The following is a 55,360-nucleotide window of genomic DNA, read 5'->3' as shown; positions in this document are numbered from 1 at the left end:
CGAGGGTGCAGCCGGCGAGGGTGACGGTGAGGGCGAGGGCGGCGGTGCGGGTGCGGGTGCGGGCGCGGGTATGACGAGAGGACACGGGTCTCCTGAGCGGCTTCGAAGGAACCCGCCCACGCTGGCCGCCCCCGGTGAACGCCCCGCCGCCCGCAGGTGTCCGCCCGGCGAACGCGCGGTGGCGGAGCCGCGACCGGGCGGGGGTCTCGAGACGCCGCACGGACGCCTCGAGATCCGCCAGGCGGCGTGGTCAGCGCGCGAGACCCTCGGCGGCCGAGCCCCAGGAGCCGAGGGCCGCGCGGACGCGCTCGTCGCGCGCGAGCGTCAGCGCCTCCGCGTACCCCTCCTCCAGCACGTCGTCGAGCCGCACCCGCGCGCCCGTCTCGGAGGAGCGGACCGCCGCCTCCACCATCGCGAGGCTCCGCACGTTCGAGTGCACCTCGCCCGAGGGCACCGCCCCCGAGCCCAGCACCCGCACGAACTCCGCGAGCGAGCCCGCGATCTCCTCGGGCACGGGCTCGAGCGCGGCGGTCCGCACCGCCTCCGACTCGCGCGACTGCCACTCCGGAGCGCCGTCGCCGTCCCAGTGCGCGGTGCCGCCGGCCCCGTTCACGCGCCAGTCGCCGTTCCACGAGGTCTCGAGGCCGTCGGCGCACCAGCTGCCGGTGTAGCTGAAGCGCACTCCGCCGGCGAACTCGAACACGGCGCTCGCCGCGGCTCCGTCGGCGTACCAGCTCCAGCCCGGGTTGTACTCCTCGCAGTAGACCGCGACCGGGTCGCTGTCGAGCAGGTACCGCGCCGCGTCGAAGGCGTGGATCGCCATGTCGACCAGGAGCACGTGGTCCATCTCGTCGCGGAAGCCGCCGAAGCGGGGCGCCTTCGCGAAGTGCACGGAGGCGGTGCCCAGCTGCCCGAGCCCGACGATCTGCTCGCGGAAGGCGGTGATCGCCGAGTAGTAGCGGCGCGACTGGCTGGTCATCAGGAGCCGGCCCGAGGCCTCGGCCGTCGCCGCGAGCACCAGCGCCTCGGCGATGGTCGGCGCGATCGGCTTCTCGGAGAGCACGGGCAGCCCGGCGAACAGCGCCTCCGAGCTGACGGGCAGGTGCGCCCGCGGCACGGTCACGTTGACCACGGCGTCGGCGCCGGAGCGCGCGGCGACCTCGGCGACGGAGGTGCCGACCGCGACCGGGCCGACCCCCTCCTCCTCCGCGGCAGCCGTGGCGAGGTCGACGTCGAGGTCGACCAGGCCAACGAGCTCGGCGTCCGAGGAGTCGCGGATGGTGCGGATCCAGGCGCGGCCCATCGCGCCGGCGCCGACCTGGACGAGGCGGACCGTCATCGGACGAGCGCTCCCTCGTAGTCCTGGCCGTTGTGGAAGTCCTCGGTCTCGTAGCGTTGCAGCACCGGGAGGCGGCGCTCGGGGCGCGAGGAGCGCACCCACTCGACGCCGTTCGCGATCACGCGGCGCACCTCGGCCTGGTGGTAGACGGGGTAGTCCTGGTCGCCGGGGGAGAAGAAGAAGATGCGCCCGTGGCCGCGCTTCCAGGTCATGCCGGAGCGGAAGACCTCGCCGCCCGTGAAGGTCGAGAGGAACACGAGCTCGTCGGGCGCCGGCACGTCGAAGAACTCGCCGTACATCTCCTGCTGCGGGATCAGGAAGGGGTGCGGGATCCCCTGGGCGATGGGGTGCGTGGGGTCGACGGTCCAGACCAGCTCGCGGTCCTGCTCCGAGCGCCAGCGCAGCGTGCAGGTGGTGCCCATGAGCTTGCCGAAGATCTTCGACCAGTGGCCGGAGTGCAGGACGACGAGGCCCATGCCCGAGAGGACGTGGCGCTGGACGCGCTCGACGATCTCGTCGGAGACGTCGCCGTGGGCCATGTGGCCCCACCAGACGAGCACGTCGGTGGCGTCGAGGACGTCCTCGGTGAGGCCGTGCTCGGGCTCGTCGAGTGTGGTGGTGGAGACGGTGGCGCGCTCGCCGAGGTTCTCGCGGATGCCGTCGGCGATCGTGCTGTGCATGCCGTCGGGGTAGATCGCGCGGACCTTCTCCTCGATCTGCTCATGGCGGTTCTCGCCCCAGACGAGGACGCGGACGGGGGAGGAGGGTGTGGTCACGGTGTTCCTTCTTCGACGGTGGAGACGGTGCGGCAGTGGGCGGCCCGACACGGGGTTAACCGCTTTACCGGCCGCGTCTCCTAGGATGCGGGAGACGTCCGCCCCGCGTCAACCACGGCCGGGCGGCGCGAGCGGAGGAGGCGCGGTGGCCACGATGAGGGACGTCGCGCGCCTCGCGGGGGTCTCGATCGCGACGGTCTCGTTCGTGGTCAACGACACCAAGCCCGTCTCGCCCGAGACCCGCGAGCGGGTGCGGGCGGCGATGCGCGAGCTCGGCTTCCGGCCGCACGCCCTGGCCCGCGCTCTCGCGCGGCGCCGCTCCGGGATCGTCGCGGTCGTCTATCCGCTCGTGTCGAGCCGGCCGCTCAACACCGCCACCTCGTTCCTGCTCGGAGCCGCCGAGGCCGCGGCGGAGCAGGACCACTCGATCGTCCTGTGGCCGACGGTCGGCGGCTCCGACCGCCTCGCCGACCTGCGCGCCGACGGCCTGATCGACGGCGTCGTGCTGATGCAGGTCACCAGCGAGGACGAGCGCGTGCCGGTCCTGCGGGACTCCGGCACGCCCTTCGCCCTCATCGGGCGCACCCGCGACCCGTCCGCCCTCGACTGGGTCGACATCGACTTCGAGGGGATGGTCGAGGAGGCGCTCGGCCGGCTCGCCGGCCTGGGGCACGCGCGGGTGGCGCTCGTGCTCGGCCCGGACCGCGACGCCGCGGCCGACTTCGGCCCCTACGCGCGCACCCAGGAGGCGTTCGCGCTCGCCTGCGCGGCCCGCGGCGTCGAGGGCGTGCTGCTGCGCTGCGAGGAGTCCCCCGCCGGCGGCCGCACCCTCGCCCGCTCGTTCGACCCCGCCTCCGCGACCGCCGTGGTGATCGTCAACGGGGGCGCCGCCGTCGGGTTCGCGCACGAGGTGCGGCACCGCGGGCTGCGCGTGCCCGAGGACCTCTCGATCGTCCTGCTCGCCTCCGACCCCGACGTCGCCGACCTGGCCGACCCGGCGCTCGACCTGCTCGTCGCGCCCGGCCGCGAGCTCGGCCGCCGCGGAGTGGAGGCGCTGCTCGCCCGCCTCGCCGACCCGGCGGCGCCGCTCCTCCAGGAGCGCATCGGCGGCCCGTGGCGCCCCGGCGGCTCGGTCGCCCCTCCGCGCTGACGGCCGGCGCCCCGGGAAGCCCCGGGAGCGCGCGCTACGGCACGATCGAGTCGATGTAGCCGCCGTCGACGCGCACGGCGGCGCCCGTGGTGGCCGAGGCGAGCGGGGAGGCGAGGTACGCCACCATGTGGGCGATCTCCTCCGGCTCGATGAGGCGCTTCAGCAGCGACTGCGGCCGGTGCAGGCGCATGAACTCGCGCTGCGCCTCCTCCCACGGCAGCTCGCGGTCGACCAGCTCGTAGACGAAGTCCTCGACGCCGCCCGTGTGGGTCGGCCCGGCGAGCACGCTGTTCACCGTCACCCCGGTGCCGGCGGCGGCCTTGGCGAAGCCGCGCGAGACGCCCAGCAGCGCGGTCTTCGACACTCCGTAGTGGATCATCTCGGCGGGCGTGACGACGGCGGAGTCGCTGCCGATGTAGAGGACGCGGCCCCACTCGCGCTCCATCATCCCGGGGAGGTAGGCGCGGGTCAGGCGCACGCCGGTGAGCACGTTGACCTCGAAGTAGCGGCGCCACTCGGCGTCGTCGATGGAGAGCGCATCGGCGGAGCCGAAGATCCCGAGGTTGTTGACGAGCACATCCACGTCGGCGGCCGCCCGCAGGAGGGAGGCCGTGCCCTTCTCCGTCGACACGTCGGCCGCGACTCCGCGCACCCGCGCCTCCGGCACCGCCGCGCCGACGGCCTCGATCGCCCGGCGGATCGACCGCTCGGAGCGGGCGTTCACGATCACCTCGGCGCCCGCCTCCGCGAGCGTCGTCGCGATGGCCAGCCCGATGCCCTGCCCCGACCCCGTGACGAGGGCCGTGCGCCCGGTGAGATCCAACCCGATCATGCTGCTCCGCTCCGCGCCGCCGCCCGCCGGCCGCGCTCGGGGTCGAGCATGCCACCGAGCCCTGACATCCGGCCCGCTTCCGGCTGAGGACGCCCGCGGGTCGCCGCGGCGTCGCTCGGAACGGCGGAGACCGTTGCCAACCGGACACTCGTGCGTTACGGTCTAATCAATCGGCAATACGTATTACCCGCGGGTAGTAGGCCGATGATCCAGACTGTCGACGAGGACGAGGCGAACGCGTGACCCCGATGCAAGCAGATGTCGCCGTGATCGGCGGCGGCCTCGGAGGAGTGGCGGCGGCGATCGCCCTCGCCCGCAACGGCCTCTCGGTCGTGCTGACCGAGCAGTACCCGTGGCTGGGCGGCCAGCTCACCTCGCAGGGCGTCCCGCCGGACGAGCACACCTGGGTCGAGCAGTTCGGCGTCACCGCCGACTACCGGCGCCTCCGGGACGGCATCCGCGGCTACTACCGCCGCAACTACCCCCTCACCGCCGAGGCGATGCGCGACGACCGCCTGAACCCCGGCCGCGGACTCGTGAGCCGGCTCTGCGCCGAGCCCCGCGTCGCCGTCGCCGTGCTCGACGAGATGCTCGCCCCCTACCGCTCGAGCGGAGCGATCCGCGTCGTCACCGGCGTCGTCCCCTTCGCCGTCGACGGCGGCCCGGGCCGGATCGAGCGCGTCCTGCTGCGCGACGCGGTCTCGGGCGAGGAGCTCGCCGTCTCCGGACGGTACGTGGTCGACGCGACCGAGACGGGGGAGCTGCTCCCCCTCGCGGAGGTCGACTACGTCACGGGGTCCGAGTCGCGCGACGAGCACGGCGAGCCCAGCGCTCCCGCCGTCGCCGACCCGATGAACGTGCAGGCCGTCACCTGGTGCTTCGGCTTCGACAGCGCGGACGGCGACCACACCATCGAGCGCCCGACCGACTACGACTACTGGCACGAGTACGAGGTGCCGTTCTGGGGCGGGAAGCTCCTCTCCTTCACCGCGCCGAACCCGAGGACGCTGCGCCCCGAGACCCGCACGATGCACGTGAACGCCGTGGGCGACACCCGCACCGCGGACCAGCGCGCGCAGGGCGGGGACACCGACCTCTGGATGTTCCGCCGGATCCTCGCGACCGAGACCCTCCGGCCGGGCGCGCTCGACAGCGACATCGTGCTCGCGAACTGGCCGATGCTCGACTACCTCGACAGCTCGATCCTCGACGTGCCGGAGCCGGAGAAGCACCTCGCCGGCGCCCGCGCGCTCTCGCTGTCGTACTTCTACTGGCTCCAGACCGAGGCGCCCCGGCCCGACGGCGGCCGCGGCTGGCCCGGGCTCCGGCTCCGCGGCGACGTGATGGGCACCGCCGACGGCCTCGCGCAGGCCCCCTACGTCCGCGAGTCCCGCCGGATCCGCGCGCTCACCACGGTGCGCGAGCAGGACGTCTCCGTCGCCGCCCGCGGGACGGGGAGCCCCGCGCGCTTCGACGACTCCGTCGGCGTGGGCATGTACCGGATCGACCTGCACCCGACCACCGGAGGCGACAACTACCTCGACGTGGAGTGCTCGCCGTTCGAGATCCCGCTCGGCGCCCTCGTGCCGCGCACCCCGACGAACCTGCTGCCCGGGGGCAAGAACATCGGGACGACGCACATCACCAACGGCGCGTACCGCCTCCACCCCGTGGAGTGGAACATCGGCGAGGCCGTCGGCGAGCTGGCGGCCCTCGCCCTCGCCGAGGACCTGTCGCCCCACGAGATCGCCGCCGACCCCGCCCTCGTCGCCCGCCTGCAGGCGAGGCTCGAGTCGCGCGGCGTAGAGACCCACTGGCCCGACGTCGTCGGGTACTGACCGGGAACACCGAGAAGACCATTGGAGAAAGAGAGACGATGAGACCAGCGAAGAAGCTGATGGCCTCGCTCGCCGCAGTCGGAGTGATCGCCGCCCTCTCGGGCTGCGGCGCCGCCGGCGGCGGGGACGACTCAGCACCCGTCGCTCTGAGGATGTCCGTCTGGACCTCCGACGAGAAGCAGCTCGCCCTGTTCGACTCGATGGCCGACGAGTACATCGCCGACCACCCCGAGATCGAGTCCGTGACCTTCGAGTCCCTCCCGTTCGCGGACTACAACTCGACCCTGACCACGCAGGCCGCGGGCGGCAACGCCCCCGACCTCGCCTGGGTGGGCGACATCGCGAAGGATCTGATCGACGCCGGAGCACTCGCTCCGCTGACCGAGACCTTCGAGGGGACCGAGGGCTACGAGTACGACGACATCCTGCCCAGCGTGGCGCAGTCGTTCAGCCAGGACGGCGAGCTCTACGCGTACCCGTTCTCCAACTCGCCGTTCGCGCTGTACGTGAACCAGGACCTCATCGCGCAGGCCGGGCAGACCGTCGACCCCGCGACGCTCAGCTGGGAGGACGTCGACCGCATCGGCGCGGCCGTCAACGAGTCGACCGGCAAGGCCGGCTACATCATCCGCGACTTCGACTTCTCGGGCTGGCTGAGCCTCGCGAACCTCTGGGCGGGCTGGGGAGCCCAGCCGTGGAGCGACGACGGGACCCAGTGCACGATGGACTCGCCCGAGATGGTGGAGGCGTTCCAGTTCTTCCACGACTCGGTCTACGTCAGCGGCGCGACCCCCGGACCCGGCGTGACGGCGGACTTCTTCGCCGGCGACGCCGCGTTCACGACCGCGCAGGTCTCGCGGGCGAGCCTGCTCGACGGCTCGTTCCCGTTCGAGATCTACCCGCTGCCCGTCGGCCCCGCCGGCGAGTACGGCAACATCGGCCAGGCCGGCATGGCTGCGCTCGCAGGCGGCGACCACGTGGAGGAGGCGACCGGCTTCCTCTCGTTCATGACCAACCCGGAGAACTCCGCCAAGCTCGCGCAGTTCTTCCCGCCGCCCCGCGAGTCGCTGCTGTCCGGTGAGGAGCTGGCGAAGGTCAACACGCGCCTCAGCGCCGAGCAGCTCGACCGCGTCGTGGTCGACGAGCTCGCCGACGTGTCCGCCACCCCTCCGGTGACGAGCCCCGCCGAGATCACCTCGGTCGGCAAGACGGCGCTGGACCGCATGTGGTCGGCCGACGCCGACGTCGCCGAGGTGCTCGGAGGCGTCTGCGACGCCATCGCGCCCGTCCTCCAGGGGAAGTGATCCCGTGACCGCGACCTCGACGGACAGCCGCCGATCCGCTCCCGCCGGCGCCTACTGGAACCTCCGGCGCCGCGACGCGCTCGCCGGCTGGCTCTTCATCGCGCCCCAGCTGCTCGGTGTGATCGTGTTCGTGCTGCTGCCCGTCGGGCTCGCGGTCTGGTTCAGCCTCAACGAGTGGAACGTCTTCACCGGCTCCATGACCTTCGTGGGCGGCGAGAACTACGAGCGGGCGATCAACGACCCGAGCATCGGCGCGGTGCTCGGCACGACCGCGGTCTTCTCCGGGGGAGTGGTCGTCCTGAATCTCGCCCTCGGGCTGGGCCTGGCCGTGCTGCTGAACCGGAGGATCCCGGGCGGCGCCCTGTTCCGCACGCTCTTCTTCTCGCCCGTCGTCATCTCGGTGGTCGCCTGGACCCTCGTCTGGGGCTTCCTCCTCCAGGACAACGGCGCGATCAACGGCCTGCTCTCGCTGGTCGGCCTCGACGGGCCGAACTGGCTCCAGGAGGGACCCACCGCGATGGCGAGCGTCATCGTCACGCAGGTCATCCGCAGCGTCGGCGTCAACATGGTGCTCTTCCTCGCCGCGCTGCAGGGAGTGCCGGGCGACCTCTACGAGGCGGCCCGCCTGGACGGCGCGAGCCCCCGCGCGATCTTCTTCCGGATCACGCTCCCGCTCATCTCGCCCACCCTGCTCCTCACCGGCATCCTCACGATCGTCGGCTCGCTGCAGGCGTTCGCGCAGGTCGCCGTCCTGACCGAGGGCGGGCCGGAGCTGTCGACGACAGTGCTCGTCTACTACGTGTTCCAACAGGCCTTCGAGTTCAGCGACATCGGCTACGGCGCGACGCTCTCGCTGATGCTGCTCCTCTTCGTCCTGATCCTCACGGTCGTGCAGTGGCAGCTGCGCAGGAAATGGGTCTTCTATGAGAACTGACGCCGTCGTCGAGCAGGGGACCCCGCTCACGCCACGCCTCGAAGCCGTCCCGGAGCCGCCCGTCAAGCGCCGCCGCGGCCGCAGCCCGCTCATGACCGCCCTGCTCGTCGTGACGCTGATCCTGCTCGTGCTGCCGTTCGCGGTGCCGACGTTCTGGATGATCGCCTCGTCGTTCAAGCCGGTGAACGAGATCTTCTCGAACCCGCCGACCCTGCTGCCGGACTCGCCGAGCCTGGCGGGCTACGCCGAGGCGTTCCGGTTCCAGCCGTTCGCGCTCCAGTACTGGAACAGCCTCTACATCGCGGTCACGGTCACCGTGGTCACGCTGCTGGTGTCGAGCCTGGCAGGCTACGCCTTCGCCCGGATCCCGTTCCCGGGACGCAACGCGGTGTTCCTCGTCGTCCTGACCGGCCTGCTGGTGCCGACGGAGGTGACGATCATCCCGCTGTTCCAGATCTTCCGGCAGCTCGGCTTCATCGACACCCACGTGCCGCTGCTGCTGGTGCCGATGGTCGGAGCGCCGGCGGTGCTGGGCACGTTCATCATGCGGCAGTACTTCATCGCGATGCCCGGCGAGCTCGAGGAGGCCGCGCGCCTGGACGGCCTCGGCCGCTTCGGGATCTGGCGGCGCATCTTCCTGCCGCTGTCCAAGCCGGCGCTGTCGGCCGTCGCGATCCTGACCTTCCTCGGGTCCTGGAACATGTACCTCGAGCCGACGGTCTACCTGACCTCACCCGAGCTCTTCACCCTGCCCCAGGCGCTCACCCGCTTCACCGACGCCTACGGCGGGGAGATGTGGGACGTGCAGCTCGCCGCGGCGACGATGACGGTCGTGCCCGTGCTGGCCGTGTTCCTCCTCGCTCAGCGGCAGTTCGTGGAAGGGCTCGCGCACTCCGGTCTGAAAGGCTGACCCGGTGTTCACGGATCGCCCCCTCGCCGCCCTCCGCGAGTTCCGTGCGGAGGTCGCGGAGCCCGACGACTTCGACGCCTTCTGGCGGGCCACCCTCGCGCTCGGGCGGGAGGGCGGCCCCGGCGTCAGCGCCGCGCCGGTCGACGCGGGCCTCCCGCTGGTGCGGGTGCGGGACGTGCGGTTCCCCGGCTTCGCGGGCGAGCCGATCGCCGCCTGGCTGATGACCCCCGCGGTCGACCCGGGCGCCCCGCTCCCCGTGGTGATCGAGTACCCCGGGTACGGCAGCGGACGGGGCCGTCCGATCGAGCATCTCTGGATCGCCGCCGCCGGGTACGCGCACCTGGTCGTCGACGCGCGAGGCCAGGGAGCCGGCCGCCTCGCCCGCTCCGGAGCCACCCCCGACCCCCACGGCAGCGGACCCGCGTACCCCGGGGTCACGACCCGCGGCATCGAGTCGCCCGAGACGTACTACTACCGGCGCCTCATCGCGGACGCGGCGCTCGCCGTCGACGCCGTGGAGTCGCTCCCCGGGCTGGACCCGGACCGCGTGTCGGTCTTCGGCGGCAGCCAGGGCGGAGCGCTCGCGACCGCCGCGGCGGCGCTGCGCCCCCGGGTGCGCGCCGCGATCGCCCTGGTGCCCTTCCTCTCCGACGTCCTCCGCGCCACGACCGTCACGAACGAGGCGCCCTACGTGGAGATCGCCCGCTACCTGGCGACCCGCCCCGAGGACCTCGACGCCGTCGAGCGGACCCTCTCCTACGTCGACGGCGTCCACTTCTCGCGGCGCCTGGGCTGCCGGGTGCACCGCTCGGTCGGCCTGATGGACCCGATCTGCCCGCCCTCGACGGTCTTCGCCTCCCACAACGTCTCCGGCGGCGAGACGTCGATCGACGTGTGGCCGTACAGCGGGCACGAGGGCGGCGGGGTCGGCGACCGCGAGCGGGCGCTGGAGGTGCTGCGGGAGGTCCTCGGGTGACCGGACGGGCGTGACCCCGCGTCTCAGGACGTCGGCGCCTCCTCCATCCCCAGCCGCATCGCCAGGTCCATGGCACGCAGGCGGGCCGGCGAGACGTCGTAGGGCAGGCTCCGGATGATCTCGCCGGCGCTCCGGGCGCGGGAGCCCTGTGCGGGATCGGGGGCCGGCGCGGGGTCCTCGGGCGGGTGCGCCTCGTCCCACGCGTCGAAGATCGCCTCGTCCTCCTCGAGCTGACCGGACTCCTCGACGACGCGCATCAGCCGGGCCTCGAAGGCGTGCCGCTCCCGCGCCACCTGCTCCACCCGGGGGTCGTCCTCGGCGACCGTGTCGTCGAGGGCCTCCTCGGCGGCGTCGACGCGGTCGGCCTCCGCCCGCAGCGCCGGATCGGCGGCCAGGACGACGAAGCGGCCGGCCTGGGAGACGGCGCCCAGCGGGCCGAACATCCGCTCGGTGACCAGCAGGGTGTCGAGGTCGGCCTGGCGCAGCGAGCCCTCGGGCGCGCCCTCGAGGCGGCGCGAGACGATGTCGTCGAGCAGCCCCAGCCGGCCGCCGAGGGTCCGCATGCGCCGGACCGAGGCCCGCTTCCGCTGCAGCTCCTCCTCCTGCGCGGCGAGCGCGTCGTCCAGCCGCGCGAGGACGCCCGCGACCTCGTCCTCGCGGTCGGCGCTGTCCTCGGCGCCGGCCGGGGCTGCGACGGCGAAGGCGTCCCGGATGTCCTCGAGTGCGACCCCGGCGTCGGCCAGGCGGCGGATCCAGAGCAGCCGGATGATGTCGTCGTAGCCGTAGCGCCTGCGGCTGTCGCCGCCCCGCTCGCGCTCGGGGAGCAGGCCGAGCCGGTGGTAGTGGCGGATCGCCCGCGGAGTGACGCCGGCGAACGCGGCGGCGTCGCCGATCTGCACCTGGCGGGGCGGGGCGGGGAACGACTGCATGGGGGACCTCTCCGATCGGGACGGTGTGCATCGAGCAGACCACATGACGCAGGGGCAGGAGCAAGCCGGCCCGGCCTGCTCCCGCCCCGCGTCCCCTCGCGCTCAGCGCGCCAGGCGCACCGTCGCGATCTCGAACGGACGCAGCTCGAGGCGCACGTCGGCCGACTCCGCCTCGACGGAGCTCTCGATGCGGACCTGCTCGGTCGGGCGCTCCATCAGGTCGGTGCGGGTGACCGCCCGGACGGCGAAGGCGGCGCGGAGGGTCGCTGCGGCGCGGCGGCCGAGCGACTCGTAGAGCCGCACGATCACGTCGCCGCTCCCGTCGTCCGCCGCCTTCACGGCCTCGACGATCACCGAGGGGTCGTCGATCGACACCAGGGGAGCGACGGGCGCGGCGCCGGTGAGCCTGCGGACCGGGGTGTTCAGCGCGTAGCCGGCCTCGACGGCGTCGGGAAGCTCGGCGCCGACCACGAGCGACACTGCGAGGCGGTGGCGGCCCTGGTCGGCGTCCGGGTCGGGGAACAGCGGCGCGCGCAGGAGCGAGAGCCGGACTGTGGTCGTCGGTGTGCCGGCCGCGGCGCGGTCGCGGGTGATGTCGTGCCCGTAGGTGGAGTCGTTGACGACCGCGACGCCGAAGCCCGGCTCGCCGACGTGCACCCAGCGGTGCGCGACGGTCTCGAAGCGCGCGGCGTCCCACGTCGTGTTCACGTGGGTCGGGCGGTGCACGTGGCCGAACTGGATCTCGGACGTCGCCCGGTCCGAGAGCAGGTCGAGCGGGAAGGCGAGCTTGAGCAGCTTGCGGCGCTCGTGCCAGTCGATGTCGAGGCCGAGGTCGACGGCCGCCCGGCCGATCTGCAGCGAGACGGTCTGCACGACCGTGGAGCCGCCGAACGAGCGGGTGATCACGACCGCCGGCACCTCGCGGCCGAGCGGGTCGCTCACGGTGCCGGCGCGGACCGAGTCGACGCCGACGAGGTCCTCCACCGTGCGGCGGTAGTTGTCGTCGAGGTCCCAGGCGTCCCACTTGTTCGGGGTGTCGCGGTGGAGCTGGAGGAGCCCCGCGGCGGCGCCGGCGGGCACGACCTCCCGGCCGCTCGCGAGGTCCACGACCGACTCGAGGAGCCCGGAGGCGCCGATCCGCACCCGGACGAGCCCGTTGTCGAGGACGTGGGCGTCGCCGTCGGAGCGGAGCGTCGGGGCCGAGTGCTCCGCGGCGGGGTCGGCCGCGGCCGCGCCGAGCGCCGGCACGCCCCCGACGGGGAAGGGGGAGGAGTTCACCAGCAGCTCCGCGGAGCCCTCGCCGGCGAGGGCGCCGACGGCCTCTGCGATCATCTCCTCGATCCGCTGCGCGATGCGGGCGTAGTTCTCCTCCGCCTCGCGGTGCACCCAGGCGATGGAGGTGCCGGGCAGGATGTCGTGGAACTGCTGCAGGAGGACCGTCCGCCACATCTCACGCAGCTCGTCGGCCGGGTACGGGACCCCGGCGCGGACGAGGGCCGTGGTCGCCCACAGCTCGATCTCGCGGAGCAGGTGCTCGCTGCGGCGGTTGCCCTGCTTGGTGCGCGCCTGCGACGTGTAGGTGCCGCGGTGGAACTCGAGGTAGAGCTCGCCCGACCAGGTGGGCGCGTCCGGGTACTCGGCCTGCGCCTCCTCGAAGAAGCGGCGGGGTGTGGACAGCTCGACGGTCGGCGAGCCCTCGAGGCTGCGCGTGCGGCGGGCGGCCGCGATCATCTCGCGGTTGGGGCCTCCTCCGCCGTCGCCGTAGCCGAAGGGCACGAGCGACATGGTGCCGCTGCCCTTCTCGGCGTACTGGCGCTCGGCGCGGGCGAGGTCCTCGCCGGAGAGGTCGGAGTTGTAGAGGTCGACGGGCGGGAAGTGCGTGAACACGCGGGTGCCGTCGATGCCCTCCCACCAGAAGGTGTGGTGGGGCATCGTGTTGGTCTCGTTCCACGAGATCTTCTGCGTGAGGAACCAGCGCCCGCCTGCTCCGGCGATGATCTGCGGCAGCGCGGCGGAGTAGCCGAAGGAGTCCGGGAGCCAGACCTCCTCCGTGTCGATCCCGAACTCGTCGAGGAAGAAGCGCTTGCCCTCGAGCAGCTGGCGCACGAGCGCCTCGCCGCCGGGCATGTTCGTGTCCGACTCGACCCACATCCCGCCGACCGGCACGAAGCGGCCCGCGAGCACGTGGCCGCGGACGCGCTCGAACAGCTCCGGGTGGTCGCGCTTCAGCCACGCGTACTGCTGCGCGGAGGAGGCGGCGAAGACGAAGCCCTCCTCGCGCTCGATCAGGTCGCAGACGTTCGAGAAGGTGCGGGCCACCTTGCGGGCGGTCTCGCGGGCGGGCCAGAGCCAGGCGGAGTCGATGTGGGCGTGGCCGACGGCGTGCAGGTGGTGCGCGCTGGCCGAGGCGGGGCGCTCGAGGACCGTCCGCAGCGCCTCCCGGCCCGCGGCGGCGGTGCCGGACACGTCGTCCGGATCGAGGACGTCGACGGCGCGGTCGAGGGCGCGGACGATCTCGGCGCGCCGCTGGGAGGACTCGGGCAGCTGCCCGATCAGCCCGACGAGCACGGCCATGTCCTGCTCCAGCTCCCAGACCTCTCGGTCGAGCAGCCCGAGCTCGAGACGGCGGAGGCGGTAGAGCGGGTCGGACGGCAGGGCGCCGTCGGCGGGGCGGCCGCCGAGCGCCGTGGGGGTGAAGGACCAGTCACCGGTGATGTTCGGGTTGGCGGCGGCCTCGATGTAGAGCTCGACCGTGCGGTCGCCCGCCTCGCGGCCGGGCAGCCGGTCGAGCGGGACCGACTGGTTGAACGGCTCGACGGCCTTCACGACCGTGCCGGTCGCGGTGAAGACGAGCCCCTCCGCCTCGAAGCCGGACTGGGCGCCGGTGTAGCCGAGGTCGACGACGAGCTCGGGCTCGCAGCCGTCGACGCCGACCCAGGAGGCGGGGATCTCGCCGCGCACGTGGAACCACACGGTGCCCCAGGGGGCGCCCCACGGCTCCCCGATGCGGGCGGGCGCGTAGGACGCGGCCCGCGCCTGGTCGAAGGGGACCGGCTCGCCCGGAGCGGTCCACGACTCGATCCCGAGCGGCTCGACCGCCCGGTGGATCGCCGGCCGGAGGCTCTCGGCGCGGAAGCGGGCGATGCGGGCTTCGATGCGGGTGCTGTCGTCATGCATGCGTTCTGGTGCTCGTTCCGTGTGCAGTGGGGGAGGGCGGCGGCGCGGAGGGCGCCGCCGCCCGGGGTCAGGAGGCGATGACGACGCGGTGCCCGTCGGGGAAGACGGCCACCTTCCGCCAGGTGTCGCCGGAGCGCTCCCAGCCCTCGTTGACCTGTCCGGCCGGAGGGGTCGGGATGGTCTCGGGGGCGCGGGCGACCGTGGTGTAGCCGGCCGCGCGCTCCACCCGGCCGCGGCCGAGCTCGAACGAGGTCAGGCGTCCGTCGTCGACGATCAGCGAGCCCTCGTCCACTCCCGCGGCGCCGCGCTCGATGAACGGGTTCACGAGGCGCGTCTGCGAGGAGTCGCTGCCCAGCACGATCGCCTTCTGCTGCGGGAAGCGGCCGAGGCTGAGCCCGTAGAAGCCGCCGAGGACGGTGAGGTTGCGCACCTCGAAGTCGGCCCCGCCGTTCGTCAGGCCGACGCCGAGGCAGTTCGCGCCCGAGGTCGGGAAGAAGTTCGGGTTCACGATCATGTGGCTCGTGCCGGCCTCGATCAGCACCTCCCAGCCGTCGCGGGAGCCCTCCGAGCGGAAGTTGATCAGGGTCAGGCCGGAGTTGACCGAGCGCCGGTTCTCGTTGCGGATCGACCGGAGGCCGACCGTGCCGCCGATGGCCTGGCAGTCGAGCAGCGTCATGTTCGTCGGCGCGAGGAGGAAGCCGCCGAGGCCGGGGCTGATCGCCTCGACGTTGGTCATCGAGCCGCCGATGGAGGCCTTGCCCGAGTCCTCCACGCCCCAGCCCGCGGGGGCGACGATCTTGATCTTGTTCCAGGAGTTGGCGTACGAGTACTCGTCGTCGACGCCCGAGACGAAGGTGGCGCGCTCGCGGAAGATGCCCGACTTGCCGGTCTTCTGGATCCACAGGTTGCGGAACTCGCAATTGACCAGCGAACGCAGCGACATCCCGTGGCCGCCGGAGGGCGTGCCCGTCATCTCGAAGTCGGCGAGGACGACGCCGGTGGCCTTGTTGTTGTTGGCGGGACCGGCCGCGTCGCCCGTCTGGCCGGAGACGGTGAAGATGTCGCGGGTCGAGCCCTCGATCTGGACGATCCTCGTCTGGCGCATGCCGGCGCCGACGATCTTCGGCCCGGCGTAGCCGTAGGGCGGCCCGTTCTCGGGCTGCACCGGGTAGCCGCGGTAGTCGACCGCGAGGCCCGTCACCCGGATCTCGCCGGCGGGCAGCGACACCTCGCCGCCCGGAGCGGTCATCGCCTTGTCGATGGCCGCCTGCACCGCGCGGGTGTTGTCGGCGCCGGCGCGGTCGTCCCAGCGGAACTCCTTGTCGAGCGGCGAGATCGGCCCCTCGGTGACGCTCAGGCGCTTCTTCTGCCCGGGAGCGTCGGCCGGGGGTGCGGCGGCGGCCGGAGTGGCGGCGCCGACGGCCCCTGCCGCGCCGGCGAGGGCGGCGGCGCCCCCGGCGAGGAAGAGGCGGCGCGAGTTGTCGGGCCTGCGCTGCGGATCGTGCTCGGGCTGCGGATCGGGCTTGTGCTGCCGATCGGGCCGCGGGGAGGCCGTGGTCTGGTTGTCTGGGTCTGCGGGATTCATCATCGTCGACGTTCCGCCCTCTCTCGCCCCGGATGGGCGTACGGCGATCCTTCGTCATCGGTAGCCTGAGGTCAAGACGTAATACCTATTACCAGGATGAAGCGGGGGTGTCCGGGTGCCGCGGATCACGCAGAAGGACATCGCGCGTCTCGCGGGAGTCAGCCAGACGACGGTGTCGTTCGTGCTCAACGACAAGGGCGAGCAGCTCGCCCGGGTCCCGGAGGCGACGCGGGCGCGGATCCTCAAGGCGATCCAGGAGACGGGGTACGTCGCCGACCCCATCGCGCGCCGCCTCAAGCAGGTCGGCACCGGCATGATCGGCGTCTACACCTACGAGAGCCTGTTCCCGCTCGACCGCGAGGACTTCTTCCACCCGTTCCTCGCCGGCATCGAGGAGGAGGCGCAGAACCGCGACATCGACCTCCTCCTGCTGACCAGCGGTCGCGTCGGCGGCCGTCGCGGCGGCCTCAGCGGCGGCACCACCCGGCTGCGCCTGGCCGACTCCTGCATCCTCCTCGGGCAGCGCATGCCCCGCGAGGAGCTCGAGTTCCTCAACGCGAGCGGCTTCTCCTTCGTCAGCATCGGCCGCCGCGACGACGCCGGCGGGCCCGTGCCCTACGTGGCCGCCGACTACGCGTCGATCGTCCGCGAGCTGATCTCCTGCGCGCGCGCCCTCGGCCACACCCGCTTCGCCTACGCCGGCCACGGCGAGGGCGTCGAGTCGTACACCGACCGCATGGCCGGCGCGCGGGCCGAGCTCGGCGACGGCTTCCTCCACCTCGTCCCGGGGCCGGAGGCGTCGCCGCGGGAGTGGATCCGCCGGATCGCCGCCGAGGGCGTCACGGTCGTCCTCGCCGAGCAGGAGGAGCAGTTCGTCCTCCTGCAGGAGGCCGCCGAGGCCGAGGGGGTGGCGGTGCCGGGCGACCTGTCGCTGGTGTCGCTCTCCGGATCGGCCGACCGCACCGGCTGGCAGGCCGGCTTCGAGCTGCCCCGGCGCGACATGGGCCGCCGCGCCGTGCAGATCCTCATCGAGGGCGACCCCGCGCGACGGGAGCAGCAGCTCCTCCGCTGCACGCTCGTCGACGGCGCCTCCCTGGCCGCGGCCCCGGCCTGACCGCTCAGTCTGAACGGCCGGGCTCAGCCCGAGTGGTGGCGCCCGATCGGCAGCACCAGCGGCGTCCGCGAGACCGGGTCCTCGATCACGCGCGACTCCATCCCGAACACCGCGCGCACCGTCTCCGGCGTCACCACCTCGGCGGGCGTGCCCGAGGCGTACAGGGCTCCGTCGCGCACGGCGACGAGGTGGTCGGCGTAGCGGGCGGCGAGGTTGAGGTCGTGCAGCACGATCACGATCGTCGTCCCGCGCGAGCGGTTGAGGTCGGTGAGCAGGTCGAGCACCTCGACCTGGTGCGACACGTCGAGGTAGGTCGTCGGCTCGTCCAGGAGGAGCACGTCGGTCCGCTGGGCGAGGGCCATCGCTATCCACACCCGCTGGCGCTGCCCGCCCGAGAGCTCGTCCACGGGGCGGTCGGCGAGCTCGAGCGTGCCGGTGTCGCGCAGCGCCTCCTCGACGATCGCGTCGTCGTCCGATCCGGAGCCGCGGCCGAAGAGGCCCCGGTGCGGGTAGCGGCCCCGGGCGACCAGGTCCGAGACGGCGATCCCCTCCGGCGCGATCGGGGTCTGCGGCAGCAGCCCCACCTGCTGCGCGACCTGGCGCGTCGGGAGCCGGTGGATCGCGCGCCCGTCGAGCAGGACGCTCCCCGAGCGCGGGGTGATCAGCCGCGCCATCGCGCGCAGGAGCGTCGACTTGCCGCAGGCGTTCGCGCCGACGATCACCGTGATCCGGCCGGGCGGCACGGCGAGCGAGAGCCCGTCGACCACCACGCGCTCGTCGTAGGCGAGGGTGACCGCGTCGGCGGCGAGGGTGGGCGGGGCGTCGGTCACAGGGAGCCTCCGGAGCGGTTGCGGCGGGCGAGGAGCCAGAGCAGGAAGGGCGCGCCGAGGGCGCCGGTGACGACGCCGACCGGGAAGCGCGCGCCCGAGAACAGCGCGCCGACGACGTACTGGGCGAGCAGGTCGGCGGCGAGCACCACGACCGCGCCGACCAGGGCGGAGGGGATCAGCAGCGTGCGCGCGCTCGGCAGGATCCGCCGCGCGATCGGCCCCGAGACGAAGGCGACGAACGCGATCGGGCCGGTGGCGGCGGTCGCGACGGCTACGAGGCCGACTCCGACCGCGAGCAGGGCCAGCCGGCTGCGCCGCACGTCGAGTCCGAGCGCCGTCGCCGACTCGTCGCCGAGCTGCAGCACGCCGAGCCGGCCCGAGAGCAGCAGCGCCAGCGGCACCAGCGCGAGCATCGTCAGCGCGAGCGGCGGGACGGAGGGCCAGGCGGCCGAGTTGAGGCTGCCGGTCAGCCAGCGCAGCGACTCCTGGACGTCCTCGAAGTCGGCGCGGGTCTGCACGTAGGCGATCACGCTCTGGAACATCGCCGCGACGCCGATGCCGATGAGGATCAGCCGCGCCCCGATCACTCCGCCGCCCTCGGCCAGCCCGGCGATGATCAGGGCCGTCGCGAGCCCGGCCGCGACCGCGATCACCGAGACCGCGCCGCCCGAGAGCCCGAAGAACGCGATCGCGACGACGGCCGCCGCGCTCGCCCCCGACGTGATGCCGATGATGTCGGGGCTGGCGAGGGCGTTGCGCAGCATCGTCTGGAAGATCACGCCGCCCATCCCGAAGCCCACGCCCACCAGGACGGCCGTGATGGTGCGCGGCAGCCGCAGCGTGCCCACGGTGAAGGAGGCGCCCGGCACGGTCTCGCCGAGGATCACGCGGACGACCTCCGGCACCGAGTAGACCGTGCTGCCGACCGTGAGCGAGACGACGACGAGCGCCAGCGCGAGCACCGCGAGGACCGCGCAGCCGATGACCGTGCGCCGACGGCGCAGCGTGCGGCCGGCCGCGATGCCGACCGCAGCGGGCGCCTCCGCGGTCCTCACAGCGCCCGTACCTTCGAGCGGCGCACGATCGCGATGAGCACCGGGGCGCCGATCAGCGCGGTCACGATGCCCACCTCGACGTCGCTCGGCCGGGCGACCACGCGGCCGACCACGTCGGCGACGAGCAGCAGCAGGGCGCCGAGCAGAGCGGAGGAGGTCAGCAGCCAGGCGTGCGCGGGGCCCGTGACGCGGCGGGCGAGGTGCGGGACGACCAGGCCGATGAAGCCGATCGGTCCGGCGATCGCGGTCGCGGCGCCGCAGAGCAGCACGGCCGCGAGCCCCGCGACCAGGCGGATGCGCCCCACGCGCCGGCCGAGGCCGGTCGCCAGGTCGTCGCCGAGCGCCAGGGCGTCGAGCCCCCGCGCGCTGGACAGGGCCAGCACCGCGCCGACCGCGAGGAACGGGAGGACCTGCAGGATGCTCGCGGTCTCGGCGCCGCCGACTCCGCCGACCTGCCAGAAGCGGAAGCGGTTCAGCGTGGTCTCCTGGGTGAGCAGGACCGCGCTGATGAGGGAGGTGAGCGCGGCGGCGGTGGCGGCTCCGGCGAGGGCGAGCTTCAGCGGAGTGGCGCCCTCGCAGCCGAGCGAGGCGACCGCGTAGACGAACGCCCCGGCGGCGGCGGCTCCGAGGAACGCGAGCCAGATGAACTGCGGCAGGCTCGTCGCGCCGACCCCGGCGATCCCGAGCACGACCGCGAGCGATGCGCCGGAGTTGAGGCCGAGGATGCCCGGATCGGCGAGCGGGTTGCGGGTCAGGCCCTGCATCACGGCTCCGGCGAGCCCGAGCGCGGCGCCGACCAGGATCGCGAGGACCGTCCGCGGCACCCGCCCCTGCACCGCTGCGTCGACGATGGACGCCGGATCGGGCGAGGTGAGCGCCGGCCAGACCTCGCCGAGCGGGATCTCGCGGGAGCCGTACACGAGCGAGAGGACCGAGGCGACGGCCAGCGCGACGAGGGCGACCGCCAGCGCGGTCGCCCTCGTCTTCCGGGTGGGTGCGGTGCGGGTCACGACACCTTGTCGGCGGCCGCGGCGAGGCCGGCGGTGTACTCGTCGAGCACCCACGGGATGCTGAGCAGGTTCGGCGACGAGGTGGCCATGGCGGCGGAGGAGCCGTCCTGCAGCACGTAGACGGAGCCGCGCTCGACGGCCGGGATCTTGGAGAGCAGCGGGTCGGCCTGCAGTGCGGCGAGGGTCGTGTCGTCGCCGTAGACGACGAGCACGTCGGCGTCGAGCTGGTCGGCGTTCTCGGAGCTGATGGTGCCGCTGAACGCCTCCGAGTCGCCGGAGAGCTCGGCGACGCTCGGGGCGACGTCGAGACCGAGGTCCTCGACGAACTTCACGCGCGCGTCGTTCGGCGTGTAGTAGGTGAAGGTGCTCGCGTCGGTCGGGTCGTACCAGCCGTACATGAACGTGGTGCCCGCGAGCTGCGGGTAGGACGCGGTGGTCTGCGTGATGTCGCTCTCGATCTCGCCGACCTTCGCGACGGCCTCGTCCTCGAGGCCCAGCGCGGCGCCGTCGAGCTTCGCGGAGTCCTGCCAGGTCGTGCCCCAGGGCAGGCCCGGGTAGGCGACGGTGGGGGCGATCTGGCTGAGGGTGTCGTAGTCCTGCTGGGTGATGCCGGAGTAGGCCGAGAGGATCACGGTCGGGCTGAGGTCCGAGATCGCCTCGAAGGGCACGCCGTCGGTCTCGTCGAACAGGGTCGGGGTCTCGGCGCCGGAGGCGTCGAGCGCCTCCTTCGTCCACACCAGCAGGCCGTCGCCGTCCTCGTCGCCGTAGGAGGCGCGGGTGAAGCCGACCGGGGTCACACCCAGCGCGAGCGCCACGTCCTGGTTGGTCCAGCTCGTCGCGACGACGCGGTCGGCCGACTCGACGGTGGTGCTGCCGAAGGCGTGGTCGACGGTGACGGGGAAGCCTTCGCTGCTCTCGGCGGCGCTGCTCTCGGACGTGCCCTCGGAGCCGGCGTCGGCTCCTCCCGAGCAGGCGGTGAGCAGCAGCGCGGCGAGGCCGAGCGAGGCGACGGCGGTCAGGCGGAGGGGGGTGCGAGTGGCGGGCACGGCGATCCTTCGAAGGGGGTGGTGGGGGTTGCGAAGGTTAACCTAACCTAACCGCCTGGACGGGGCCAGTGGCCGAGGGGATCAGCGGACGGGTCGCGCCTCCGCCGCCGCGTCCATCCGTCGCCCGCGGCCCGTGCCCGCCGCGGGGACGGGCCGCTGCTGACGGATCGATCGCGGGTGCGGCCCAGCGGGAGCATCGTTAGCGTGGAGGTCCGCGCCGATCGCCGGCGCCGAGGGGAGCCCCATGGATCAGACCGTCGAGATCGACGCCCGGGCGGAGGCCCTGCGCGCCGACCCCGAGAGCTTCGCCGCGATGGACGCGCTCTGGCGCAGCGTCTACGCCCTGCCGATGTGGTGCTTCATCGCGCGGGGGCCGGACGACGCGCCCACCCCCTTCGTCGGCGGCCTGGAGTCGGGGCCGATGGTCTTCGCCTTCACCACGGGGGAGCGCGCCCGCGCCGGGGCGCTGCACGCCGGCCTCTCCGACGAGGACGCGTCGCGCGTGCTGAAGGTGCCGATGCCGGCCGCGCTCGAGTGGATCGCGGCGATGGGATCCTCCGGAGTCGCGGGAGTGGTCTTCGACCTGCCCCGCTTCGGGTACTTCGCGCCCCTCCAGAACCTGCTGCCGATGCGCGACTTCATGGCGGCGAACCCGCCGGCCTGAGCCCCGCCCCGTCGAGACCAGCGGATCCGCCGATACCAGCTGATCCGCCGGTTGTCGCCGCCCCGAACTGGTCACTGGACGACACCCGAGGATGGTGGGCCGGAGGCGCGCCCGTCCTCCGAGGACGAGGCCGGGAGACGCCGATGGGGAAGCTGCACTACGACGGATCGGTCGAGATCGACGTCGAGGACCGGGTGCTCGCCCACCTGCAGATCGTCCTCACCGCGAAGCTGCGCCGGGGGGAGTCGTGCCTGCTCACCTGGCGCGACGAGAACGGGATGAGCGACGGCCGCAGCGCGATCTGGCTGCACCCCTCGCACACGCTCCGCTACACCTACGCGGGCGGCCGCATGCCCCGCATCAACCCCGCCTGGATCTCGGCGCTCACCGATCTCGCGAACTCCGCCGGCGGCCTCCGCTTCGTCCCCGAGCCGCCGGAGCCCGTGCATCCCCCCGGCGGGAGCGCTCGCCGGTGACCGGCGTCCGGCCCCGTTCCCGGCCTCGGGCTCAGCAGCCGGAGTCGGCGGCGTCCGCGTCGAGCGCCGCCGCGGTGCCGAGCGCGATCAGCGACTGATCCGTCGCGACCGCGACCCTCGTGAAGCCGAGCGCTCGCAGCAGCCCGGCGCGCTCGCGGTCGCCCGCGTAGGCCCCGGCGCCCTTGCCCGCGCGCCGGGCCGCCGCGGCGATCCTCGGCAGCGGGTCGTCCGGTCCGTCCGCGGCGAGCAGGTCGGACAGGTCCCGTCCGAGGCCGATCGCGAGGTCGAACGGGCCGACGAAGACTCCGCTCACGCCCCGCACCGCGAGGATCCGATCAACGGCGTCGAGGCCGGCCTGCGTCTCGATCATGACCCAGAGCGCGGTGCGCGCCTCGGCGGCCGACGGGGGAGCGGCGCCCCAGAGATCGGTCATCGGCCCCCAGCTGCGGCGGCCGAGCGGCGGGTAGTGCGCGGCGCGGACGGCCGCGAGCGCCTCCTCGACCGTCTCGATCATCGGGACGACGACGACGTCCGCTGCGGCGTCGAGCGCCCTGCCGATCAGCGCGTCGGAGAGCCCGGCGACCCGGACGCCGACGGGCGGCCTCCCGCTCACGGCGCCGAGCGCGCGCAGGGAGGCGAGGACCGCGGCGTCGTCGAACGCGCCGTGCTGCGCGTCCAGGCACAGCCACGCGGGCCCGCCGCGAGCGATCTGCGCGACCGTCAGCGGCTCCCCGAGCCGGCACCACACCCCGTCGGCCCGACCGTCTCCGAGAACCCGTTCCGCATCCACGGGTCCGATCCTCGCGCACGGAGCGCCGCCTAGGCGAGGACCGCCAGCGCCGTCGACAGGATCCCGAGGACGACGCCCGCCGCGAGCAGGATCAGGCCGGTCAGGCGCAGCGCCCGCACCGCGTCGCTCCACCGGTGCAGGCGGATGCGGTGCGGATCCTCCTCGCGGTAGTGCACCTCCCGCTGGTCCGACCGCGTCGGCGTCAGCGGGTCCCCGGCGGACAGCGGACGCGACCGGACCTCGCCGGCCCGGGTCACCCAGTGCAGCGCGAGGGGCGGCCCCTCCTCGAGGTAGGCGGTCGTCGTCAGCCAGCGTCCGTCGATCAGCGCCGCGACGAACGCGGCGAGCAGGAACAGCACGCCGAGGGGGAGGGTGACCAGCGAGAGGGCCTCGGAGATCGTCTCCAGCATGCAGCGTCCCTCCGACCGGATCCGGTGCTGAGCGTACCGAGTCGGCGGCCGGCGCGTCCGCAGTGGGACGCGCCCCGCCGCCGAGCCCGCGGGCCTCAGCCCCAGGCGACCTCGAGGTCGACGACGAACGTCACTCCGAAGCGATCGCGCAGCATCCCGTAGAGGGGCGACCAGGCCGCCGGGGCCAGGGGCACGACGACCGCCGCCCCCTCCGAGAGGCCGTCCCAGAGGCGGTGCAGCTCGTCGGCGTCGGAGCCGCGCAGCGACACGAACACCGGGATCGTGCCCGAGTCGTAAGCCGTGTGCGCGGGGACGTCGTACGCCATGACGCGGAAGCCGGCCTCGGAGACGACCTGGCCCCACATCAGCTGGTCGGCCTCGTCGGGCGCGGTGACAGCGTTCGCGTCCGCGTAGGACATCGCGTCGACCCGGCCTCCCGTGACCGAGGCGTAGAACTCCAGTGCCTCGCGGGCCTGTCCGCGGAAGTTGAGGTGGGTCGTCGTGGTGATGCTCATGGTGCGCTCCTCGCAGTCGTGCCGGGTCGATCACCCGGTGCCCCGACGCTCCCAGGAGAAGAGGACGGTGACGGTCCTCTTCTCGGAATACCCTCGGGACGTGCCCACGACGACCGAGCGGCTCCTCCTGCTCCTCTCCCTCCTGCAGACCCGCCGCGACTGGCCGGGCGGAGTGCTCGCGGAGCGCCTGGGGATCGCGCCGCGCACGGTGCGTCGCGACGTCGACCGGCTCCGCACGATGGGCTACCGGATCGACTCGGCGAAGGGCCCCGACGGCGGGTACCGGCTCGAGGCCGGCGCCGAGCTCCCGCCGCTGCTCTTCGACGACGAGCAGGTGCTCGCCCTCACCGCCGCCCTGCGCGCGCCGGTCGCGGGGCTGGAGGAGGCGTCGGCCCGTGCGCTGGCGACGGTGCGGCAGGTCCTGCCCGCCCGGCTCCGGCCCCGAGCTGATGCGCTGCGCTTCACGGTCGCGACGGCGCCGGCCCCCGCAGTCCCTCCGGAGCGGCTGGTCGCGGTCGCGGCGGCCGTCCGGGCCTCGGAGGTGCTCCGCTTCGCGTACGCGGAGGCGGTGCGCCGCGTCGAGCCCCACCACCTGGTCGCGCGTCAGGGCCGCTGGTACCTCATCGGCTTCGACCTCGACCGCGACGACTGGCGGGTGTTCCGCGTCGACCGGCTCGAGCCGCGCTCACCCCGCGGTGCCCGCTTCCGCCGCCGGGCGCTGCCGGTCCGGAGTCCCGCCGAGTTCCTGGAGGCGCGGTTCCGCGGCGGAGCGCCCGGGGAGGGGTGGCCGTGCCGCGGCTCGGTGGTGCTGGAGGCGCCCGCCGCCGAGGTCCTGCCCTACGCGGGCGACGGGGAGGTGGAGGACCTCGGCGACGCGGGCTGCCGACTCGCCCTCGGCGCCTGGTCGTGGGAGGCGCTCGCCGCGTCGTTCGGCCGGTTCGACGCTCCGATGGCCGGGGCCGAGCCGCCCGAGCTGGCCGCCGCGTTCCGCGTGCTCGCGGAGCGGTACGCCGCGGCGGGAGCCTGACCGGACCGCGGCGGCCGTCCGGCGCCGCTACTTCACCGAGTACCGGGCGCTCCCCGTGCTGCCGTCCGCCGTCGTGACCGTCAGCGTCCAGCAGGTGCCCCGCTTCGCGGGCACCGTCCACGCCTTCACGTAGCGGTTCGTCGCGGTGTCGTAGCGGAGGCGTCCGGTCAGGGTGGTCGTCGGCGCTTCGGTGAGGACGGCGCCGGCGGTGCAGGAGGTCTGCTTCTGCGTGACGCTGCGCGCGTCGGCGAGGGCGGAGTGGCGGAACGTTCCCGCGGAGGACGTCGAGGTCACCTGGAACGTCATGCCGGTCGCGGCTCCGGCGGCCACGCTCTTCACCGAGGTGCTGAGCCCGCCGATCGTCCACGGGGTCACGGTGTAGGACGCGGTGAGGGTCGAGACGTTGCCCGCCCGGTCGGTCGCGGTCGCCCGGTACACGTGCGGTCCGACGGAGCGGCCGCCGCCCGTGATCACGCAGTCGCCGGTGAGGCCCGAGAGCGCGTCGTCCGCGAGGCAGCGCGCCTCCGGGAGCACGGTGCCGAAGGGGTAGGACCCCTCGGGCCTCGACGTGAACGAGAGCTGCGGCTTCGTGGTGTCGATGGCGATGCCGCTGCGGGTCGTCGTGGCGCGGTTGCCCGCGTTGTCGACGGCGGTGCCGGTGACGCTCTGGCCGGGGCCCTCGCGCAGGATCCGCGCGGGGGTGCAGCTGCGGATCCCGGAGCCGCTGCCGTCGGCGCAGGAGAAGCCGACGGAGACGGGGGAGCGGAACCAGCCCGCGGCGTTCGGAGCCGTCGGCGCGGTCGTCGCGGCGATGGTGGGGACGCCGGTGTCGACGATCCGGTAGGTCGCGGCGGCGGTCGTGGTCAGTCCTCCGGGGTCGGTCCAGGTGCAGGTCGCCGTGCGGGTGCCGAGGCCGTTCACGAGCGTGCCGGTGACGACGGCCTCCTCGCTGAACGTTCCGCTCTCCGCATCCGTGATCGCGCAGGCGGCCCTCGGCTCCGAGCCCTTCTCGTAGGAGGCGCCGTCGGTGGCGGAGGCGACCGTCACGACGGGCGGGGTGTTCGCGGGGACCACGCTGACCGTGTGCGGCACGCCGGCCGTGGTGCCGTACGCGTTCCGCGCGCTCACCGTGAAGGTGGAGTCGCCTGCGGTGGTCGGCCTGCCCGAGACGACGCCCTCCGGCGAGAGGGTCACCCCCGCGGGAAGGGCGCCGGACGAGACCTCGAAGGTCGCGGCCGGGCCGGACGCCGTGAAGGTCGCGGAGTAGCGGGTCCCGGTCGTGACGAGCGTCTCGGCGGTGTCGGCGGTGAGGGTCGGCAGCGGGCCGATCGCGAAGGCGTGGTTGAAGCCGACCGCGATGCCGGTGGCGCCGGTGATCCCGGCCGGGACGTCCAGCTCCGTGTCGCCGTCGGGGTGCAGGGAGACGACGGTGCCGTCGGACGTCAGCAGGACGCTGAAGCCGATGCCGGCGGCGATCGCGGTGATGCCGCCGAGATCGGCGGGGACCCGCGGCAAGCCGGAGTCGGCGGGGTCGCCCCAGGTGACGACGGTGCCGTCCCGCTTCAGGGCGAGGCTGTGGGAGTAGCTGACCGACACGGCGACGACGTCGCGGAGGCCTGCCGGGGCGGTGTACGCGCCCCTGTCGTCGCCGCCCCACGCCACGACCGTCCCGTCGGCGCGCAGCGCGAGGCTGTTCCAGCCGCCCGCGGCGATCGCGACCACTCCGGAGAGACCCGCCGGCACGTCGGTCGCTCCGAACTGATCGGAGCCCCAGGCCGCCACGGTCCCGTCGCCCCGCAGAGCGAGGGTGTGGTAGCTGCCCGCGGCGACGGCGGTCACGCCGCCGAGTCCGGCCGGGACGTCGGTCTGGCCCTGACGGTCGTCGCCCCACGCGACGACCGTCCCCTCCATCGTGAGGGCGATGCTGTGGAGGTACCCGGTCGAGATCGCGGTCACCTCGCGGAGCTCGGCCGGCACGTCCCGCTCGCCCTCCAGATCCGCTCCCCAGGCCTCGACGGTGCCGTCGGTGTGGAGCGCGAGGGTGTGGCTGTAGCTGCTCGCGACGTCCGTGAGGTCGGACATGCCCGCCGGCACGTCCCACTCCCCGTTGAGGTAGCGCCCCCAGGCGGCGACGCCGTTGGCGAGGTGGTCGTTCCCGACCGGCACCGGGTCCGGCTCGGCGGAGGCGAGGGGAGCCGCGGTGCCGGCGAGCAGGGCGACGGTCGCGGTCAGAGCGAGCAGAGTGCGGCGCAGACCCGCGGCGGTGCGGGCGGGGCGCGGAGAAGCGGGGTCGGTCACGGGCTCACGCTAGGGGCCGGCTCTCCTCCGCGGCGGGGGCGGGGGCGCCCTGTAGCGGACATGTCCTCTAGAGGGCGGAGCGCCGCTCCTCCAGGGCGGAGCGCCGCTTCTCCAGGGCGGAGCCTGGCCCCTCGGGGCCCGCGGCGGAAGGGCTTGCCCGGATCCGCGGCGGGCGATTGGCTGGAGGGCAGGAGAGAGAGGTGTCACCATGACGCAGACCTTCCCCGCCTGGTTGCGGGATCAGCAGAAGAGGGACGACGAGGTCGGCCGCTTCGCGCAGGCCTTCGGCGGTCGCGACGACCTGCCCGAGCACGGCGGCCGCGCGATCTACGACGGCTACTTCGCCAGCGAGCCCGAGTCGGCGCAGGCCGATCTGGACCGCGCCTGGATGGAGTTCGAGGCGCACCCCGAGCCGTCCGCTACGTCCGACGAGCCGGAGGGACTCCGATGAGCGACCAGACCCCGAGCCCCGTCGAGGACCCGGACGACCAGTCCGACAAGCCGTCGCAGGCCGAGGGCGAGGACGAGCGCGACACCCCGCACGAGGTCCTGCCCGCCGAGGGCAAGCCCTCGAAGGCCGAGGGCTGAGCCGACGCACTGAGCCGACGCACTCCCCGGAGGGGCGAATCCTGCAGAGGGTGCGCCCCTCCGTCGCGTCAGCGCCCGGTGACCGCCAGCAGCTCGTGCGCCGCGGCGCTGTCCGGGTAGCGGGAGAGCACGCGCTCCAGATCGCGCCGAGCAGGAGCCGTGCGCCCGTCCGAGAGGAGCGTGCTCGCGCGCTCGAGCAGCGCCTCCGCCCGCAGCTCCACGGGACGCGCGCTGGTGACGGTCGGGCGCACCACGCGGTCGAACGCCTCGAGGGCGCCCTCGATCAGGCCGAGCTCGCGGAGAGCGACGCCGCGGCGGATGAGCACCGCGGCGGAGGCGGCGTCCACGTTCTCGACGGGCGCCGAGAACTCGGCCACGTCGCTCCAGCGGCGGCGGGCGGAGTAGAGGGAGGCGAGCGTCGACGCCGCGAGGGTCGACGGCTCCAGGGTCTCGACCGCCACGACAGCCGCGGTCGGATCCATCGGTGCTGCCAGCTCGGCGTAGAGCAGGCGCAGCGCCGGGGCGTCGAGCGGCACCTCCACGTCGAGGCCGCCGCTCAGCGGCAGGCGGACGGTCAGCGCGATCCCGTAGCGGCGGAGGAAGGAGTCGGCCGACGGGTCGTAGCGGATGCGCACCAGCCAGCCGGTGAGCCGCAGAGCGCGATCGTCGTCCGCGGAGTGCAGGGCGTCGCGGACGAGCTCGACGACGGCCGCGAGGCGCGAGCCCTCGGGGGAGCCGGTGGTCGCCTCGTGCAGGTCCTCCGCCGGCGCCCCGGCGCGCACGAGCCGGAGCAGGGGCGCCTCCCACGCCGGAGCGAGGGCGGAGGGGCGCACGAGACCCGGCCCGCCGGGCATGCTGAGCCAACCGGACAGCCGGGAGCGGTGGTCCTCGGGGGAGAGCGGGTCGCCGGCCGCCCGGAGCCGGGGGCGCGCGAGGGCACGGAGCTCACCGCTCCGCCGGAAGCCGACTGCCACGGCCGATCCCCCTCCGCGTGCGGCGGCGGCTGAGGACCGTCGATCCGCCGAGTCTACGGCGTCGCCCCCCGCCGTCACCCCCGAACGGGGAGCGACGCGCTGGCGGCGATCCCCCGCCTCCCGTCGTCGCCCCCCGGCGCTGTCAGGCGCCGATCGAGCCCGCCGTGCGCAGCGGCATCACGTCGGGCTTCTCGGCGGTGCTCGCGATCGTCACGACCGCCTTCTCCACGTTCGAGCGGAGCACGGCGTCCATGATCTCGAGCACGTGCAGGGCCACGCGGCCGGAGGCGCGGTGCGGGCGGTCCTCCGCGATCGCCTCCGCGAGGTCGGCCAGTCCCACTCCGCGACCGGTGTCGATCACGCCGGCGGAGTCGGGGACGACCCGCCAGTCCTCGTCGCGGACGGCGACCTCGACCGGGTCCGAGAACATGTTCGGATCCGGGACCGAGATGGTGCCCTCGGTGCCGTAGACCTCGAACTTCGGGGCCCGGCTGCGCCAGACCTCGAAGCTCACGGTGACGGTGGTGGCGACTCCGCTCGCGTGCTCGAGCAGCGCGGTGATGTGCGTGTCGATCGTCACCTCGATCGGCGTGCCCGCCTTCGGCCCGGTCTCGATCGTGCGCGGGCGGTCGGAGCGGGTGGCCAGGCCCGTGACGCGGACGACCGGCCCGAAGAAGTGCACGAGCGCCGTCAGGTAGTACGGGCCCATGTCCAGCAGCGGGCCGCCGCCGGGCTGGTAGTAGAACTCGGGCGCCGGGTGCCAGCGCTCGTGGCCGGGAGCGGCCCAGTGCACCTGCGCGGCGATCGGGGTGCCGATCGCGCCGGAGTCGAGGGTGAGGCGCGCGGTCTGCACGCCGGTCCCGAGCACCGTGTCCGGGGCGCTCGCGAAGCGCAGGCCCAGCTCGTCCGCGAGGTCGAGCATCGGCGCGGCCTCGGCCGGGTTCAGCCCGAGCGGCTTCTCGGCGAAGACGTGCTTGCCCGCCTTCAGGGCGCGGGTGCCGATCTCGACGTGCGCCGCCGGGATCGTGAGGTTCAGCACCGCGTCGATCTCCGGGTCGTCGATCAGCGCGTCGACGGTGAGGGCGCGGACGCCCTGCTCGTCGGCGACCTGCTGCGCCCGCTCCTGGTTCAGGTCGGCGACCGCGACGAGGCGGAGGCCGGGGAAGGTCGGGAGGTTCGCGAGGTACTGCTCGCTGATCTTCCCGACGCCGATGATGCCGACTCTCAGCGGGACGCCCACAGCATTCCCCTCTCGATGATCGTGCGGACGTTGTCGTCCTGGAGGATCTCGACGCGGTGGCCCGGCGTCGAGACGAAGATGCGGCCCTCGCCCCAGAGGCGGGTCCAGATCGCGGGGGAGGTGATGGGGCGCTTCCACGGGTCCCACGGGCGGACGGCCTGCGTGGTCGTGGCGAGCACGTCGTTGTAGTCGTCGTGCAGCACCCAGTACTGCTCCGTGACCAGCTCGAAGTCGGTGATGCCCTGCGTGATCGGGTGGTCGGCGGCGAGGGCCGTCATCTCGATCGTGTGCGGCATGTAGTTGTCCGACTGCTCGCCGGTGCGCTCGTCCGGGTGCTTGCCGGGGTGCGAGGCGAACTGGCCGCCGATCAGCTGCAGGTAGTCGGAGTTGTCGCGGTAGGAGTCGGCGATCCCGCCGTGCCAGCCGGCGAGGCCCGTGCCGCGCTCGACCGCCGCGCGGAGGCCCAGGAACTCCTCCCACTGGATGGAGGTCATCGTGTTCGACTGCACGATCAGGTCGACCGTCCGCATGTAGGCCTCGTCGGCGTACACGGCGGTCGACTCCTCGACGCGCACGTCGTAGCCGTTGTCGCGGAGGAACGGCAGGAACAGCTCGGTCGCCTCGACCGGTTGGTGGCCGTCCCAGCCCCCTCGGACGACGAGGGCCGTCTTGCCGGGAGTGGTCGGGGAGTGGTCGGTCATCGTCGTCCTCACGTGCGGGCGGATCGCTCCGCGGTTCGTCATCGAACAGGACTTGCGCAACTTCTGCGCGGGAGCCCCAGCGTCCGACCATCATGCACCGCGGTTCCCGGCGGGAGCAAGCCGTCCTGCCGCAGGGCTAGTTGCGAAAGTCGGCATCCGCTACGGTGAGCACATGCCCGACCACGACGACGTCTCCGGAGCGACCACGCGCCCGACCATGGCGCTCATCGCCGAGCGCGCCGGGACGAGCGTCCCCACCGTCTCGAAGGTGCTCAACGGCGGCACCGACGTCTCGGAGGCGACCCGCCTGCGCGTGATGGAGGCGGCGCACGCGCTCGGCTACCGCCGCCGCCCGCGCCTGCGCCCGCCGGTCGAGGATCCGCACTCCGCCCAGATCGTCGACGTCGTCGTCGGCCACATCGGCGGCACCTGGATCGGACCGGTCCTCGAGGGGATCGAGGCCGAGGCCTCCGCCGCCGGGGTCGACCTGGTGCTCACCCGCGCCCGCGACGACGGCGCCTGGATCAGCCGCCTCCTCCGCCGCCCCTCGCTCGGCGCCATCGTGGTGCTGGTCAACGTCTCGGCCGCGCAGCTGCACCTGCTGACCACCGCCGAGCTGCCCGTCGTCGTCGTCGACCCCAGCACGCGGCCGCCGGCCGACGTCGCGAGCGTCGGCGCGACCAACTGGGACGGGGGCCGCATGGCCGCCGAGCACCTCCTCGACGCCGGCCACACCCGCTTCGGCGTCCTCGGCGGCACCCGCACCCAGCTCTACAGCAGCGCCCGGATCGACGGCTTCACCACCGCGCTCCGCGCCGCCGGGGTCGAGGATCCGCGCGTCGCCTACTGCGACTGGGACCGCGAGCTGGCCCGCGAGGCCGCCGGGCTGATGCTCGCCGAGCCGGACGCGCCGACCGCCTTCTTCGCCTGCTCCGACGTGATGGCGCTCGGCGTCTACGAGGCCGCCGACGACGCCGGCCTCCGCATCCCGCGAGACCTCAGCGTCATCGGCTTCGACGACGTCGAGGAGTCGGCCTGGGCGACCCCGCCGATGACCACGATCCAGCAGCCCATCGGCGAGATGGGCGCCATCGCCTTCCGGATGCTGCACCAGGCGCACCGGTCGGCGACCCTGCTCGCCTCGGGAGCCTCGGCCACCCGCATGGAGCTGGAGACGCGGCTGATCCGCCGCGCCTCCGTCGCGCCCGTGCGCGTCTAGCGCCGCCCGCGGGCCCTCCCGCCTCCCGCCCTCCCCGAGATCGATGCGTCACGATCGGCCCCTCTCCCGCGCCCGTGACGACCGTTCGTGACGCATCGACCCCGGCGGGCGCCGCGGTCGGTGGCGACCCGGGTCGCACCGCCTATGCTGCCCGGATGCGCAGCGCGACCGGGGGGATGGTGGTCGCGTCGTTCGTCTCGCGGATCCTCGGGTTCGTCCGGCTGGCGCTCCTGGTCGTGGCGGTCGGCGGCACGAGCGCGTCGGTCGGCGGGCAGGTGTTCGAGGTCGCGAACTCCGCGCCCACCTACCTGTACGGGCTCATCGCGGGCGGGGTGCTCGGCGCGGTGCTCGTGCCGCAGATGGTCCGGGCGCGGGCCGACGGACCGGAGGGCGTGCGGACCCTCGAGCGGCTGCTCACCCTGTGCCTCGGCGGAGCGGCGCTCCTCACGGCCGCCTGCACGCTCGCGGCGCCGCTGATCGTCGGGCTCTACGCCGGGGGCTGGTCGGCCGACTGGGCTCTGCTCGCCACCCAGATGGCCTACTGGTGCCTGCCGCAGATCTTCTTCTACATCGTCTTCGCCGTCTTCTCGCAGCTGCTCAACTCCGCCGAGAAGTACGGGCCGGGCGCGTGGGCGCCCGCCTGCGCGAACGTGATCTCGGTGCTCGGGATCGCGGTGTTCCTCCTGATCCACCCCGAGGCGGCGTCGACACCCGCCGACGAGTGGACGCCGGAGATGGTGGCGCTCCTGTGCGGCACTGCCACTGCGGCGATCGTGGTGCAGGGGGTGATCGCGGTCGCGTTCTCGCGGTCCGTCGGCGTCCGCCTGCGGCCGCGCTTCGGCGTCGCCGGGCTCGGCGGAGTGTCGCGGGACGCGGTCTGGGTGTTCCTCGGCGCCCTCGTCGCAGAGGTGTCGTACATCGTCGTCTCGAACGCGGCGACGGCGGCCGGCCAGGCCATGAACCGCGCCGGCGTCGACGGGCCGAGCCTCAACTCCTTCTCGAGCGCGCAGCTGCTGCTCCTGCTGCCGCACGGCATCCTGGTCGTCTCCGTCGCCACGGCGATGTTCACGCCGCTCAGCCGGGACCTGCACCGCGGCGATCGGGCGGCCGCGGCGGTGAACCTCCGACGGACCGAGGACGCGGTGCTCGCCGTCACTCTGCTCGCGACGCTCCTGTTCGTCGCGGCGGCGCCACTGCTCACGCAGCTCGTCTTCGGCACACCGGTGATCGGCGGAGTCCTGCAGCTGCTCGCCCTGAGCCTGGTCGGCTTCAGCCAGACCTACGTCCTCAACCGGGCGATGTTCGCGCTGGGTCGGGCCCGCGACTCGCTGGCGACCCAGGTCGTCTCGGCCGTCGGCGTCGCCGTGGGGGCGCTCGTCGGCGGGCTCCTCCTGCCTGCCGAACTCGTCGTGCCGGCGATCGCGGGCGGCACCGCCCTCGGGACCACGGCCGCGTGGGCCCTCGCCCACTGGCTGGTCCGGCACCGGATCGGCGTCGTGCCGCAGCCGACCCGGGACCGCCGCGCCGCTCTCGTCGCGGCGCTGGTCGCAGCCTGCGCGTCGGTGCCGCTCGGCCTGCTGCTCGCCGTGCCCGCCGACCGCCTCGCGGCCGGCGCCGTGCTGCTGCCGGTCGGACTCGCGATCACCGCCCTGTTCGTGGTCGTGCACCGGGTCGTCGGCGGGCGCTGGCTCTGGTCGCTGGTGCTCGCGCCGCTCTGAGGGGCTGCGCGTGCGGTCCCGCAGCCCCGACCCTCAGTGCCCCGCGCCGAGGTTCCCGGCGAGGCGGCCGTGCATCCGGGTGGAGGCGTCGTTCATGCCCTCGATCACGGCGCGGGTGCCGTGGCGCTCGTACTTGGTCGTGACGGCGTCCAGCGCGGCGACGGTCGAGGCGTCCCAGATGTGGGAGCCGGAGAGGTCGATCACGACGTGCGCAGGGTCCTCCGCGTAGGAGAACTGCGTGGTGAGGTCGTTGCTGGAGGCGAAGAACAGCTCGCCGGTCACCGTGTAGTGGGCCGTCGATCCGTCGGCCGAGAGGGTGCGCTCGACGGTGGCGAAGTGGGCGACCCGGCGGGCGAAGACGACCATGGCGGCGAGGACGCCGACGACGACTCCGATCGCCAGGTTGTGGGTGAGGACGACCACGACGACCGTGGCGATCATGACGACCGTCTCGCCCACGGGCATCCGCTTCAGGGTCGACGGGCGGATGCTGTGCCAGTCGAAGGTCGCCACCGAGACCATCACCATCACCGCGACCAGCGCGGCCATCGGGATGATCGCGACGAGGTCGCCGAGCGCGACGACGAGGATCAGGAGGAACACGCCGGCGAGGAAGGTCGAGATGCGGGTGCGGGCGCCGGACGCCTTCACGTTGATCATCGTCTGGCCGATCATCGCGCAGCCTCCCATGCCGCCGAACAGGCCGGAGAGCACGTTCGCGGCGCCCTGCCCGAGTGACTCGCGGGTCTTGCGGGAGGGGGTGTCGGTGATGTCGTCGACGAGCTTCGCGGTCATCAGCGACTCGAGGAGCCCGACGAGCGCCATCGCGACGGCGTACGGCGCGATGGTCGTGAAGGTCTCCCAGGTCAGCGGTACGTTCGGCAGGAACAGCTCGGGGAGGCTGCGGGGCAGCTCGCCCTGATCGCCCACGGTGGGGACGGCGACCGCCGTGACGACGACCGCCGCGGTGATGAGGACGATGGCGACGAGAGGCGCCGGAACGGCCTTCGTCAGGCGCGGCATCACCACCATGATCACGATGCCGACGGCGACCAGCGGGTAGACCAGCCAGGGCACGCCGATCAGGTTGGGGATCTGCGCCGAGAAGATCAGGATCGCCAGCGCGTTCACGAATCCGACCATCACGCTGCGGGGGATGAAGCGCATGAGCTTCGCCACTCCGAGCAGCCCGAGCACGATCTGGAGCACGCCCGCGAGGATCACCGTCGCGATGAAGTAGTCCATTCCGTAGTCGCGGGCGACGGGGGCGATCACCAGGGCGACGGCGCCGGTGGCGGCGGTGATCATCGCGGGGCGGCCGCCGAGGAACGCGATCGACACGGCCATCACGAACGACGAGAAGAGGCCGACCCGCGGATCCACGCCCGCGATGATCGAGAACGAGATCGCCTCGGGGATGAGCGCGAGTGCGACGACGAGGCCGGCGAGGACCTCGCGGGTCAGGATGCGGGGGGTGCGCAGCGCCGTCATCACGGTGGGCTCGGCGTGCGGGCGGGCAGGGGTCTTCGAGGCGAGGGCCATCGCGGCGGCTCCAGGGAGTGGGAGGGGTGCTCGACGAGGAGCGCGGAGGGCTGCGGCATCGGGTCGGCGGAAGCGGGCGGGGATGCCAAGCTTGCAGAGGCGTGTCAGCAGCACGGGCAACCCTACCCTCACGTAAGGGTAGATCTGAAGGGGTGAGCAGGATCGGCACCATGCACATCGGCGAGCTCGCCGAGCGGACCGGCCTCTCGCTCCGGACCCTGCGCCACTACGACGAGATCGGCCTCGTGAAGGCGTCCGGCCGCACCGAGGGCGGCTTCCGCCTCTACACGTCCACCGACTACGACCGCCTGATCCTCATCCGCCGCATGAAGCCGCTCGGCTTCTCGCTGGAGGAGATGGCCGCGCTGCTCCGCGTGATCGACACCCTCGAGGCCGAGGGCGACGACGCGCCGGCCGAGGTCCGCGCGCAGCTCGACGCCTTCGTCGCGCAGGCCCGCGAGCGCCGCGAGGCGCTGAGCGCCCAGCTCGCGATGGCGGACGAGTTCGTCGAGCTGCTCACCAGCCGCTGAGCCCGGCCGCCTGCGCGATCGATGCGTCGCGAACGGCTCCCCTTCGCCTCCGATGACGACCTTTCGCGACGCATCGGATCCCGGGAGCGCGGGAGAGCCGCTCAGGTCGCGCTCGCGTCGGGCAGCTGCTCCGGGCAGTCGCCGCCCGGCTCGGTGGCGAGCTCGAAGTGCCAGATCTCGTTCGCGTAGATCTGGCAGAGCCCGTAGTCGGTGCCGTGCTGCGCGAGCCAGCTGTCCGCGTCCGTGTAGCCGATGTCGACCGCGCCGCCGGTGAGGTGGGCGGAGGAGGTGACGGATGCGACGCGGCGGCCGCGGTCCGACGGCGGCCGTCAGCCGCGCGGGCCGCGGGCCAGTAGGGCGTGCAGCAGCGGAAGCGCCGACGCGATCATCAGCACGGTCCCGAAGCCGCTGTCGTCCGGGCGCACGACGGCGCCCGCGATCAGCAGGCCCGCGAACAGCACGGCCGAGATCACGCGGCGGACGGTGCCCTCGAGCCGGTTCAGCCGGCGCTCGATGGTGGGGACGGTGACCGCGAGCTCGCCGTCGTCGAGGGTCGTGACGAGCTCGTCGAGCCGGCGCGGCAGGCGCCAGATCAGGCCGAGCGTGTCGACGGCCTGCTTGCCGACGTCCTGCACGACGGAGCCGCGCTCCTCGCGGATCAGCTGCTGCGCGTAGGGCTCGACCGAGTCCCACAGGTTGAAGGCCGGGTCGAGCGCGCTGCAGACGCCCGAGGTCAGCGACATCGCGCGGATGACGAGCAGGAAGTTCTCGGGGAGCTGGAACGGCAGAGCGCGCACGACGTCGCCGAACTGCACGGCGAAGTCGCGGAACTCGCGCGGATCCACCTCCCGCAGCTCGGCGAAGCCCATGCCGCCGAAGCGGGCGAAGAGCTGCGTGAGCGCCCGCTCCAGCTCGCGGGAGTCGGCCGAGGGGAGGAGGACGCCGACCGCGCGGGCCGCGTCGACGAGCCCCTTGCCGTCGCGGGAGGCGGCGGCGATCAGCATCCGGCGCAGTCCCGCGCGGGTGCTCGGCGGCACCTCGCCCATCATCCCGAAGTCGATGAAGGTGAGGCGCCAGGGCAGCTCGCCCCCAGGGGTCGGCGTGACGAAGACGTTGCCGGGGTGCGGATCCGCGTGGAAGTAGCCGTTGGTGAAGAGCTGGTCGAACATCACGGCCGCGAAGACCGGAGCGACCTCCCGCGGGTCGATCCCGGCGGCCAGCAGCGCGGCGTGGTCGGTGATCTTGATCGCGGTGACGTCCTCGAGCGTGAGGACCTTGCGGGTCGAGCGCTCCCAGACCACGTCCGGGACGGCCACCCGGGCGTCGCCCGCGAAGTCGGCGGCGAAGCGGACGGAGTTGGCCGCCTCCTGCAGGTAGTCGATCTCCTCGAGGCTGGTGACCGCGAACTCCTCGACGAGTGCCGGGGCGTCGACGCGGTCCGAGACGAGGCGAACGTGGCTGAGCCAGCCGCCGACGCGGCGCAGAGCCGCGAGGTCGACCTCGACGATCTGGTCGATCCCCGGCCGCTGCACCTTCATGATGGCCGCGGAGTAGCCGGTGTCCTCGGCGTCGGCGGGGGAGAGCCGGGCGCGGTGGGCCTGGCCGAGCGAGGCGGCGGCGACGGGCGACTCGTCGACTCCGGCGTACGCGCGCTCGAGCGGCAGCCCGAGCTCGGACTCGGCCAGCGCCCGGATCCGCGGGAACGGGACGGGCGGGACCTCGTCCTGCAGCCCCTCCAGCTCGCGGGTGATCTCGGGCGGCAGCACGTCCAGGCGCGACGACATGAACTGGCCGACCTTGATCATCAGGCCGCCGAGGTCGACCGCGAGCACGTGGAAGCTGCGGGCGAAGCGGCGCATCCGGCCGGGCCGGGTGCGGAGCGCGACGCGCGTGAGCCCCACCCGCGGCAGGAGCAGGTCGAAGAACCAGGTGACCGCGAGATGCCACGCGGCGAAGCGGAGGATCCGGCGGTAGCGCCGCCGGTCCTCCCGCTCTCGGTGGCCCGGGGCGGCAGGACCCGGGCTGACCGAGGCCACCCGGGTCAGTCCTGCGCGAGGATCGCGTACAGGCGGCGGCGCACGTCCTCGAGTTCGGCGACGGCCTTCCGGATCTGCTCGGGGGTGCCCGAGCGTCCGACCTGGGCCGCGGCCTGGGCGAGCTCGAGGCCCGCCTTGGGCAGGGCGCCGAAGTCGACGTGGTCGGAGTCGTTCCACGGGGTCGAGGTGCCGTGCTCGGCGACCGTCGCGCGGCCGGCGTCGGTCAGCGTGTAGGTCTTGCGGCCGTTCTGCTCGTCGGCCGTGATGAGGCCCTCGTCCGCGAGGAGCTGGAGGGTCGGGTAGACCGAGCCGGGGCTCGGCTTCCAGTCGCCTCCGCTGCGCTCCTCGATCTCGCGGATGATCTGGTAGCCGTGCATGGGCTGCTCGGCGAGGAGCGCGAGCACCGCGGTGCGCACGTCCCCGCGGCCGACCCGGGAGCCGACGCGCTTCTCCATGCGGGAGCGGGCCTGCTCCATCGCGCGCCAGATGCTCTCGATGGGCGTGCCGGTGCCGAACGCGCCGGTCGATGACGATCCGTTCATGATGACCTCCTGTTTCTCCGAACGATACTCAGCGATATGGGTGGCGACTGTGAACGACTGCCGCGTCGGCTCAGAGCTTCGCGAGCTTCGCCCGGGCGACGAGGAACAGCCCGTACATGACCAGTCCCGCGCTGACCAGGGTCAGGGCGATCGTGCCGTACGGAGGGACGTCGAGGAAGCGGATGGCCCCGTCGAGCCCGGTCGCCTGGCGGGCGTCGCCGGTCAGCGCCGCGACCACGAAGATCCCGCCGGCCAGGCCCAGAGCGAGCCCCTTCGTGATGTAGCCGGTCGCGCCGAGGATCAGCACTGCCGTCCCAGTCGGGCCCTCGGGGATGCGGACGAGCTTGCGGAAGCCGCGCCGGATCCCGATCGCGACGAAGCCGATCCCGCTGCCCAGCACGATCCCGCCGACGATCACGAGGATCACGACGCCGACCGTGCTCGTCAGCAGCTCGGTGTTGATGCGGCGGATCGTGGCCGAGGAGCTCGTCGAGCCGCCGAGCGCGAAGACGAGCGTGGTGCCCGCGAGCGTGAGCGAGGCGAAGCCCTTGCCCGACTCGACGATCCGGCGGCCCAGGCGGGCGGGGAGCCCCGGCGCGGAGGAGCGCCCGCCGAGGGAGAGCTGCCAGAGCCCGAGCGCGACCAGCCCGACCAGCGCAGCCCAGACCACCACGAGCCCGACGGGGGAGTCGGCCATGCGCCCGATCGCTCCGGACGCGTCCGCCTCCCGCGAGGTCTCGTCGCTGACCGCGACGCGCAGGGCGAGGCCGCCGATCAGGAGGTGGATCAGTCCGTTCACGGCGAATCCCGTGCGGGCGAGGCGCCGGAAGCGCCGGGTCCGGACTCCGGCGCGCGGCGACGGCACGCTCGCAGTGGACATCGCGCAACCCTCTCATCCCCGGTGGCCCCGGCGCCTCCTGACCCGCCGACGCGCGCGTGGCAACCCTCTCCCCGGCCGGGGTGCCCGAGTCGTGGGATGGAGGTGCGGCGCGGTTCGCACCGCAGCAGGACGAGAGAAGGAACCCCATGCGTGCACGCCGACGTCGCGCGGGCGGTCGCCGAGGGCCGAGGCGGGGCGGACGTCCCGGACCGGTCCCGGGCAGGGGAGGGCGGCGACGATGACCGGAGCGACGCTCCTGGTCCGCCGCCCGTCGAGCCCGGCCTCGCGGGTTCTGGTGCTCCACGCGACCGCGGTCGAGCTGGAGCTGCTGGTGGCCGCGCTGCTCGGGCTCGCCGAGGAGACGCCGTGCCTGGACGTGCGGGTGGCGGCGAGGTCGCGGGCGGCGCTCCTGCTGGCGACCGTCGATCCGGAGGCGGTGCTGCCGCTGGCCGAGGCGCGGCGGGTCCGCGTCGGGCTCCGCCGCGAGCGCGAGGAGCTGGAGCGCGGCGGGATCGGGTGCCGGCACGTCGTCGAGGCGCGGGCAGGCCGTCGGTGAGGGGATGCCGGGATGTCGGCTGATCGGCGTCTCCGCGGTGCTGAACGGGGGGTGCCCTGATCCGTGTGCGAGCGGGCGGCTGACCTCAGACTGGGGAGGCCGCTCTCCGCAGCGACTCCGCGCCTCCCTCCCGATCCGACAGGACCCGGCATGCCGCTCAGCTCCGACCGCCCCGCCGTCGCCGATCCGCGGCGCCGCTCCCTGGTGCAGGCCGCGTGGGCCGCTCCGGTCGTGATCGCCGTCGTCGGCGCCCCCGCCGCGATGGCGTCGACCTCGGCGGCTCCCACCCTCTACGTCTTCTTCACGGGCGTGGGCGATTCGGGCGACGTCTTCCTGGAGCTCCTCGCCGGCGACGGGACGCCGCTCCAGCAGCAGTTCGAGTTCCAGGGCGTTCCCCGCGGCACGGACGCCTGGGTCACGGCTTTCCGACCGAGCACCGACGCGTCGGGGATCTTCCGGGCCCGGATCCCCGCCACGCTCACCGCGGCCTACTCCGCCCTCCGTATCGTCGTGCGGGTTCCCGGATTCGCCGAGCCGCTGATCAGCCAGGTGCAGAGGCTGCCCTTCGAGGCCTGAGCGCGGGCATGTGTACGGCTCGAGGCCCGTCCGACAGCGCCGCCGCTCACTTCTCCCGTCGGCGGCGACGCTGTTGCCGGACCACGACCGCCGTGAAGAAGGCGGCGGAGAGGACGAGCAGCGCCGCGACTCCGACGAGCAGGAGTCGGGCGGCCACGAGGAACTCCTCCATCGGAGCCTCCGACAGCAGCATCTGGATCGCCGCGACCGCATGCACCAGTGCGATCCCGCAGAGGATCCGCCCGGTGTTCGCGATCCACCGCCACCCGTCGAGGTCCGGATGCGGCCGCTCGACCTCGGCCTGCTCCGCCTCGAAGTCCGCGATGAGCTCCCCGAGATCCCCGAGGTCCAGCGGCGACTCCGGCGGAAGCGCCAGCAGTCTCCGCAGGCGCTCCTCCGTGCTCGCTCCGGTCCGCTCCATCACTGCGACGAAGAGCCGGCGCTCGCGAGCAGTCGTCCACCCGGGCACGAGGACGCCCCAGCGGCCGGCCTGATCGTCGTAGCCCTCGTCGCGATAGGTCTGCGCGAGCAGCTGCCGCGCCTCGAGGGCGAGCGGATCCGCGTCGATCCGCGAGCGCAGCTCGCTCCGCCGCGCTCTGAGCCGACGCCGCTCGTCGGCTTCCGCTCGATCCATCCGGTCAGTATGGCGCCCCGCGATCGCTCCCGGCCGATCCGTCGAGCTCACCGACCAGAAGACGCGGCTCGGAGGAGGGATGTGGCGGTCGGACGCCCCTCCGAGCGCCCGTCGAGACCCACCTGCCGGGCGTCTAGAGGGCCGCAGGCCTCGTGATGAAAGTTGTCTCCAGGTAGGGCAGCTCGGCGCGGGCGAAGACCGCAGTGAGGACGCGGTCCTCGAACGCGACGCCGAGGCCGACCACGAGGGCGTCGGTGTCCACGCGCATCCCGTCGCGTGCCACGCCGTCCACCAGGACCGGGACGCCGTGCTCGACGGCCGACTCGGTCACGGGCCCGAGCAGGTCTCCCGGCAGGCCGCCGCGCACCCGCTCGTTCCGGAACTGATTGATCAGCACGTGCTCGAGGTGTTGCACCAGCGCCTGCTCGGGAGTAGCCCAGGGCCCGTCGGAGTCGAGGGGCACCGTGGTCCTCACGGCTTCCCAGAGCATCGGGTGCCTCATCTGCTCGCGGACCTTCATCAGGCTGTCGGGGAGCGGCCGACGCGGCGGCCCGTCGAGCTCGGCCCGCAGGTCGTCGTCGAGGTCGGCCAGGTTCACCGGATCGCTGCGGTCGTCCGGATTCCGCCACAGAGCGTAGGAGAGGGATGCGGACTCGAGGTGGGTCCGCCCCTCCGACGTGGTACTCACGGTCGAGACGCCGAGCTCTTCGATCGACGGCTGAGGCGTCAGCGCGAAGAGGGGCCCGCCGAAGCGTGCCGTCACCTCGTCGGGCGTCGGAAGCTCGAACTCCTCAGACGGTCCAGGATCCACCACGAACATGCGCCTCAGCCTGCCCGCGGCCCACGCCGCGTGCAACGGCTGCGCGCGATCCGACGCGCGGCCGTCGCGACCGGTCCGGGGGAGCGTCCCAGCCCGCCCTCCTCGAGGGAACAGCACCGCCCCGTCAGCAGCAGCCGCAGGCCTCGGAGTCCTCGCTCGTGAGCGCGGAGATCGGCGTCGTGCAGGACTCGCCGCGCCAGGCCTCCAGGCTCTCGCGGACGGCGACCGCGGCGATCACGAGGCCGGCGACGGGGTCGGCCCACGTCCATCCGAGCGTGCTGTTCAGCAGCAGGCCCACCAGGACGGCGGCGGAGAGGTACGAGCAGAGGAGCGTCTGCTTCGAGTCCGCGACGGCCGAGACCGAGCCGAGCTCGCGGCCGGTCCGGCGCTCGAGCAGGGAGAACGCGGGCATCACCAGCAGGCTGACGGCGGCCAGCACGATGCCGACGGGCGAGTGCTGGGCCTCCGAGAATCCGAGCAGCGCCCGGATCGAGTCGACGGCGACGAACGCGGCCAGGCCGAGGAACGAGACGGCGATCACCCGCAGGGCGGTGCGCTCGCGCGCCTCCGGATCGCGGCCCGAGAACTGCCAGGCGACGGCCGCGGCGGAGAGCACCTCCACCACGGAGTCGAGGCCGAAGGCGACGAGCGCGGTGGACGACGCGACCGTCCCGGCGGCGAGGGCCACGATCCCCTCCACCACGTTGTAGCCGATCGTCGCGCCGACGATCCAGCGGATGCGCCTCTGCAGCACGCGGCGGCGGGCGGGGAGGAGCGGAGCGCGCAGGGCGCTCATGCGCAGCGGCAGTCGTCGCCGCAGCAGCAGTCCGGATCGACGACCAGGGCCAGGCGGAGCAGGTGGTCGAGCGCCCCGGCGATCCGGGTCTCGGCCAGCCGGTACCAGGTGTACCGGCCGTCCTTCACGGCCTCCACCAGCCCGCATCCGCGGAGGCACGCGAGCTGGTTCGACATCACCTGCCGCGAGACCCCGAGCGCGTCCGCGAGGTCGGAGGGGACGGCCGGAGCCTCTCGCAGCGCGAGCAGGATCCGGGACCGCGTCTCGTCGGCCAGGGCGGATCCGAGGCGCGCGAGAGCAGCGGAGTGGGTGAGGGTCGCGGTGGCGGGCACGGGAGCGACGGTACACGCGATGCTGTATCGAGCGCGAGGGCGGTGGTCTCTCCTCGAACGGGTGAGCTCCCCTCCTGCTCCCCCCGTCGGGTGGGCGGACGGGCTGCACTGCCGCGGATCCCCGGGGCCGGCCTCCACGGCGCGCCCCGAGCGGCCCGCGCGCCGTGCCAGGATCCCCTTGATCACGGCGCCCGTCCGCCGCTCCGCCGCTCGGTCTCCTGGAAGGGCCACGGACCCGCCTTGCTCGATGCCACGACCCTCCGCGTCGCCTTCGGGGTCACCGCCCTCACCCTCTTCCTGCTGTTCGCGCTAGTCACCTACCGGTCGACGCGCTCGTCCTTCAGCTTCTGGTGGTGCACGGCGCTCGCGCTGTTCATGGGCGGCTCGCTCGCCTACCTCCGCGACGGCACGGCCGACCAGGTGTGGGCGAATCCGCTCGGCAACGGGCTCATCGTGGCCGGCGCCGCCGCGGTCTGGGCGGCGAGCCGCTCCCTCCGCGGCAGGCCGACGCCGTGGTGGCTGGTGGTCGCTCCGACCGTGGTGGTGACGGGCGTGTCCAGCCTCGACTCGCCCGCCGTCAACGACTGGTCGGGAGGGCCGCTCTACCTCGCGTCGATGGCGCTCCTCATCGGCCTGTCGACCCGCGAGATCGCGCTGCTCGGCGCCGGGCGCTCGCGCACGCGCTGGCCGCTGCTGCTGAGCTCCGGCGCCCTCTCCCTCTACTACGCGCTCCGGTTCGCCGTGTTCCTGGCCGCGGGGCTGCGCAGCGAGCTGTTCGCGACCTGGTTCGGGACCCCGACCACCACGCTGATCACGCTGGTGCTGCTGGTCGTGGTGTCGTTCAGCATGGCGTCGCTCAGCGGCGAGCAGGTCGCGCAGATGCTCACCGCCGGCGCCGCCCGCTCGCGGCAGGAGCTCGCCGACGGCGAGAGGGTGCAGCGGCGGCTCGAGCCCCGCTCGGTCCCGGACCTCCCGGGCTACGACGTCGCCGGCGCCTGCGTGCAGAGCGGGACGGTGAGCGGCGACTTCTTCGACTGGCGCTGCACGCCCGACGGGCTCGCCGTCACCGTCGCCGACGTGATGGGCAAGGGGGTCGGCGCCGCGATGATCGCCGCCACGGTCCGCGCCGCCCTGCGCGTCACTCCTCCCGCCCTCGGCCCCGCGGCGACGATGGCGCTCATCGACCGGGTCGTCGAGCCGGATCTGGCGGCGAACGACGCGTTCGTCACGCTCCTCCACCTGCGGCTCAGCGCCTCGACCGGCGACATCGCGCTCGTCGACGCCGGCCACGGACTTGGAATCGTCTGCCGCACCGACGGCTCCCGCGAGCGCATCCCCTCCGCCCACCTGCCGCTCGGCCTCCTCGGCACGCAGGAGTGGCAGCCGACCGGCCTCCGGCTTGACCCCGGCGACCTGCTGCTGATCTGCAGCGACGGTGTGCTCGACCTCTTCGACGGCTCCCTCGCCGCCCTCGACCGGGTGGCCGACGCGGCCGTCGCCGCCCCCGCGACCGCCGCCGCCGCGGTCGCCGGCGTCACCCGCCTGGCGGCCGAGGGGCTGCTGGCGGACGACGTGACCGTGGTCGCGATCCGGCGGACCTCAAGGAGCTGACCCGGCCTCAGCCCCGCCCCGCCTGCAGCCGGAGCCCGGCCAGCAGCAGGTCGAGGCCGGAGCGGAACACGTCGAGGTCGTCGTGCGTCGCCATGACGTCGGCCGCGTGGTGGCCGAAGGGGAACTCCTCCGGATCGAGGGCGCGCCAGCGGTCGGCCAGGTGCTCGAGGAACTCGCCCCTCTCCATCCCGCTCTCGAGGAACTCGCGGGGCGGCGGCTGCGCCAGGTCGGCCGCGACTCCGACGACGTAGCTGACGATGGACGACACGGCGTGGAACCGCTGCCGGGGCGTCAGGTCGAGAGCCATGAGCTGCTGCCCGAGGCGCTCGTACATCGCCATCGAGTTGGGCTGCACCCCGGTCGTGCGGAGCATGTAGATGCCGAACCAGGGTCGGCGGACGCACTCGTCGAAGAGGGCCAGTGCGACGGCGCGGACGTTGTCGATCGGGTCCGGCCCGTGGGTGAGCGGCTCGCTGTCGGCGAGGACCCGACCCATGACCTCGTCGGTCGCCCGCTCCAGCAGCTCGTCGCGGCTGCCGACGTACCAGTAGATGCTCGCCACACCGCCGCCGAGTCGGGCCGCGAGCGCGCGGAACGTGAGGGCCGACTCCCCGGACTCGTCGAGGATCGCGATCGCCTCGGCCAGCACGGTGTCGAGCGAGTGCGACGCTCGGCGGCGGCCCCGGGCGGGGGAGGGCGCGGCAGCGGTCTCCGTCGGGCGATCTGCAGGCATGGCTTGCATCTTACCGAACGACGTTCCATACTATCGAACGCCGTACGAGAGTCGAACGGCGTTCGATAGGAAGGCGCCTCGATGTCCGCTCCGACGACCACCTCCGCCGAGTCCCGCGCTCACACCTCCCTCCGCTCCGCGGCACTCCCGCTCGCCGCTCTCTGCCTCGCGTTCTTCGTCGAGATGGTCGACAACACGCTGCTCTCGATCGCCCTCCCGACGATCGGACGCTCACTCGACGGGTCGACCGCCGGACTGCAGTGGGTGACCGGTGCCTACTCCCTGACCTTCGGCGGGCTGCTGCTGACAGCCGGGTCCGCCGCCGACCGGTTCGGCCGCCGCCGCGTGCTCCTCACCGGCCTCGCCGCGTTCGGGCTGATCAGCCTCGCCGTCGTCCTCGTCACCGACATCGGCCAGCTGATCGCCCTCCGCGCGGCGCTCGGCTGCGCCGCGGCCGCCATGGCGCCCGTCACGATGTCGCTGGTGTTCCGGCTCTTCGACGACGAGAGGCTCCGCATGCGGTCGATCACGATCGTGATGATCGTCGGGATGTCCGGCATGGTCCTCGGCCCCCTCCTCGGCGGCTCGATCCTCAGCACCGTCAGCTGGCAGTGGCTGCTCGTCGTCAACGCCCCGATCGCGCTGCTGGTCTGGATCGGCGTGCGCCTCGGAGTCCCCGCAGACCAGCGCGCCGACCTCACCTCCGGTCGGCTCGACCTGCCGGGGACCGCCCTCACCGTCGCCGCGGTGGGGCTCGGCTGCTACACACTCACCAGCGGAGTCGAGAACGGCTGGCTGTCGCTCCTCACGATCGCCTGCGCCGCGGGCACCGTCGCCGCCGTCGCGGGATTCGTCGTCCGCGAGCGCCGCGCCGTCTCGCCCATGATCGACCTCGCGATCTTCCGCGCCGGCCCCGCGCGGGGAGCGGCGCTCACGCAGCTCGGCGCCTCGGTCGCCTTCGCGAGCGTCCTGTTCGGCCTGATCCTGCACTTCCAGTACGCCTACGGCTGGAGCCCGGTGCGCGCCGGCCTCGCGAACCTGCCCGTCATCGTCACGATGCTCGCCGCCACTCCGGTCACCGAGCGCCTCGCCGCGAAGCTGGGGCACCGCGCGGCCTGCCTGATCGGCACCGGGCTCCTGGTCGGCGCGCTGCTCGGGATGTCCTGGGCGGTGGACCGGGGCTACCTCGCGATCGCCGTGATGATGGTCGTGATGACGGTGGGCCTGCGGACGATCATGACCATCTGCGCCGTCGCCCTCGTCGAGGCGATGCCCGCGAACCGCACCTCGATCGGTGCGGCGCTCAACGACACGGCCCAGGAGATCGGCACCAGCATCGGCACGGCCGTCGTCGGCACGCTGATCGCCGCACTGGTGGCGACCACCCTCCCGGCGGGCGCGTGGAGCGCGGACCTCGTCCGGAGCTTCTTCGCGGGTGAGCGGGTCGCCTTCCTGGTCGTGGCGGTCCTCGTCGGCGTGATCGCGACGATCGGCTCGCTGTCCCTCAGCGACTCCCGCTCCACCGAGGAGCCGGCGGCGGCCTAGTCCATCGGGTCGCGCCGAGCGTCCTCGAGGTCGGCGATGTCCGTGTACTCGAGGAAGTCCAGCGGCGGGATGTCCGTCATCTCCTCGCTCCAGGAGGGGCGGGCCGGCTGCATGCGGCGCGTCTCGAGCTCGATGTGGGCGATGACCTCCGCGTCGTCCGGCTCCTCCACCTCGCTGCTGTCGATCGGCAGCGACCAGAGCTGGCTCGCCGGCCCGATCAGCAGGTGGGCGTATGCGCGGCCGCCGCCCTCGGTCAGGACAGGCACCGAGACGACGTCCGACTTGTTGACGTCCGCGAGGGCCCGGGCGTACCGGAGGACCGCCTTGCAGGTCAGGTCGCCGACGAGGAGGTGGCCGCTGGAGTAGTGCAGTTTCCGCATGCGTCCAGCCTCCGCGCGCCGCCCGCGGGCCCTCAAGAGGGTTGCCGCGGGGAGGCGGCTCCCCTAATGGGCCCCGAGGTCCCGCCCGATCGGGATCACCGCTGGGGGCGCCCGGCGCTCTCGCGGAGCTCGCGGCCGTCGGCGACGTCCTCGGCGTGCTTCTCCGCCTTCTTCTCGCTCTGCCGGGTGTCGCGGGGCGGCAGCTGGATGTGCTCCTCGGCTTCGATGCCCGCCTGCAGCTGGCGGCCGCGCTCGAGCTCGGCGTCGAACTCGGCCCCGAAGAGCAGGGCGAGGTTCGTGATCCAGAGCCAGAGGAGGAAGACGATCACGCCGCCGAGCGCGCCGTAGGTCTTGTTGTAGTTGCTGAAGTTGGCGACGTAGAACGCGAAGCCGGCCGAGGCCAGCGCCCAGACGACGAGGGCGAGGATCGAGCCCATGCTGGTCCAGCGGAACTTCGGCTGCCGCACGTTCGGCGACCAGTGGTAGAGGACCGCGACGATGACGACCATGATCGCGATCAGCACCGGCCACTTGGCGATGCTCCACACGGTCAGGGCGACCTCGCCGAGGCCGACGGCGTCGCCGATGGTCTGCGCGACGGGTCCGCTGAGCACGAGGATCAGCCCGGCGATCACGAGCAGGAGGACCGTCACGAGGGTGACGGCGAGCATCGTGGGGCGCAGCTTCCAGATCGGGCGGCCCTCGTCGATCTCGTAGACGCGGTTCATCCCGCGCCCGAAGGCGCCGACGTAGCCGGAGGCGGACCAGAGGGCGCCGAGGACACCGGTGACGAAGGCCAGTCCGGCGGCGGGGCTGGAGGTGAGCTCCTGGATCGGGCCGCGGACCGTGTCGAGGACGTCGGCCGACACGAATCCGCCGGCGATCTCGAGCACGGTGTCGGTCGTGGTCTCGGCCTGGCCGAAGAGGCCGAGGATGGAGACGATCGCGAGCAGCCCGGGGAACAGCGCGAGGACGGCGTAGTAGGTGAGGCCGGCCGCGATGTCGGTGCACTGGTCGGCGCCGAATTCACGGAGCGTCTTCTTGAGGACGTAGCCCCAGGAGCGCTTGGTGACCTCGGTCGGTCCGTCGGGCTTGCGGGAGTCGTCGGGGTCGGGCGCGGTGCGGTCGCGCTCGGTGCTGGTCTGGGCCACGGTCGTCCTCCATCTCGAGCGTCTGCGGATCGTCGGGGACGGAAGGACCGCCTGCGATCGCTCCGAGCCCCGACGACGCCGTGCTCGCCACCGACCGTAGGAGCGCCGGACGCTCAGGGCAGGACGGTTGACAGCCGCCCGTCGAGTCCGGTGGGGGAGGTGTCCCGCGGTGGCGCCCGCGCTCAGAGCTGCGCGAGCAGCCTCTCGCACGCCTGCTCGCAGCGGCGGCAGGCCTCGGCGCAGATCCGGCAGTGCTCGTGCATTTCGGCGTGCTGCTCGCAGTCGTCGGCGCAGGCGCGGCAGGCCAGGAGGCAGGCCTCGACGAGGGCGCGGACGGCCGCGGATCCGACGACGCCGCGGCGCGAGAGCACGGCGCCGGTCGCGGCGCACACGTCGGCGCAGGCGAGGTCGGTGCGGATGCAGTGGACCAGCTCGGCGACCGACTCCTCGCCGAGGCACGCGTCGGCGCAGGCGGTGCAGGTGAGCGCGCAGGCGCCGCACGCGTCGATGCACTCGGCCAGGACCTCCGGATCGACGCCGCGCAGCTCCTCGGGGTGGCTCCGGATCATGTCGCTCGTGCTGCTCATGGCGCGTCCTCTCGTCGTGACCCCGGCGGGTCGATCGGTCCGGGCGACGCTACGGGCCCGCCCGCCGCCGGGCGAGGGCCTGGCCAGGCACCGCGGCCGGTGATAGCCGGGCCGTCAGCCCCTCACGACGAAGGCGTCGTGGATCAGGTTGCCCCCGGTCGCCGCCGGATTCCGTGTGCTGCCGCGGGTGATCGTGACGGTGTGGGTGCCGGCGGGCAGGGTCCCGCTGGTCCAGACGGTCTGGGCGGAGCGGGTGGTGGCGCTGTAGCGGTCGACCGAGGCCACGAGGACGCCGTCGAGGCGGACCTCGTCGATCCCGGACGTGCTGGACCGGCGGCTCACCCACGAGACTCCGGTGCCGGTGAAGCGGAGGGTGGCGGAGGCGCCCCCTGTCGACGAGAAGGAGACGCCTCCGCCGCTGTCCGCGGAGGAGGAGGTCGTGGACCAGGTGCCCGTGACGGCGACGGCCGGCGAGCCGTTCTGGTGGGTGCCGGCCCCGACGGCGGCGAGCGGAGTCGCGGTGGCGGTCGGCGTCGAGGTCGGCGCGGCGGTGGCGGTCGGCGTGGGCGCGGCCGTCGGCACCGGAGTGGCGGCCCTCTTCGCGAGCACGATGGACGCCGTCGCTCCCTTCAGCCCGCTCGGCCGGAACGTGATCGTCGTCGCGGTGCTCGTCCTGCTCGTCACGCTCAGGGCGGCGCTCGAGGACACCGTGCCCGCGGTCGGCCGCGCGAGCGTCACGGTGAGCGCGCTCGTCGAGACCTGCGTCGGGTCGACGGTCGAGACGGTCACCGTGTCCGCGTCCTCCCGGATCGAGACCAGTCCGGCGCCGGTGATGCTCGCGACCCGGGTGCCTCCGACGAGGACGGGGCTCGTGGTCCCGGCCTTCCACGACACGGCGCTCACGGTGCCGGTCGAGCGGTCGCGGGCGGCGCTCAGCTGGGGTGTGTTGCTGAGCACGGTCACGTCCGGGTCCGCCGCGTACGCGGCGGTCGCCGCCTCGGAGGCGCCGGGGAGGACCGTGTACGCGTAGGAGGCGCCGGTCGGGTTCGTGCCGTGGCTCGTCGTGAGGGAGTAGTAGTGGCCGGTCACCGGCGCCGTCGGACCGGCGGCGCTCACGGCGCTCCAGGCTCCGGTGCGGGTCCGTCCCTGCGCGGTCAGGGCGATCGGCGTCGGGAAGACGTAGCCCACCGACTCCGCGGAGCCGGTGATCGAGGCCCAGCGGGCGGTGCTCGTGGCGGTCGCCTCCGCACCGCGGAGGACGCCGTCGACGCGGAGCCTCGCATCGGGAGCGACGTCGCGGCGGTCGTCGATCACCGTCTCCGCGCGCCGGCGCGCCCCGTCCCAGCCGGTCCCGGACATGTCGGTCGCCGTGATCCCGGAGCCGAGCGCGAGGATCTCGTCGTCGAAGGTGAACCAGGCCTTCTTCGCGACCAGGCTCACCGACGCCGCGTCGAAGTCGAGCGCCGCGATCCCCGTCCGCCGCGACGGGCTCTCGAGGCTCCCGGTGAAGGTCGTCGTCGGGCGGGACGACGCGCCCTCGCCCGCGCTCCGGACGATCGTGTCCTCGGTGGTGCCGGGCATCCGGTACGGGTTCGCCGTGGCCCAGTAGCCGTCGTCGTACTGGCGCCCGCTGCCCAGGTGGAGCGACGTCGCTCCGTCGCCGGTGTACCAGCCGCTGCGGTTCTCGCCGTTGAGCGACTCGTAGCGGGCGATCCGCGTGCTCGACAGGCCGACGGCGAAGCCCGAGGTCGCCGTGGTCCGCGTGAAGCGGTCCATCCCGGCGAAGGCCCGGACGCCCGAGCCGATCGGGGTCGCGATCAGGCCCGTGTCGGCGAGGACGAGCCGCGCGCGCACGACGTCGCTGACGGACCCGGCCGTCTCGATGCTCACGGGACTGCCGGCGTTGCAGGCCAGCCAGCTCTTCGCCAGCGCGTTCGTCCGTGTCCTGGCCGAGGGAGGGGCGCTGTCGGCGAGGCGCAGCACCGCCGCCTGCAGCTGGACGCCGACGTCGCCGTCCTCCGACTCCGCCCGCGCGGTCTCGCGGCCGCGGACCGTCGACATCACGGCGCCGCACCAGGTGACGGGGGCGAAGGAGGAGGCGAGCCGGTCGTACACGCCGAGCCCCTCCGGGCTCGTGATCTCCCAGCGGGAGCCGTCGAGCAGCGAGTACAGGTCGTCGAGGGTGTCGAGCATCGAGAGCCCGTACCCGCCGCTGTAGGCGAAGACGCTGTGCTGCACGAAGGAGCCGTCGGCGTGGAAGCCGTCGCCGGACGCCACCGTCCTCAGCGCCGGGTCGATGCCGGCGGCCGCCTCCGCGATCTTCGCCGGCTGCTTCAGCAGCACCGCCCGCCCGGCGATCACCGCCGCCGTCCAGACGCGGTTGGCGCCGGTCCGGGTGACGGTGTCGGCGAAGCGCGTCGAGGCCGACAGGTAGGCCTGCACCTGCGCCGCCGAGAGGTCGGGGTAGAGGAGGGCGGTGATGCTGTTCAGCTCGAGCGGGATGCCGATCTGCTGCTCCCACCAGCGGGAGGTGCCGGTGGTGGAGCGGTTGTAGCGGTTCGCCGAGAGCCAGTCGGCGGTCGTGACGACGTCGCGGAGGAGCGCCGGGTCGCCGCTGAGGGCGGTGCCGGGGGTCTTCAGCGCGGTCGCGAGGACGGTGACCCGCTTGTAGGCGGCCCACACCTCCACCGCCGAGGTGCCCGTGACCAGATCGGGCCAGGGCTCGCCGCCGTCGGTCTCGAGCGTCGACCAGTAGCCCTCGGCCTCGGCGACGAGGCGGCCCTTCGCCGCGGCGAGGCCGCCGACGCTCCCGCTTCCCGGGATCGTGCCCGTCAGATCGGCGACGAGGGCGAGGCGCATCGCGTCGTACTCGTCGCCCGCCGAGTCGACGGCGGACGCGGTGGGCGCGGCGGCGAGCGGGAGGATCAGGACGGTCACGAGCAGGAGCGCCGCAGCGAGCGGGCTCCCGCGCCGGGGCGCGTCGGATCGAGAGGGTCGGTTCGTCTCCGCGCGCGATCGGCGGAGGGGACGCGGCTGGGTGGGCACGGGCGCTCCTGAGGCGACGCCCACGAGCCTGCGGGCTTCGGGTGCTCGCGGGTCGCCGGGGGAACGTCGGGTGAAGAGTAGGGGTCCGCTCCGTCCGGCGGCAAGAGGCGGAGGCGAGGACGGCCGGGATCGGCCACCGCCGACGCTCCCGACCGCGCGATCTGCGACAGCCGTACCCCGTGAGGGGTACAGAGGCGCCGAAGGTCCCCCACCCGTCAAGCGGGGCGATACGGTCGGAGGTGCGTGTGCGCTCCGGGGAGTCCCGGCGCGGCGCGCAGGGGGAAGGGGGCACGGATGATCGAGGCCGAGCAGGATCCGCGGCTGGTGGCGCTCGAGGCGCTCGAGATGATGGGGTCGGCTCCGGAGGAGCGCTTCGACCGGATCACGCGGATGGCCGAGGAGCTGTTCCGCGTGCCCGTGGCCGAGATCCACTTCCTCGACGACACCACGCTGTTCACGAAGTCCCCGCAGCGTCCGGACGCCGTGCTCGCCTACCCGCGCGCCGGCACTTTCTGCGACGCGACGCTCGAGAAGCGCACCACCTTCGTCGTGCCGGACCTCGGCGCCGACGAGGCATGGGCCGGGCACGAGCACGTCGCGGGGTACCCGCACGTCCGCTTCTACGCCGGGCGGCCGCTGTCGGTCGAGGGCGACCTGCAGCTGGGCACCCTCTGCCTCATCGACTTCGTGCCCCGGAGCCTCACCCCGGACGAGCGGCAGCTGCTCGAGGAGTTCGGCGAGTGGGTCGAGCGGGAGCTGCGCGACACGGCGGAGCGCGACCGCGCCGCCGACATGCAGACGCAGATGGCTCCCTCCTCCCTCCACCACCCCGCCGGCTACGAGCTCTCGGGGCTCTCGCTGCCGCGGTGGACGATCACCGGCGACTTCTACAGCTGGCGCGGCGACGACGAGACGGTCGACCTGACCCTCGTGGACGTGATGGGCAAGGGGACGGCGGCGGCGATCGTGGCCGCGTCGATCCGCTCCGCGTTCCGGGCGCGCCTGGGCGGCGACCCCGACGCGGTCGTCAGCGCGGTGAGCGCCCAGCTGCACGACGACTTCACGGCCACCGAGACCTTCGCGACCCTCTTCCACGGGCGCCTCGACACCGCGTCCGGCCGGATCGACTTCGTCGACGCGGGCCACGGGCTCACCGTCCTCCTCCGCGCCGACGGCTCGTTCCAGCGGCTCGCGGCACTGGGCCTCCCACTGGGCATCGCGGAGGACGGCGGCTGGATCACCCAGACCGTGGAGCTCGCGGTCGGCGACTCGCTCCTGGCCTTCACCGACGGCGTCCTCGACCTCTACGACGGGACGCTGCAGTCCCTGGCGCGCGCGGTCGACCTCGCCCGCGACTCCGCCGACACCGCCGCGTTCCTGCAGGCGCTGAAGGCGCTCGCCGCCTCCGGCTCCGCGTCCGACGACATCACCGCCCTCGTGCTGACCCGCACGGGCGCCGACCGCTCCGCCGAGAAGGACCCCGCATGACGTTCACGACCGAGACGACCGCCCCCGACATCGCCGTGCTGCGGGGGGAGGGGCGGCTCAACGCGGCCTCGGCTCCGGAGCTGCGCTCGGCCGTCCGCCGGGCGATCGACGAGGGCAGCCCCCGCATCGTCGTCGAGCTCAGCGCGGTGACGTTCATGGACTCCTCCGGCCTCGGCGCCCTGGTCGGCGCTCTCAAGACCGCGCGGCAGGCGGGCGGCGACCTGCGGATCGCGGCGCCCAGCGAGCAGGTCGTGATGGTGCTGCAGCTGTCCAATCTGGACCGGGTGCTCACCCTCTTCGACACGGCCGGCGACGCGTACCGTGACTGAGCGCAGCGTCGGGTTCCGCACGCCCCCGGACGACACCGAGGTCGTCCACGAGATGCTCGCCGGGCTCTGGGGCGAGCGGCCGGACCTGCCGGCCCGCGACCGCATGGCCGTCGAGACGGCGCTGGTCGAGCTGGTCGACAACGTCATCCAGCACGCGACGTCGACGACGACGATCGTCTGCCGCCTCGTCGTGCGCGTCGAGGGAGACGCGATCCACGCGGAGCTGGTCGACACGGCCGATCCGCCGGACATCGGCACGGGGCCGCGGGAGATGCCGGACGTCTTCGCGGAGTCGGGCCGCGGGCTCGCTCTCATCCAGGCTCTGACGACCACGTTCGAGCACGAGCGCTCCGAGGGGCGCAACGTCTGGACCCTGACCCGGGCGCTGGACTCCTAGCGACTGGCGCGGATCAGCGGATCGTGTGCGCGGTGATGACCGCGGCGGCACGCGCCAGGTCGTCCGCCATGCCGTTCAGCCCGGGGGAGGCCTTCAGCACCTCCGCGCTGACCTCGTCGTAGCGCTCGTCCACCTGCGCGAGCAGCTGCTCCCCGGAGGCGGTGAGGCGCAGGAGGACGCTGCGGCGGTCCTGCGGGTTGGCGAGCCGGTCGACGTGGCCGGCGGTCGCCAGCCGGTCGAGGAGCGCGGTCACGGCGCCCGTCGAGAGGGAGAGCTCGAGGCCCAGCCACTTCGGCGTGAGGTCGGGCGACTCGCCGAGCACCTCGAGCGCGGTGAGCTCCGAGATGCCCACGCCCACGCCCGCGGCGATGCTCGCGCGGAGGTGCCGCTGCGCGTTCTCGAGCAGGCGGAGCGACTGCCGCAGCTGCACGGCGGGCGCGTCCTGGTCGACGTCGCGCGGGGTCGGTCTCTCGGTGGTCATTCGTCCTTCTCGGGGTAGGGCTGGGGTCATCGTACGGGTCGCCCTCGGGCGTCCCGGCCTGTCACCCGGACAGGGGGTGAAAGAACGATTGCAATGTATCTTGGTCGTCAAGTAACTTAGCGGTCAATCGAGTTCGGCGGACCACCAGCCGGACCCTCCCCCTTCAGCATCAGCCCGCCCCACCCGATCAGGAGTCCTGCCATGTCGACCCACACCGCCAAGTCCAAGCGCGTCCGCTTCGCTCCCCTCGCCATCGCGACGAGCATCGCCGCCGCCGCTCTCCTCTCCGTCTCGATGTCCGGCACCCTGTCCGGCTTCGTCGCGAGCATCTCCAACACCGGCAACACCGCCGCCTCCGGCTCGCTCGTCATGGAGGAGAAGTCGACCGGCGCCAGCCCCATCACCTGCCTCAGCACCGACGGCGGCTCGATCAGCACCAACACCGCGACCTGCGCGACCATCAACAAGTTCGGCGGATCGACCACGATGGTCCCCGGCCAGACCGTCACCACCGCGATCACGCTGAAGAACACCGGCACCGTCAACGCCAACACCTTCACGCTGACCCCCGGCGCCACCTGCTCGCAGAGCAACAACGTCGCGGCCGGCGCCTCCGGCTCCGCCACCGACTTCTGCGGCAAGCTCAACGTCGTGATCACCTCCGGCGGGACCACCGTCTTCACCGGCACCGCCGCGACCCTCGCCGGCTCGGCCGTCAAGACCCTCAACACCGCCCCGGTCACCCCCGGCACCTCCACCCCCTTCTCCATCGCCGTGACCCTCGACTCGTCGGCCACCAACGCCTACCAGGGCCTGTCCGCCTCGCTCCCGCTCACCTGGACCTTCGCGAGCTGATCCCCTCTCCACCCGGCCCGGAGCGCCCCCGCGCGACGGGCCGGGGGAGGAGCGTCCCGCAGCGCTCCTCCTGCACCGCCCCCGAGAAC

General features: G+C 73.4%; 55 protein-coding genes (1 of these 55 cut by a window edge). 23 read left to right on the top strand and 32 right to left on the bottom strand.

Translation table 11 applies throughout. The annotated features are described in order from the left end of the window. The 3 genes from C5C46_RS14185 to C5C46_RS14175 all read right to left on the bottom strand — a co-directional run. Positions 1-85, bottom strand: the beginning of a protein-coding gene (locus C5C46_RS14185) for an esterase-like activity of phytase family protein (RefSeq protein WP_104227161.1). Its footprint begins 2,456 nt before the window's first position; the window shows 85 of its 2,541 coding nt (coding positions 1-85); its start codon is at positions 83-85; its stop codon lies off the left edge, out of view. Between the two features lie 165 nt (positions 86-250). Next, complete coding sequence (locus tag C5C46_RS14180) at positions 251-1,339, bottom strand: Gfo/Idh/MocA family protein (protein WP_104227160.1); 1,089 nt, start codon at positions 1,337-1,339, stop codon at positions 251-253. Next, positions 1,336-2,115 (bottom strand): ThuA domain-containing protein, encoded by a 780-nt coding sequence (locus tag C5C46_RS14175; RefSeq protein ID WP_104224317.1) that lies wholly within the window; start codon positions 2,113-2,115, stop codon positions 1,336-1,338. The genes C5C46_RS14180 and C5C46_RS14175 overlap by 4 nt, the downstream gene beginning before the upstream one ends. 154 nt (positions 2,116-2,269) lie before the next feature. On the opposite strand from C5C46_RS14175, the gene C5C46_RS14170 reads away from it, so the two are divergent. Continuing rightward, positions 2,270-3,265, top strand: a complete 996-nt coding sequence (locus C5C46_RS14170; protein ID WP_258059511.1) for a LacI family DNA-binding transcriptional regulator — start codon at positions 2,270-2,272, stop codon at positions 3,263-3,265. A 34-nt stretch (positions 3,266-3,299) separates the two neighbouring features. Here the strand turns inward: C5C46_RS14170 and C5C46_RS14165 are convergent, their stop codons facing one another. Then, positions 3,300-4,094, bottom strand: coding sequence for an SDR family NAD(P)-dependent oxidoreductase (locus C5C46_RS14165; protein ID WP_104227166.1), 795 nt, complete (start codon positions 4,092-4,094; stop codon positions 3,300-3,302). 251 nt (positions 4,095-4,345) lie between these two features. Between C5C46_RS14165 and C5C46_RS14160 the strand changes: the two genes are divergently transcribed. Genes C5C46_RS14160 through C5C46_RS14140 form a run of 5 tightly spaced genes read left to right on the top strand, consistent with a single transcriptional unit; the run spans position 4,346 to position 10,059 of the window. Further along, positions 4,346-5,935, top strand: coding sequence for an FAD-dependent oxidoreductase (locus C5C46_RS14160; protein ID WP_104227165.1), 1,590 nt, complete (start codon positions 4,346-4,348; stop codon positions 5,933-5,935). 38 nt (positions 5,936-5,973) lie between these two features. Beyond that, positions 5,974-7,239, top strand: a complete 1,266-nt coding sequence (locus tag C5C46_RS14155; protein WP_104224315.1) for a sugar ABC transporter substrate-binding protein — start codon at positions 5,974-5,976, stop codon at positions 7,237-7,239. Between the two features lie 4 nt (positions 7,240-7,243). Beyond that, entirely contained in the window at positions 7,244-8,173 is a 930-nt protein-coding gene (locus tag C5C46_RS14150) for a carbohydrate ABC transporter permease (RefSeq protein WP_104224314.1), read from the top strand. Continuing rightward, on the top strand, positions 8,163-9,083 hold the full coding sequence (locus tag C5C46_RS14145; RefSeq protein WP_244229554.1) for a carbohydrate ABC transporter permease: 921 nt from the start codon (positions 8,163-8,165) through the stop codon (positions 9,081-9,083). Before C5C46_RS14150 ends, C5C46_RS14145 begins: the two co-directional genes overlap by 11 nt. 4 nt (positions 9,084-9,087) lie before the next feature. Beyond that, positions 9,088-10,059 carry an acetylxylan esterase gene (locus tag C5C46_RS14140; protein ID WP_104227158.1) on the top strand — a complete coding sequence of 324 codons (972 nt, stop codon included), beginning with the start codon at positions 9,088-9,090 and terminating at the stop codon, positions 10,057-10,059. Positions 10,060-10,082: 23 nt separating this feature from the next. On the opposite strand, the gene C5C46_RS14135 is transcribed toward C5C46_RS14140, so the two are convergent. The 3 genes from C5C46_RS14135 to C5C46_RS14125 form a co-directional block, all read right to left on the bottom strand. Beyond that, positions 10,083-10,988, bottom strand: a complete 906-nt coding sequence (locus C5C46_RS14135) for a MerR family transcriptional regulator (RefSeq protein WP_219812306.1) — start codon at positions 10,986-10,988, stop codon at positions 10,083-10,085. Positions 10,989-11,090: 102 nt separating this feature from the next. Next, positions 11,091-14,165, bottom strand: a complete 3,075-nt coding sequence (locus C5C46_RS14130) for a glycoside hydrolase family 38 C-terminal domain-containing protein (protein ID WP_104227156.1) — start codon at positions 14,163-14,165, stop codon at positions 11,091-11,093. Positions 14,166-14,232: 67 nt separating this feature from the next. Further along, positions 14,233-15,753, bottom strand: coding sequence for a hypothetical protein (locus C5C46_RS14125; protein WP_104227155.1), 1,521 nt, complete (start codon positions 15,751-15,753; stop codon positions 14,233-14,235). Positions 15,754-15,865: 112 nt separating this feature from the next. Here C5C46_RS14125 and C5C46_RS14120 point away from each other — a divergent pair, with 112 nt between their 5' ends. Continuing rightward, positions 15,866-16,864, top strand: a complete 999-nt coding sequence (locus C5C46_RS14120; protein WP_104227154.1) for a LacI family DNA-binding transcriptional regulator — start codon at positions 15,866-15,868, stop codon at positions 16,862-16,864. A gap of 23 nt (positions 16,865-16,887) precedes the next feature. Here C5C46_RS14120 and C5C46_RS14115 read toward each other — a convergent pair whose 3' ends face one another. Genes C5C46_RS14115 through C5C46_RS14100 form a run of 4 tightly spaced genes read right to left on the bottom strand, consistent with a single transcriptional unit; the run spans position 16,888 to position 20,805 of the window. Continuing rightward, positions 16,888-17,694, bottom strand: coding sequence for an ABC transporter ATP-binding protein (locus C5C46_RS14115; protein WP_104224308.1), 807 nt, complete (start codon positions 17,692-17,694; stop codon positions 16,888-16,890). Continuing rightward, a complete protein-coding gene (locus C5C46_RS14110) occupies positions 17,691-18,749 on the bottom strand; it encodes an iron chelate uptake ABC transporter family permease subunit (protein WP_104227153.1) in 1,059 nt (352 codons plus the stop codon). The genes C5C46_RS14115 and C5C46_RS14110 overlap by 4 nt, the downstream gene beginning before the upstream one ends. Beyond that, the gene (locus tag C5C46_RS14105) at positions 18,746-19,759 is read right to left on the bottom strand and encodes an iron ABC transporter permease (protein WP_104227152.1); all 1,014 of its coding nucleotides are present in this window, start codon (positions 19,757-19,759) and stop codon (positions 18,746-18,748) included. Before C5C46_RS14105 ends, C5C46_RS14110 begins: the two co-directional genes overlap by 4 nt. Further along, a complete protein-coding gene (locus C5C46_RS14100) occupies positions 19,756-20,805 on the bottom strand; it encodes an iron-siderophore ABC transporter substrate-binding protein (RefSeq protein ID WP_181136533.1) in 1,050 nt (349 codons plus the stop codon). The genes C5C46_RS14105 and C5C46_RS14100 overlap by 4 nt, the downstream gene beginning before the upstream one ends. A gap of 244 nt (positions 20,806-21,049) precedes the next feature. Here C5C46_RS14100 and C5C46_RS14095 point away from each other — a divergent pair, with 244 nt between their 5' ends. Both C5C46_RS14095 and C5C46_RS14090 read left to right on the top strand, forming a co-directional pair. Continuing rightward, a complete protein-coding gene (locus C5C46_RS14095; protein WP_104224305.1) occupies positions 21,050-21,469 on the top strand; it encodes a hypothetical protein in 420 nt (139 codons plus the stop codon). A gap of 143 nt (positions 21,470-21,612) precedes the next feature. Then, entirely contained in the window at positions 21,613-21,945 is a 333-nt protein-coding gene (locus C5C46_RS14090; RefSeq protein WP_104224304.1) for an ATP-dependent DNA ligase, read from the top strand. A 31-nt stretch (positions 21,946-21,976) separates the two neighbouring features. Here C5C46_RS14090 and C5C46_RS17035 read toward each other — a convergent pair whose 3' ends face one another. From C5C46_RS17035 to C5C46_RS14080, 3 genes are all read right to left on the bottom strand, one after another. Beyond that, positions 21,977-22,735: an HpcH/HpaI aldolase/citrate lyase family protein gene (locus C5C46_RS17035; protein WP_181134141.1), complete on the bottom strand. Its 759-nt coding sequence runs from the start codon at positions 22,733-22,735 to the stop codon at positions 21,977-21,979. A 29-nt stretch (positions 22,736-22,764) separates the two neighbouring features. Next, positions 22,765-23,145 (bottom strand): hypothetical protein, encoded by a 381-nt coding sequence (locus tag C5C46_RS17030; protein ID WP_181069210.1) that lies wholly within the window; start codon positions 23,143-23,145, stop codon positions 22,765-22,767. Positions 23,146-23,240: 95 nt separating this feature from the next. After that, the gene (locus C5C46_RS14080; RefSeq protein WP_104227150.1) at positions 23,241-23,660 is read right to left on the bottom strand and encodes a VOC family protein; all 420 of its coding nucleotides are present in this window, start codon (positions 23,658-23,660) and stop codon (positions 23,241-23,243) included. 100 nt (positions 23,661-23,760) lie between these two features. On the opposite strand from C5C46_RS14080, the gene C5C46_RS14075 reads away from it, so the two are divergent. After that, on the top strand, positions 23,761-24,687 hold the full coding sequence (locus C5C46_RS14075; protein ID WP_258059508.1) for a YafY family protein: 927 nt from the start codon (positions 23,761-23,763) through the stop codon (positions 24,685-24,687). A 27-nt stretch (positions 24,688-24,714) separates the two neighbouring features. Here C5C46_RS14075 and C5C46_RS14070 read toward each other — a convergent pair whose 3' ends face one another. After that, positions 24,715-26,985 (bottom strand): PxKF domain-containing protein, encoded by a 2,271-nt coding sequence (locus C5C46_RS14070; RefSeq protein ID WP_104227149.1) that lies wholly within the window; start codon positions 26,983-26,985, stop codon positions 24,715-24,717. 208 nt (positions 26,986-27,193) lie between these two features. Between C5C46_RS14070 and C5C46_RS14065 the strand changes: the two genes are divergently transcribed. Together C5C46_RS14065 and C5C46_RS17025 are read left to right on the top strand one after the other, a co-directional pair. Next, complete coding sequence (locus tag C5C46_RS14065; RefSeq protein WP_104227148.1) at positions 27,194-27,436, top strand: hypothetical protein; 243 nt, start codon at positions 27,194-27,196, stop codon at positions 27,434-27,436. Further along, the gene (locus C5C46_RS17025) at positions 27,433-27,573 is read left to right on the top strand and encodes a hypothetical protein (RefSeq protein ID WP_159940045.1); all 141 of its coding nucleotides are present in this window, start codon (positions 27,433-27,435) and stop codon (positions 27,571-27,573) included. The genes C5C46_RS14065 and C5C46_RS17025 overlap by 4 nt, the downstream gene beginning before the upstream one ends. A gap of 68 nt (positions 27,574-27,641) precedes the next feature. Here the strand turns inward: C5C46_RS17025 and C5C46_RS14060 are convergent, their stop codons facing one another. The 3 genes from C5C46_RS14060 to C5C46_RS14050 all read right to left on the bottom strand — a co-directional run bounded on the left by C5C46_RS14060 (position 27,642) and on the right by C5C46_RS14050 (position 30,488). Continuing rightward, positions 27,642-28,547: a tol-pal system YbgF family protein gene (locus tag C5C46_RS14060; RefSeq protein WP_104227147.1), complete on the bottom strand. Its 906-nt coding sequence runs from the start codon at positions 28,545-28,547 to the stop codon at positions 27,642-27,644. A gap of 142 nt (positions 28,548-28,689) precedes the next feature. Then, positions 28,690-29,787, bottom strand: coding sequence for a Gfo/Idh/MocA family protein (locus C5C46_RS14055; protein ID WP_104227146.1), 1,098 nt, complete (start codon positions 29,785-29,787; stop codon positions 28,690-28,692). Beyond that, positions 29,772-30,488 (bottom strand): ThuA domain-containing protein, encoded by a 717-nt coding sequence (locus C5C46_RS14050; protein WP_104227162.1) that lies wholly within the window; start codon positions 30,486-30,488, stop codon positions 29,772-29,774. The genes C5C46_RS14055 and C5C46_RS14050 overlap by 16 nt, the downstream gene beginning before the upstream one ends. A gap of 172 nt (positions 30,489-30,660) precedes the next feature. Between C5C46_RS14050 and C5C46_RS14045 the strand changes: the two genes are divergently transcribed. Both C5C46_RS14045 and murJ read left to right on the top strand, forming a co-directional pair. Beyond that, positions 30,661-31,707, top strand: a complete 1,047-nt coding sequence (locus tag C5C46_RS14045) for a LacI family DNA-binding transcriptional regulator (protein ID WP_104227145.1) — start codon at positions 30,661-30,663, stop codon at positions 31,705-31,707. A gap of 155 nt (positions 31,708-31,862) precedes the next feature. Next, positions 31,863-33,425 (top strand): murein biosynthesis integral membrane protein MurJ, encoded by a 1,563-nt coding sequence (gene murJ / locus C5C46_RS14040; protein WP_104227144.1) that lies wholly within the window; start codon positions 31,863-31,865, stop codon positions 33,423-33,425. Positions 33,426-33,458: 33 nt separating this feature from the next. On the opposite strand, the gene C5C46_RS14035 is transcribed toward murJ, so the two are convergent. Beyond that, positions 33,459-34,967, bottom strand: coding sequence for a SulP family inorganic anion transporter (locus C5C46_RS14035; protein ID WP_104227143.1), 1,509 nt, complete (start codon positions 34,965-34,967; stop codon positions 33,459-33,461). Positions 34,968-35,137: 170 nt separating this feature from the next. On the opposite strand from C5C46_RS14035, the gene C5C46_RS14030 reads away from it, so the two are divergent. Then, positions 35,138-35,497 carry a MerR family DNA-binding transcriptional regulator gene (locus C5C46_RS14030; RefSeq protein WP_104227142.1) on the top strand — a complete coding sequence of 120 codons (360 nt, stop codon included), beginning with the start codon at positions 35,138-35,140 and terminating at the stop codon, positions 35,495-35,497. Positions 35,498-35,826: 329 nt separating this feature from the next. Here the strand turns inward: C5C46_RS14030 and C5C46_RS14025 are convergent, their stop codons facing one another. The 3 genes from C5C46_RS14025 to C5C46_RS14015 all read right to left on the bottom strand — a co-directional run bounded on the left by C5C46_RS14025 (position 35,827) and on the right by C5C46_RS14015 (position 38,955). Then, on the bottom strand, positions 35,827-37,533 hold the full coding sequence (locus tag C5C46_RS14025; protein WP_104227141.1) for an AarF/ABC1/UbiB kinase family protein: 1,707 nt from the start codon (positions 37,531-37,533) through the stop codon (positions 35,827-35,829). 5 nt (positions 37,534-37,538) lie between these two features. Then, positions 37,539-38,075, bottom strand: coding sequence for a PadR family transcriptional regulator (locus C5C46_RS14020; protein ID WP_104224292.1), 537 nt, complete (start codon positions 38,073-38,075; stop codon positions 37,539-37,541). 70 nt (positions 38,076-38,145) lie between these two features. Further along, on the bottom strand, positions 38,146-38,955 hold the full coding sequence (locus tag C5C46_RS14015) for a DUF1206 domain-containing protein (protein WP_104227140.1): 810 nt from the start codon (positions 38,953-38,955) through the stop codon (positions 38,146-38,148). A gap of 238 nt (positions 38,956-39,193) precedes the next feature. Between C5C46_RS14015 and C5C46_RS14010 the strand changes: the two genes are divergently transcribed. Further along, the gene (locus C5C46_RS14010) at positions 39,194-39,511 is read left to right on the top strand and encodes a hypothetical protein (RefSeq protein WP_104224290.1); all 318 of its coding nucleotides are present in this window, start codon (positions 39,194-39,196) and stop codon (positions 39,509-39,511) included. A 150-nt stretch (positions 39,512-39,661) separates the two neighbouring features. Further along, positions 39,662-40,087 carry a hypothetical protein gene (locus tag C5C46_RS14005; protein WP_104227139.1) on the top strand — a complete coding sequence of 142 codons (426 nt, stop codon included), beginning with the start codon at positions 39,662-39,664 and terminating at the stop codon, positions 40,085-40,087. 46 nt (positions 40,088-40,133) lie between these two features. Here C5C46_RS14005 and C5C46_RS14000 read toward each other — a convergent pair whose 3' ends face one another. The 4 genes from C5C46_RS14000 to C5C46_RS13990 form a co-directional block, all read right to left on the bottom strand. After that, positions 40,134-40,721: a hypothetical protein gene (locus C5C46_RS14000; RefSeq protein ID WP_104227138.1), complete on the bottom strand. Its 588-nt coding sequence runs from the start codon at positions 40,719-40,721 to the stop codon at positions 40,134-40,136. A gap of 133 nt (positions 40,722-40,854) precedes the next feature. Next, entirely contained in the window at positions 40,855-41,535 is a 681-nt protein-coding gene (locus C5C46_RS16660) for a hypothetical protein (protein ID WP_146079002.1), read from the bottom strand. Positions 41,536-41,665: 130 nt separating this feature from the next. Beyond that, complete coding sequence (locus C5C46_RS13995; RefSeq protein ID WP_104227137.1) at positions 41,666-42,337, bottom strand: cation diffusion facilitator family transporter; 672 nt, start codon at positions 42,335-42,337, stop codon at positions 41,666-41,668. Beyond that, positions 42,334-42,669: a helix-turn-helix transcriptional regulator gene (locus tag C5C46_RS13990; RefSeq protein WP_104227136.1), complete on the bottom strand. Its 336-nt coding sequence runs from the start codon at positions 42,667-42,669 to the stop codon at positions 42,334-42,336. The genes C5C46_RS13995 and C5C46_RS13990 overlap by 4 nt, the downstream gene beginning before the upstream one ends. Before the next feature lie 240 nt (positions 42,670-42,909). On the opposite strand from C5C46_RS13990, the gene C5C46_RS13985 reads away from it, so the two are divergent. Further along, entirely contained in the window at positions 42,910-44,280 is a 1,371-nt protein-coding gene (locus tag C5C46_RS13985) for a PP2C family protein-serine/threonine phosphatase (RefSeq protein WP_104227135.1), read from the top strand. 7 nt (positions 44,281-44,287) lie between these two features. On the opposite strand, the gene C5C46_RS13980 is transcribed toward C5C46_RS13985, so the two are convergent. After that, positions 44,288-45,013: a TetR/AcrR family transcriptional regulator gene (locus C5C46_RS13980; RefSeq protein ID WP_219812305.1), complete on the bottom strand. Its 726-nt coding sequence runs from the start codon at positions 45,011-45,013 to the stop codon at positions 44,288-44,290. 81 nt (positions 45,014-45,094) lie between these two features. Between C5C46_RS13980 and C5C46_RS13975 the strand changes: the two genes are divergently transcribed. Continuing rightward, positions 45,095-46,558 (top strand): MFS transporter, encoded by a 1,464-nt coding sequence (locus tag C5C46_RS13975; protein WP_104227133.1) that lies wholly within the window; start codon positions 45,095-45,097, stop codon positions 46,556-46,558. Here the strand turns inward: C5C46_RS13975 and C5C46_RS13970 are convergent. The 4 genes from C5C46_RS13970 to C5C46_RS13955 form a co-directional block, all read right to left on the bottom strand. After that, positions 46,555-46,938 carry a hypothetical protein gene (locus C5C46_RS13970; RefSeq protein WP_104227132.1) on the bottom strand — a complete coding sequence of 128 codons (384 nt, stop codon included), beginning with the start codon at positions 46,936-46,938 and terminating at the stop codon, positions 46,555-46,557. The two genes, C5C46_RS13975 and C5C46_RS13970, sit on opposite strands and share 4 nt — an antisense overlap. A 95-nt stretch (positions 46,939-47,033) precedes the next feature. Next, positions 47,034-48,089 carry a YihY/virulence factor BrkB family protein gene (locus C5C46_RS13965; RefSeq protein WP_104227131.1) on the bottom strand — a complete coding sequence of 352 codons (1,056 nt, stop codon included), beginning with the start codon at positions 48,087-48,089 and terminating at the stop codon, positions 47,034-47,036. A 182-nt stretch (positions 48,090-48,271) separates the two neighbouring features. Next, positions 48,272-48,676 (bottom strand): four-helix bundle copper-binding protein, encoded by a 405-nt coding sequence (locus C5C46_RS13960; RefSeq protein ID WP_104227130.1) that lies wholly within the window; start codon positions 48,674-48,676, stop codon positions 48,272-48,274. Positions 48,677-48,790: 114 nt separating this feature from the next. After that, positions 48,791-51,613, bottom strand: a complete 2,823-nt coding sequence (locus C5C46_RS13955; protein ID WP_146079001.1) for a polysaccharide lyase 8 family protein — start codon at positions 51,611-51,613, stop codon at positions 48,791-48,793. Between the two features lie 402 nt (positions 51,614-52,015). On the opposite strand from C5C46_RS13955, the gene C5C46_RS13950 reads away from it, so the two are divergent. From C5C46_RS13950 to C5C46_RS13940, 3 genes are read left to right on the top strand one after another with little or no spacing between them, the layout of a single operon-like run. Continuing rightward, on the top strand, positions 52,016-53,209 hold the full coding sequence (locus tag C5C46_RS13950) for a PP2C family protein-serine/threonine phosphatase (RefSeq protein WP_104227128.1): 1,194 nt from the start codon (positions 52,016-52,018) through the stop codon (positions 53,207-53,209). Further along, on the top strand, positions 53,206-53,538 hold the full coding sequence (locus tag C5C46_RS13945) for an STAS domain-containing protein (RefSeq protein WP_104227127.1): 333 nt from the start codon (positions 53,206-53,208) through the stop codon (positions 53,536-53,538). Before C5C46_RS13950 ends, C5C46_RS13945 begins: the two co-directional genes overlap by 4 nt. Beyond that, positions 53,531-53,935 (top strand): ATP-binding protein, encoded by a 405-nt coding sequence (locus C5C46_RS13940; protein ID WP_104227126.1) that lies wholly within the window; start codon positions 53,531-53,533, stop codon positions 53,933-53,935. Before C5C46_RS13945 ends, C5C46_RS13940 begins: the two co-directional genes overlap by 8 nt. 13 nt (positions 53,936-53,948) lie before the next feature. Here the strand turns inward: C5C46_RS13940 and C5C46_RS13935 are convergent, their stop codons facing one another. Further along, a complete protein-coding gene (locus C5C46_RS13935) occupies positions 53,949-54,416 on the bottom strand; it encodes a MarR family transcriptional regulator (protein ID WP_104224277.1) in 468 nt (155 codons plus the stop codon). 201 nt (positions 54,417-54,617) lie between these two features. On the opposite strand from C5C46_RS13935, the gene C5C46_RS13930 reads away from it, so the two are divergent. Further along, a complete protein-coding gene (locus C5C46_RS13930) occupies positions 54,618-55,271 on the top strand; it encodes a hypothetical protein (protein ID WP_104224276.1) in 654 nt (217 codons plus the stop codon). Positions 55,272-55,360: the final 89 nt, after the last annotated feature.

The sequence above is a fragment of the Rathayibacter sp. AY1E6 genome, from assembly GCF_002931115.1.
Classification (GTDB): domain Bacteria; phylum Actinomycetota; class Actinomycetes; order Actinomycetales; family Microbacteriaceae; genus Rathayibacter.
The sequence above is the reverse complement of the archived record's forward strand: the minus strand, read 5'-3'. Positions and strand labels throughout refer to the sequence as shown.

Coding starts and splice junctions, on each gene's coding strand:
- C5C46_RS14180 (WP_104227160.1), bottom strand. CDS start 1,339: ATGACGGTCCGCCTCGTCCAGGTCGGCGCCGGCGCGATGGGCCGCGCC.
- C5C46_RS14170 (WP_258059511.1), top strand. CDS start 2,270: ATGAGGGACGTCGCGCGCCTCGCGGGGGTCTCGATCGCGACGGTCTCG.
- C5C46_RS14160 (WP_104227165.1), top strand. CDS start 4,346: ATGCAAGCAGATGTCGCCGTGATCGGCGGCGGCCTCGGAGGAGTGGCG.
- C5C46_RS14155 (WP_104224315.1), top strand. CDS start 5,974: ATGAGACCAGCGAAGAAGCTGATGGCCTCGCTCGCCGCAGTCGGAGTG.
- C5C46_RS14145 (WP_244229554.1), top strand. CDS start 8,163: ATGAGAACTGACGCCGTCGTCGAGCAGGGGACCCCGCTCACGCCACGC.
- C5C46_RS14135 (WP_219812306.1), bottom strand. CDS start 10,988: ATGCAGTCGTTCCCCGCCCCGCCCCGCCAGGTGCAGATCGGCGACGCC.
- C5C46_RS14130 (WP_104227156.1), bottom strand. CDS start 14,165: ATGCATGACGACAGCACCCGCATCGAAGCCCGCATCGCCCGCTTCCGC.
- C5C46_RS14125 (WP_104227155.1), bottom strand. CDS start 15,753: ATGATGAATCCCGCAGACCCAGACAACCAGACCACGGCCTCCCCGCGG.
- C5C46_RS14095 (WP_104224305.1), top strand. CDS start 21,050: ATGGATCAGACCGTCGAGATCGACGCCCGGGCGGAGGCCCTGCGCGCC.
- C5C46_RS14090 (WP_104224304.1), top strand. CDS start 21,613: ATGGGGAAGCTGCACTACGACGGATCGGTCGAGATCGACGTCGAGGAC.
- C5C46_RS17030 (WP_181069210.1), bottom strand. CDS start 23,145: ATGCTGGAGACGATCTCCGAGGCCCTCTCGCTGGTCACCCTCCCCCTC.
- C5C46_RS14080 (WP_104227150.1), bottom strand. CDS start 23,660: ATGAGCATCACCACGACGACCCACCTCAACTTCCGCGGACAGGCCCGC.
- C5C46_RS14065 (WP_104227148.1), top strand. CDS start 27,194: ATGACGCAGACCTTCCCCGCCTGGTTGCGGGATCAGCAGAAGAGGGAC.
- C5C46_RS17025 (WP_159940045.1), top strand. CDS start 27,433: ATGAGCGACCAGACCCCGAGCCCCGTCGAGGACCCGGACGACCAGTCC.
- C5C46_RS14050 (WP_104227162.1), bottom strand. CDS start 30,488: ATGACCGACCACTCCCCGACCACTCCCGGCAAGACGGCCCTCGTCGTC.
- C5C46_RS14045 (WP_104227145.1), top strand. CDS start 30,661: ATGCCCGACCACGACGACGTCTCCGGAGCGACCACGCGCCCGACCATG.
- murJ (WP_104227144.1), top strand. CDS start 31,863: ATGCGCAGCGCGACCGGGGGGATGGTGGTCGCGTCGTTCGTCTCGCGG.
- C5C46_RS14035 (WP_104227143.1), bottom strand. CDS start 34,967: ATGGCCCTCGCCTCGAAGACCCCTGCCCGCCCGCACGCCGAGCCCACC.
- C5C46_RS14030 (WP_104227142.1), top strand. CDS start 35,138: ATGCACATCGGCGAGCTCGCCGAGCGGACCGGCCTCTCGCTCCGGACC.
- C5C46_RS14020 (WP_104224292.1), bottom strand. CDS start 38,075: ATGAACGGATCGTCATCGACCGGCGCGTTCGGCACCGGCACGCCCATC.
- C5C46_RS14015 (WP_104227140.1), bottom strand. CDS start 38,955: ATGTCCACTGCGAGCGTGCCGTCGCCGCGCGCCGGAGTCCGGACCCGG.
- C5C46_RS14010 (WP_104224290.1), top strand. CDS start 39,194: ATGACCGGAGCGACGCTCCTGGTCCGCCGCCCGTCGAGCCCGGCCTCG.
- C5C46_RS14005 (WP_104227139.1), top strand. CDS start 39,662: ATGCCGCTCAGCTCCGACCGCCCCGCCGTCGCCGATCCGCGGCGCCGC.
- C5C46_RS14000 (WP_104227138.1), bottom strand. CDS start 40,721: ATGGATCGAGCGGAAGCCGACGAGCGGCGTCGGCTCAGAGCGCGGCGG.
- C5C46_RS13995 (WP_104227137.1), bottom strand. CDS start 42,337: ATGAGCGCCCTGCGCGCTCCGCTCCTCCCCGCCCGCCGCCGCGTGCTG.
- C5C46_RS13980 (WP_219812305.1), bottom strand. CDS start 45,013: ATGCCTGCAGATCGCCCGACGGAGACCGCTGCCGCGCCCTCCCCCGCC.
- C5C46_RS13975 (WP_104227133.1), top strand. CDS start 45,095: ATGTCCGCTCCGACGACCACCTCCGCCGAGTCCCGCGCTCACACCTCC.
- C5C46_RS13970 (WP_104227132.1), bottom strand. CDS start 46,938: ATGCGGAAACTGCACTACTCCAGCGGCCACCTCCTCGTCGGCGACCTG.
- C5C46_RS13960 (WP_104227130.1), bottom strand. CDS start 48,676: ATGAGCAGCACGAGCGACATGATCCGGAGCCACCCCGAGGAGCTGCGC.
- C5C46_RS13950 (WP_104227128.1), top strand. CDS start 52,016: ATGATCGAGGCCGAGCAGGATCCGCGGCTGGTGGCGCTCGAGGCGCTC.
- C5C46_RS13945 (WP_104227127.1), top strand. CDS start 53,206: ATGACGTTCACGACCGAGACGACCGCCCCCGACATCGCCGTGCTGCGG.
- C5C46_RS13935 (WP_104224277.1), bottom strand. CDS start 54,416: ATGACCACCGAGAGACCGACCCCGCGCGACGTCGACCAGGACGCGCCC.
- C5C46_RS13930 (WP_104224276.1), top strand. CDS start 54,618: ATGTCGACCCACACCGCCAAGTCCAAGCGCGTCCGCTTCGCTCCCCTC.